This is a genomic window from Deltaproteobacteria bacterium (assembly GCA_029210625.1).
Lineage (GTDB): Bacteria > Myxococcota > Myxococcia > SLRQ01 > SLRQ01 > JARGFU01.
Window position 1 is genome coordinate 227290 of the sequence record JARGFU010000002.1, and the last position, 57671, is coordinate 284960.

The 57671-nt window shown below is 70.5% G+C and carries 48 protein-coding genes (1 of these 48 running past the window's edge); 19 read left to right on the top strand and 29 right to left on the bottom strand.

The genetic code is table 11. The features are described 5' to 3' along the window. From P1V51_03155 to P1V51_03190, 8 genes are all read right to left on the bottom strand, one after another. Positions 1-2579: protein kinase (locus P1V51_03155; GenBank protein ID MDF1562010.1), on the bottom strand; the 2579-nt coding region annotated here is incomplete at its 3' end. Positions 2580-2582: 3 nt separating this feature from the next. Further along, entirely contained in the window at positions 2583-3056 is a 474-nt protein-coding gene (locus P1V51_03160) for a hypothetical protein (protein MDF1562011.1), read from the bottom strand. Beyond that, positions 3053-3586 (bottom strand): biopolymer transporter ExbD, encoded by a 534-nt coding sequence (locus P1V51_03165; protein ID MDF1562012.1) that lies wholly within the window; start codon positions 3584-3586, stop codon positions 3053-3055. The genes P1V51_03160 and P1V51_03165 overlap by 4 nt, the downstream gene beginning before the upstream one ends. Before the next feature lie 2 nt (positions 3587-3588). Beyond that, positions 3589-4164 (bottom strand): biopolymer transporter ExbD, encoded by a 576-nt coding sequence (locus P1V51_03170; protein ID MDF1562013.1) that lies wholly within the window; start codon positions 4162-4164, stop codon positions 3589-3591. 27 nt (positions 4165-4191) lie between these two features. Beyond that, positions 4192-4875, bottom strand: coding sequence for a MotA/TolQ/ExbB proton channel family protein (locus P1V51_03175; protein ID MDF1562014.1), 684 nt, complete (start codon positions 4873-4875; stop codon positions 4192-4194). Then, complete coding sequence (locus tag P1V51_03180) at positions 4872-5762, bottom strand: hypothetical protein (protein MDF1562015.1); 891 nt, start codon at positions 5760-5762, stop codon at positions 4872-4874. The genes P1V51_03175 and P1V51_03180 overlap by 4 nt, the downstream gene beginning before the upstream one ends. Continuing rightward, on the bottom strand, positions 5759-7723 hold the full coding sequence (locus P1V51_03185) for a hypothetical protein (GenBank protein MDF1562016.1): 1965 nt from the start codon (positions 7721-7723) through the stop codon (positions 5759-5761). The genes P1V51_03180 and P1V51_03185 overlap by 4 nt, the downstream gene beginning before the upstream one ends. Further along, complete coding sequence (locus tag P1V51_03190; protein MDF1562017.1) at positions 7723-8271, bottom strand: hypothetical protein; 549 nt, start codon at positions 8269-8271, stop codon at positions 7723-7725. Before P1V51_03190 ends, P1V51_03185 begins: the two co-directional genes overlap by 1 nt. Positions 8272-8604: 333 nt before the next feature. On the opposite strand from P1V51_03190, the gene P1V51_03195 reads away from it, so the two are divergent. The 6 genes from P1V51_03195 (at position 8605) to P1V51_03220 (ending at position 18820) form a co-directional block, all read left to right on the top strand. Beyond that, positions 8605-10830 (top strand): VWA domain-containing protein, encoded by a 2226-nt coding sequence (locus P1V51_03195; protein MDF1562018.1) that lies wholly within the window; start codon positions 8605-8607, stop codon positions 10828-10830. A gap of 7 nt (positions 10831-10837) precedes the next feature. Beyond that, the gene (locus P1V51_03200; GenBank protein ID MDF1562019.1) at positions 10838-13018 is read left to right on the top strand and encodes a VWA domain-containing protein; all 2181 of its coding nucleotides are present in this window, start codon (positions 10838-10840) and stop codon (positions 13016-13018) included. After that, a complete protein-coding gene (locus tag P1V51_03205; GenBank protein ID MDF1562020.1) occupies positions 12975-15062 on the top strand; it encodes a hypothetical protein in 2088 nt (695 codons plus the stop codon). The genes P1V51_03200 and P1V51_03205 overlap by 44 nt, the downstream gene beginning before the upstream one ends. Next, positions 15049-16449, top strand: a complete 1401-nt coding sequence (locus P1V51_03210; protein MDF1562021.1) for a hypothetical protein — start codon at positions 15049-15051, stop codon at positions 16447-16449. Before P1V51_03205 ends, P1V51_03210 begins: the two co-directional genes overlap by 14 nt. Then, on the top strand, positions 16446-16895 hold the full coding sequence (locus P1V51_03215; protein MDF1562022.1) for a hypothetical protein: 450 nt from the start codon (positions 16446-16448) through the stop codon (positions 16893-16895). Before P1V51_03210 ends, P1V51_03215 begins: the two co-directional genes overlap by 4 nt. A gap of 149 nt (positions 16896-17044) precedes the next feature. Next, entirely contained in the window at positions 17045-18820 is a 1776-nt protein-coding gene (locus P1V51_03220; GenBank protein ID MDF1562023.1) for a protein kinase, read from the top strand. Positions 18821-18842: 22 nt separating this feature from the next. On the opposite strand, the gene P1V51_03225 is transcribed toward P1V51_03220, so the two are convergent. Continuing rightward, positions 18843-19205 carry a NifB/NifX family molybdenum-iron cluster-binding protein gene (locus P1V51_03225; GenBank protein ID MDF1562024.1) on the bottom strand — a complete coding sequence of 121 codons (363 nt, stop codon included), beginning with the start codon at positions 19203-19205 and terminating at the stop codon, positions 18843-18845. Positions 19206-19322: 117 nt separating this feature from the next. Between P1V51_03225 and P1V51_03230 the strand changes: the two genes are divergently transcribed. Beyond that, positions 19323-22142: a hypothetical protein gene (locus P1V51_03230; GenBank protein MDF1562025.1), complete on the top strand. Its 2820-nt coding sequence runs from the start codon at positions 19323-19325 to the stop codon at positions 22140-22142. Positions 22143-22161: 19 nt separating this feature from the next. On the opposite strand, the gene P1V51_03235 is transcribed toward P1V51_03230, so the two are convergent. The 14 genes from P1V51_03235 to P1V51_03300 all read right to left on the bottom strand — a co-directional run bounded on the left by P1V51_03235 (position 22162) and on the right by P1V51_03300 (position 35372). After that, entirely contained in the window at positions 22162-23304 is a 1143-nt protein-coding gene (locus P1V51_03235; GenBank protein ID MDF1562026.1) for a hypothetical protein, read from the bottom strand. A 2-nt stretch (positions 23305-23306) separates the two neighbouring features. Beyond that, complete coding sequence (locus P1V51_03240) at positions 23307-25688, bottom strand: adenylate/guanylate cyclase domain-containing protein (protein ID MDF1562027.1); 2382 nt, start codon at positions 25686-25688, stop codon at positions 23307-23309. Between the two features lie 63 nt (positions 25689-25751). After that, a complete protein-coding gene (locus tag P1V51_03245) occupies positions 25752-27611 on the bottom strand; it encodes a rhomboid family intramembrane serine protease (GenBank protein ID MDF1562028.1) in 1860 nt (619 codons plus the stop codon). A 9-nt stretch (positions 27612-27620) separates the two neighbouring features. Beyond that, positions 27621-29432, bottom strand: coding sequence for a Na(+)/H(+) antiporter subunit D (locus tag P1V51_03250; protein MDF1562029.1), 1812 nt, complete (start codon positions 29430-29432; stop codon positions 27621-27623). Continuing rightward, positions 29425-29727 (bottom strand): hypothetical protein, encoded by a 303-nt coding sequence (locus P1V51_03255; protein MDF1562030.1) that lies wholly within the window; start codon positions 29725-29727, stop codon positions 29425-29427. Before P1V51_03255 ends, P1V51_03250 begins: the two co-directional genes overlap by 8 nt. After that, on the bottom strand, positions 29724-31220 hold the full coding sequence (locus tag P1V51_03260) for a monovalent cation/H+ antiporter subunit D family protein (protein MDF1562031.1): 1497 nt from the start codon (positions 31218-31220) through the stop codon (positions 29724-29726). The genes P1V51_03255 and P1V51_03260 overlap by 4 nt, the downstream gene beginning before the upstream one ends. A 3-nt stretch (positions 31221-31223) precedes the next feature. Continuing rightward, positions 31224-32753 carry a monovalent cation/H+ antiporter subunit D family protein gene (locus P1V51_03265; GenBank protein MDF1562032.1) on the bottom strand — a complete coding sequence of 510 codons (1530 nt, stop codon included), beginning with the start codon at positions 32751-32753 and terminating at the stop codon, positions 31224-31226. Further along, positions 32750-33118, bottom strand: coding sequence for a cation:proton antiporter subunit C (locus tag P1V51_03270; protein ID MDF1562033.1), 369 nt, complete (start codon positions 33116-33118; stop codon positions 32750-32752). The genes P1V51_03265 and P1V51_03270 overlap by 4 nt, the downstream gene beginning before the upstream one ends. A 6-nt stretch (positions 33119-33124) precedes the next feature. Next, a complete protein-coding gene (locus tag P1V51_03275; protein ID MDF1562034.1) occupies positions 33125-33589 on the bottom strand; it encodes an MnhB domain-containing protein in 465 nt (154 codons plus the stop codon). After that, positions 33586-33870 carry a hypothetical protein gene (locus P1V51_03280; GenBank protein ID MDF1562035.1) on the bottom strand — a complete coding sequence of 95 codons (285 nt, stop codon included), beginning with the start codon at positions 33868-33870 and terminating at the stop codon, positions 33586-33588. The genes P1V51_03275 and P1V51_03280 overlap by 4 nt, the downstream gene beginning before the upstream one ends. Then, positions 33867-34112, bottom strand: a complete 246-nt coding sequence (locus P1V51_03285) for a DUF4040 domain-containing protein (protein ID MDF1562036.1) — start codon at positions 34110-34112, stop codon at positions 33867-33869. The genes P1V51_03280 and P1V51_03285 overlap by 4 nt, the downstream gene beginning before the upstream one ends. Next, positions 34109-34486, bottom strand: coding sequence for a monovalent cation/H(+) antiporter subunit G (mnhG, locus tag P1V51_03290; protein MDF1562037.1), 378 nt, complete (start codon positions 34484-34486; stop codon positions 34109-34111). The genes P1V51_03285 and mnhG overlap by 4 nt, the downstream gene beginning before the upstream one ends. Before the next feature lie 11 nt (positions 34487-34497). Beyond that, complete coding sequence (locus tag P1V51_03295; protein MDF1562038.1) at positions 34498-34791, bottom strand: monovalent cation/H+ antiporter complex subunit F; 294 nt, start codon at positions 34789-34791, stop codon at positions 34498-34500. Continuing rightward, positions 34791-35372, bottom strand: a complete 582-nt coding sequence (locus tag P1V51_03300; GenBank protein ID MDF1562039.1) for a Na+/H+ antiporter subunit E — start codon at positions 35370-35372, stop codon at positions 34791-34793. Before P1V51_03300 ends, P1V51_03295 begins: the two co-directional genes overlap by 1 nt. A 251-nt stretch (positions 35373-35623) precedes the next feature. Between P1V51_03300 and P1V51_03305 the strand changes: the two genes are divergently transcribed. From P1V51_03305 to wecB, 6 genes are all read left to right on the top strand, one after another. Next, entirely contained in the window at positions 35624-36070 is a 447-nt protein-coding gene (locus P1V51_03305; protein ID MDF1562040.1) for an NfeD family protein, read from the top strand. Between the two features lie 55 nt (positions 36071-36125). Next, positions 36126-37058 carry a paraslipin gene (locus tag P1V51_03310; protein ID MDF1562041.1) on the top strand — a complete coding sequence of 311 codons (933 nt, stop codon included), beginning with the start codon at positions 36126-36128 and terminating at the stop codon, positions 37056-37058. Between the two features lie 52 nt (positions 37059-37110). After that, on the top strand, positions 37111-38034 hold the full coding sequence (locus tag P1V51_03315) for an SPFH domain-containing protein (GenBank protein MDF1562042.1): 924 nt from the start codon (positions 37111-37113) through the stop codon (positions 38032-38034). Positions 38035-38074: 40 nt separating this feature from the next. Then, positions 38075-40198, top strand: coding sequence for a ribonuclease R (rnr, locus tag P1V51_03320; protein MDF1562043.1), 2124 nt, complete (start codon positions 38075-38077; stop codon positions 40196-40198). 108 nt (positions 40199-40306) lie between these two features. After that, the gene (locus P1V51_03325) at positions 40307-42532 is read left to right on the top strand and encodes a TonB-dependent receptor (protein MDF1562044.1); all 2226 of its coding nucleotides are present in this window, start codon (positions 40307-40309) and stop codon (positions 42530-42532) included. Between the two features lie 54 nt (positions 42533-42586). Next, positions 42587-43732 (top strand): UDP-N-acetylglucosamine 2-epimerase (non-hydrolyzing), encoded by a 1146-nt coding sequence (wecB, locus tag P1V51_03330; protein ID MDF1562045.1) that lies wholly within the window; start codon positions 42587-42589, stop codon positions 43730-43732. 5 nt (positions 43733-43737) lie between these two features. Here wecB and P1V51_03335 read toward each other — a convergent pair whose 3' ends face one another. Next, the gene (locus P1V51_03335) at positions 43738-46122 is read right to left on the bottom strand and encodes a Smr/MutS family protein (GenBank protein ID MDF1562046.1); all 2385 of its coding nucleotides are present in this window, start codon (positions 46120-46122) and stop codon (positions 43738-43740) included. A 33-nt stretch (positions 46123-46155) separates the two neighbouring features. On the opposite strand from P1V51_03335, the gene P1V51_03340 reads away from it, so the two are divergent. Both P1V51_03340 and P1V51_03345 read left to right on the top strand, forming a co-directional pair. Beyond that, a complete protein-coding gene (locus P1V51_03340; GenBank protein ID MDF1562047.1) occupies positions 46156-46887 on the top strand; it encodes a tetratricopeptide repeat protein in 732 nt (243 codons plus the stop codon). A 191-nt stretch (positions 46888-47078) separates the two neighbouring features. Next, a complete protein-coding gene (locus P1V51_03345) occupies positions 47079-49439 on the top strand; it encodes a hypothetical protein (GenBank protein ID MDF1562048.1) in 2361 nt (786 codons plus the stop codon). Positions 49440-49445: 6 nt separating this feature from the next. Here P1V51_03345 and P1V51_03350 read toward each other — a convergent pair whose 3' ends face one another. The 5 genes from P1V51_03350 to P1V51_03370 all read right to left on the bottom strand — a co-directional run bounded on the left by P1V51_03350 (position 49446) and on the right by P1V51_03370 (position 54201). Then, on the bottom strand, positions 49446-50150 hold the full coding sequence (locus P1V51_03350; protein ID MDF1562049.1) for an ABC transporter ATP-binding protein: 705 nt from the start codon (positions 50148-50150) through the stop codon (positions 49446-49448). A gap of 17 nt (positions 50151-50167) precedes the next feature. Next, positions 50168-51421, bottom strand: coding sequence for an FtsX-like permease family protein (locus P1V51_03355; protein MDF1562050.1), 1254 nt, complete (start codon positions 51419-51421; stop codon positions 50168-50170). A gap of 9 nt (positions 51422-51430) precedes the next feature. Beyond that, positions 51431-52645 carry an ABC transporter permease gene (locus tag P1V51_03360; GenBank protein MDF1562051.1) on the bottom strand — a complete coding sequence of 405 codons (1215 nt, stop codon included), beginning with the start codon at positions 52643-52645 and terminating at the stop codon, positions 51431-51433. A gap of 19 nt (positions 52646-52664) precedes the next feature. Beyond that, positions 52665-53459 carry an outer membrane lipoprotein-sorting protein gene (locus tag P1V51_03365; protein ID MDF1562052.1) on the bottom strand — a complete coding sequence of 265 codons (795 nt, stop codon included), beginning with the start codon at positions 53457-53459 and terminating at the stop codon, positions 52665-52667. Positions 53460-53526: 67 nt separating this feature from the next. Next, positions 53527-54201 carry a helix-turn-helix domain containing protein gene (locus P1V51_03370; GenBank protein MDF1562053.1) on the bottom strand — a complete coding sequence of 225 codons (675 nt, stop codon included), beginning with the start codon at positions 54199-54201 and terminating at the stop codon, positions 53527-53529. A 147-nt stretch (positions 54202-54348) separates the two neighbouring features. Here P1V51_03370 and P1V51_03375 point away from each other — a divergent pair, with 147 nt between their 5' ends. From P1V51_03375 to P1V51_03390, 4 genes are all read left to right on the top strand, one after another. Beyond that, positions 54349-54756 (top strand): hypothetical protein, encoded by a 408-nt coding sequence (locus P1V51_03375; protein MDF1562054.1) that lies wholly within the window; start codon positions 54349-54351, stop codon positions 54754-54756. 68 nt (positions 54757-54824) lie between these two features. Further along, complete coding sequence (locus P1V51_03380; GenBank protein ID MDF1562055.1) at positions 54825-55520, top strand: hypothetical protein; 696 nt, start codon at positions 54825-54827, stop codon at positions 55518-55520. 71 nt (positions 55521-55591) lie between these two features. Continuing rightward, the gene (locus tag P1V51_03385) at positions 55592-56965 is read left to right on the top strand and encodes an alkaline phosphatase family protein (GenBank protein MDF1562056.1); all 1374 of its coding nucleotides are present in this window, start codon (positions 55592-55594) and stop codon (positions 56963-56965) included. Positions 56966-57060: 95 nt separating this feature from the next. After that, positions 57061-57671: the 5' portion of a response regulator gene (locus tag P1V51_03390; GenBank protein ID MDF1562057.1), read on the top strand. Its footprint extends 376 nt past the window's final position; 611 of the gene's 987 nt are visible here — the first part of the coding sequence; it begins with the start codon at positions 57061-57063; its stop codon lies beyond the right edge, outside the window.

Sequence of the window (57671 nt, forward strand, 5' to 3'; positions counted from 1 at the left end):
TTCTTCTTCTTGGGTTTCTTCTTCTTGGGCTTGTCGTCGGACAGCTTGCCCTCGGCGAACTGCTCGGCCAGCTCGGTGTTGGCGACCGGCAGGTAGAAGAGGTCGAGGGTCTGCACCATCACCAGGGCGAAGAAGCCCAGGAAGTGCGCCGCCGCGGCGAGGCCCGCGCAGGTCGCCCAGAGCCGGGTGGCGAAGGCGTCCTTCACCGCCTCGGGCGGCGCCGCCGGGCGGAAGACCCGGATCCGGTAGTGCCCGTCGTCGAGGGCGAGCTCGAGGCGATCGAGGGTGGCGAGATCGACGCTGGCCGGGCCGGCGACCGCGTCACCCTGGCCGAACTCGCCGTGGAAGTGCACCGCGCTGACGCCGGCCGGCACGTTCACGCGGCAGCCGCCCTTCCTCATCTTGGCGAGCGGTTTCCTCTCGGAGGGGTGCTTGAACTTCTTGCCGGCGGTGAGGATCGCGGCGCTCTGGACCACCTCCTGCTGGAGGTGGAGCACCTCGGCCACCGGGCCGCTCTGGGCGTCCACCCGCTCGTCACCGAGGGTGAGGGCGGCGACCTCGCTGCCGCCGACGATCTGCTGCACCGGGAAGTAGGAGGGCTGCCCGACCTCGAGGTCGTCGTCCTCGGGATCGTCCCGGTAGATGTCGATGGCGCTGCCGTCGGGTGGCAGGCCGGAGAGGTCGAGGTCGGTGGCCGCCGGCGGCCGCGGCTGCGGCAGGATCGGCCTCTTGATCTTGGGCTCGGTGCCGGTCCGGGCCTTCTCCTTCTCGATGCGGGCCGCGGCCTTCGCCTGCGCCTTGCGCTCCTTCTCCTCGCGGGCCTTGCGGGCCTTCTCTTCCTTGGCCGCCTGCGCGGCGGCCTTGCGCGCGGCCTTCTCCTCCCGGGCCGCCGTGTCCTCGACCGGGGCGGAGGGGGCGCGCTCGTGGCGCGTCTCGGGCTGCTGCAGGGCGTGGCCGAGCTGGCTGGCGGGATCCGTCGCCATCTCCTCGGCCAGCGGGGGCCGGGCGGCGCCGAGGGGATCCGCGGCGAGCTCGGGCGGCCGGTCGACCACCATGGTGGCGTCCGAGCCGGTGTGGGCCGCGGCGGGGGCCTTGTTGCTCGCGGGGCGCACCCGGAAGGTGAAGCGGCCGGCGGCGACGGTGTCCTCGGGGCCGAGGACCGCGAAGTCCACCCGCTCCCCGTTCACGTCCACCGGACCGCCGGTGGTCGTCAGCATGATCGTGTCACCGTCCCGGTGGAGGACGGCGTGCTTCTCGGCCACCGTCTTGTCGCCGGCGGCGCGCAGGTGCGCGCGAGGCCCCGAGCCCACGACGGCCTCATCGGGGAGCTCGACGGTGCGCATCACCCGGTCGCCGACGAGGATCTCGACGTGGATGCCCTTGGGCGCGATCCCCGGGCCGACGCCGTCGGTGACCACCGGGGCCTTGGTGGTCATGGCCGCCAGCAGCTCCTGAGAGACCTGGACCTGGCGGGTCTCCTCTCCCTCCTCCTCGTCGTCCTCCTCCTCCGGGGCAGCGGGCGCCGGGGCCTCGGCCATCGCGGGCTCGCGCGCCTGGGAGGGGGTGCCCATGTTGAAGACGTAGGAGAGGGAGTCGACGGTCTCGGAGTCGAACTCGGCCTCCCCGCCGCTCTGGATGACCTTCAGCCAGGCCTCGAGGCGATCGGGGAAGAGGCTCTTCATGAAGCGGGCGAGGTGCACCGGCGTGATGGGCGAGCCCTGGCCGTGGAGGAAGCGCTCCAGGGCCATGTGCATCCGGTGGCAGTCCTTGAAGCGATCGCCGGGCTTCTTCTCGAGAGCCCGCATCACGATGGCCTCGAGCTCGGCCGGGACGTTCGCCCGGATCGAGGAGGGCTTCGCCGGCGTGGTCTCGCAGATGGCCTTCACCGTCGCCAGATCGGTCTCGTGCGAGTAGAGCCGCTGGCCGGTGATCATCTCCCAGAGCACGATGCCCAGGGAGAAGATGTCCGAGCGGTGATCGAGGGGCTGCCCGGAGCACTGCTCCGGCGACATGTAGCCGTAGTGGCCCTTGACCATCCCCACCCGCGTCTCGCGGATGTGCGACGCGGCCTTGGCGATGCCGAAGTCGACGATCTTCACCTGCCCCTGGTAGGAGAGCAGGATGTTCGCCGGGGAGAGATCGCGGTGGACGAGGTCGAGGGGCTGGCCCTTGGTGTCGGCCTTGGTGTGGGCGTAGTAGAGCGCCTCACAGGCCTGGGAGATGACCTTGGCGGCGTAGGCCACCGGCATCGCGCTGTGGCCGCGCTCGCCGATCCGCTTCTGGAGGTAGCGCAGGTTCTCGCCCTGGACGAACTCCATGGCGATGAAGAGCGAGGAGTTCATCTTCCCCAGGTCGAAGATCTGCACGATGTTCGGGTGAGAGAGCTGGGCGGCCAGCCTCCCCTCGTCCACGAACATCTGGATGAACTCCTTGTTGGCGAGCAGGTGGGGCAGGATGCGCTTGAGGACGACGAGCTTCTCGAAGCCCTCGAGGCCGCGCTGGCGCGCCAGCCAGATCTCGGCCATGCCGCCAGTGGCGAGGTGCCGGAGCACCTGGTAGCGCTGGGAGGTTCCTGCCACGGTCTACTCTTCCTTGTCCTGCACGTCCTTGCCGAGCACGGGCTCGACGATCTGCTGGAGGTAGCTCTGCCGCATCGAGAGGAGGGGGGGCAGCTTCCGGGGGGCGCGCTGGAAGAGGTAGACCGCGCCGGAGGTGGCGGTCTGTCCCTTCACCAGGCGGGCGTCGAACTCCATGCGGTTGGAGCGGCGCAAGGAGGCGCCCGGGGGAGGGGCCGCGCCGCCGCCCTCTTCGCCCTCGGAGAGGCCGGTGAGGTCGCCCTCACCCGAGTCGAGGATGTCGCTGGCCTCCGCCGGAGCCGCGGCCGGGGGCGCCGCCTCGGGGACGGGATCCGGCTTGGGCGGAGGCTTCTTCTTGCCGGGCCGGCGCGTCTTCTTGCGGCAGCCTGCTGCCACGTCATCGCCGCGGGGCGCGCCGGCCTGGGCGAGGGCCGGCAGGGAGAGCAGGAGGGCCGCGACGATGGAGAGGAGGAGCTTCATTTCTTCATGATCGCCAGCCGGTACTTGGAGAACCCGGCGATGCGGGCCGAGCGCATCACCAGGTAGAGCGTCTGGTAGTCGAGGTTCTTGTCGCCCTGCATCAGGACGATGGTGCCCGCCTCCTCCTCCTCGGTGGCGGGATCCTCCGCCTCCGCCTCGGGGTCGGCGTCCTCTTCCTCGTCGGCGGCCTGGTCGCCGCCCGGGGGGTTCTTCTCGAGGAAGATGGCCTCGAGGACCTCCACCACCGGGTCGATCTGACCGGCCTGGTAGTCCTCGGCCGTGGCCTTGCCCTTCTGCAGGGCGTAGACCTTCTTGTCCTCGACGATGATCGCGTCGGGGGTGATCGACATGTTCACCGCGGGCTTGAAGACGCTCTGCGCCGAGGACTCGGGCAGGGTGAGGTCGGGGTTCAGCTTGAAGTCGTAGTCCTCGGCCTCGAAGCTCACGATCAGGAAGATCAGGATGATCGTGAACATGTCGAGGAGGCTCGTCAGCATCAGGGCCGGCGCCTTCTTCTTCTTGACCTGCATCCTCACGGCGCAGGCTCCTCGGCCGGCTCTTCCGTGCTCGCGCCCTCGGCGTCGGGGTCCGGCCGGATCAGGCGGGAGAAGACGGTGACCGGGAAGAGGGGCTCGTGGACGTCGTCCTTGCCCTCGGCCTTGATGATCCGCTCCCGGGTGACGTCCAGGATGCTCACCAGATCCTGGTAGACGACCGCCTCGGAGGGGAGGACGATCATCGTGTCGCTCTTGGGATAGTTGGTCTTGACGTTCAGCACCGCTGCCTGGATGGCCGGGAGATCGAAGCCATCCTTCCCCCTGGGGAAGGTCCCGCCGAGCGCCTCGAGCTCCTGCTCACTCAGACCACTGGCGGAGGCCGAGAGTTCCACCGAGGCCTCGTCCACCTGCAGGTTCAGGGTGACGATCTCGGTCTTCTCGGGCTCGTTGGTCCCCTCCGGGGTGTGGGTGGGCAGCGAGGTGGGGATCACGCCGATGTGGTAGAAGGCCGCCCCGAGGAGCAGGAAGGGAATGAGGGTCATCATGAGGTTCATGATGGGGATCAGGTTCAGATCCTCGGCCTCTTTCGCCTTGCGGAACTTGGAGAACATTCGCTGAAGGTCTGCTCGTTCGGGTTCCTAGGCCACGCCCCGGTGGCTCTCGGAGGAGCCGCTGGTGGGCGAGGGGGCCTGCATCTCGCGGACGGTGCCGGTGAGGGCGACCATCAGCTGGCTGGCGCCATCCTCCACCTCGAGGACGATCTTCTCGGAGCGCTCCGAGAGGAAGTGGTGGAAGAAGAGGAGGGGCACCGCCACGACGATGCCGAAGGCGGTCGTGTACATGGCCTGGGAGATGCCGTCGGCCAGGGCGGTCTGCCGCTCGGCGGCGCTGGCGGCCGCGACGCTGGCGAAGGCCGCGATGAGGCCGAAGATGGTGCCGAGCAGCCCGAGGAGGGTGGCGGTGTTGGCCAGCAGACCCAGGAGGCCGACGCGCTTCTGCAGGTGGGGCAGGGCGCCGATCATCTCCTTCTCCATCGCTCGCTCGATCTCCTTCTCGCGCCGGTTGGCGCGCAGGAGGCCGGCGCGGACGACGTCCACCACGGGGTGGCGGGTGTTCACCGAGCAGGCGTCCACGGCCTGGCGGAAGCGGCGGGCCTCCACGTGGCCGACCACCGTCGCCATGAAGCGGCGGATGTCCAGCTTGCGCAGGAGGAAGAGGTTGAAGGCGCGCTCCGCGAAGACGGTGGTCCCCAGGATGGAGACGATCAGGATGACGTACATCATCCATCCGCCACGACTCAGGTACTCAAGAATGGTGCTCATGGAGCTCCTTCTCCGGAAATGAGGCCACTGGTGATCCCGACCTCGTTCTCTTCGCTCTGGATGGTCTCGAGGGTCAGCAGGGTACCCGACTCGGGGGCCGTGCGTCTGATCTCGTGACGTTCCACCTTGATTGAGGCTGTATCCGTGTTCAGGGACAGCCAGTCCAACGACCCCGCCGGGATGGCCTGGCATCCATCGTCCACCACCCTGCATATCACGCGATTGCGGGTCGCGGGGTTGGTGGGGTCGGCCGGGTCGTCGGTGGTCAGCTCGATCTGCACCCAGGTCGCGCCCGAGGGGACCCACTCGACGAGCATCTCGGCGCCCAGCGCCTCCCGGGAGGTCGTCAGCCCCTCGAGGGGGGCGGCGGCGGTCACGGCCTCGTCGACCGAGGGGAAGGTGGCCGCGCCGCTGGTGTCGGCCTGCCAGCTGGCCCGCAGCTCCTCGCTGCCCAGGACGCTGGCCTGGGGCGAGGAGGCATAGGCGCCGCTGACCGTGCCCACGTCGAGGGCCCCGCCGGGCAGGCCCTCGATCCGGGCGCCCTGCACGGTGAGGGCCGCGGGGGGGGTGTCGATGACCGGCACGCCCACCACTCGCCAGCAGTTCTCCCCGTCCATGTCCACCGGGGCCGGGGAGCCCTGGTAGGGGGTGAAGTCGAAGACCAGGATCTTCACGGTGCCCGCGGCGCCGCCGCCGATGCGATCGGTGCGCTGCTCGGCGGTGACCACGGCCTCCCTCCCGGGGGCGTCCCCGGGGCCGGCGCCCGGGGGCAGCTCCAGGATCGGCAGGGCGCGATCCAGGCACTCCTCGGGGACCTTGCCGCCGCCGGTGCCGCAGGCCAGGGAGAGGGCCGCCAGGGTCGCGGGCAAGAGGGCGATCCTTCTCATGGCTGGCCTCCCAGGGGTGGCCGCACGAACTCCTCGTCCATCACCGTCACGATCGCATCGGGCGGGTTGCGGAAGTCGGGCGGGATGTACTGAACGGGCAGGTTCGCGATCCGGAAGGGGCCGGGGATGGTGGTGCGATCCTCGGGTGCCTGGGCGAAGTAGATGAAGAGGTCGTTCCAGCCGCCCTCGACCTCGCCGCCGGTGGGCAGGGTCTCCATCAGCTTCACGTTGCGGACCGTGTAGGAGAGGCACTGGCGCTCGCGGAAGATGACCCGCACCGACTCCTGGGTGTCGACCGGTGGAAGCTGCGCCGGATCGGCGCGGATGAGGAGCTTGCGGCCGGCCTCTCCCTGCACGGGGGCGTAGGAGGAGGAGGGCACCTCGACCTCGCCCCCGTTGCCCACGGCGACCGCGGGCCCCGGCCGGGCGTCGAGGGGATCCTGCCAGGTGAGGCTGGGGGCTGCCCCGGCGAAGAAGCGCAGGGTCCCCACGCCGCCGATGCCGTCGGCCGTGCCGTCCGAGATGCCGATGATCTCCACGCCCGTGAGGTAGCGCAGGCGCGAGGCGCTGGGCTCGGAGGAGAAGCCCTCGTCGACGATCTGGTAGCGGTAGCCCTGGGCGAGGTGCCCGGTGGCGTCCGAGCTGCGGGGGTCAGTGTGGGCCGCGACCTCGTCGGCGTTGCTCACTCCGTCGCCGTCGATGTCCCCCACCGCGTCCGGGTTCACGTAGTCGGTGCCGCTCACCAGCTCGAGGCGGTCGGGGAGGGCGTCGCCGTCGGAGTCGACCAGGGAGGGGTCGGTGCCGATCAGGGCCTCGTCACAGTTGGAGAGGCCATCCCGGTCGAGATCCCGCTCGGGGTTCTCGAGAGGGGTGCAGGCCGAGGGGGTGTTGATCGCGAGCGGATCGAAGCCCACCAGGATCTCGACCAGATCGCCGATCCCGTCGCCGTCGCTGTCACGCAGATCGGGAAGGGTGCCCTCGAGCTCCTCGTCGGCGTCGGGCAGGCCGTCGGCGTCCGAGTCGACCACCTGCCCATCCGCGGTGGCGATCGAGTTGGCGTTGGAGACCAGCAGGTGCTTGGCCGAGAGCACCGTGCGCAGGTTCAGCACGTCCAGCCCGGTGAGGGTGAAGGTGTTGGGCGACGCGAAGCGCTGGTAGAGCCCGGAGCCGGCGAAGGCCATCCGGCCCATGCCCCAGCCCACGGTGTCGTTGTCGGAGGAGGCCAGCTCGGCGGCGAGGTGGACCACGTGGAGGCGCAGGCCCGCGGCGCCGGCCCGCTGGACGGCCTCGGACATCTCCACCACGTCCAGCACCTCGAGCTGCGCCTGGCAATTCGGATCCTGAACGTTGCCGCCGGTGATGCAGGCGGTGTCGGTGGGCTGACAGCACTCGGAGCGCATGGTCAGGGGCTGGTGGAGGCCGGCGTTGGCCAGGATGATGACGTACTGGGTGAGGATCCGCTCGCCCGAGGTGACCTCGGCCATGTCCCCCTCGATGAGGGCGCGGGCGGTGCGCAGGCCCTCGCGGTAGCGGCGGCACTGGAAGTTGCCGATGCAGGGCTGGGGCAGCGAGAGCTGGTTGATGGCGTTGAGCAGCTCGCCCGGGTTCCGGGTGAAGTTGCCCTCGAGGGGGGCGAGCTTGCGGCTGGCGCCGGCGTAGCCCACCACCGCCAGCTCGTACTCGGGGTGGGTGAGGGCCGACTGGACGAAGGCCGAGAGCACCTGGATCCGCAGGCTGCCGGGATCGAAGGAGGAGAAGAGGGGGCCGGCGGCCTGATCGACCACCAGCACCACCTTCACCGGGAAGCGGGCCGAGGCCGGATCCTCGGTGCAGACCCGCCCCTGGAGGGTCATGCGATCCGGCTCCGCCGGCGGGCGGAAGCGGTGGTAGAGGTTCGCCTCGGTGCAGGCCGCCAGCGTGGTGAAGAGGCCGAGGGTGGAGAGGAGCGCGAGCCGCCGCATCAGGGCCCCCCGTCCGTGCCGCAGGCGCTGCCGCCGTCGGGGAGGGTGGTGGGATCCCGGGGCTGGAGGGTCTCGCAGACGTTCGGGGTGCCGCCGAACTGGGCGATCTCGCAGAGGCCGGCCACGCAGGTCTGACCGAAGGCGCAGGAGACGCCCAGGCAGTCGGAGGTGAGCGCCACCGTGACGTCGGTGCTGCCGCGGACCGGGAACTCGATCCGGGCCTCCACCCGGGTGACCTCGATCTGATCCCGCAGGCCCTGGACCGTGACCCACATCCTCCCCGCGCCCTCGCGCAGATCGAAGCTCTGCGGCAGGGCCTCGGGATCGAGGGGGCAGCCGCCGTCGGCGGGGAACTCGTAGAGATCGAAGACCCCGGAGTAGGACTCGACGCCGTTCTCGTCGGAGAGGGAGAGGCGCAGGGTGTCGACCTCGGTGGGCACGGCCACGTCGCCGCAGACCTCGACGGAGACCGCCGGCCCCGACAGACACCCCGCTCCCAGAACAATCAGCCCCAGGCCGATCGCGTATGGTCCCCAGAACCTCAGCAAGCCAGGAATTCTACACCAGACCACCGGGGCGCGTTCAATGTAGGGCGTACCCCACACCCCCCGTCGAGAGGCCCGAATTCCCTGAACTCGTTTGATGCCGCGAACCATCGACCCGAGGACGAGGTCCGGCGCCTCCACCCCTCAGCGGTGTGGGGTCAACCACTCACCCACGGGGGCGCGAGGGGTCCGGGAGAGGGCTTCCTGGGCCCCTGGCGGCCGGAAGGTCCCGGGCACGAACCTTGCTGGTCCTTCGCGGGCCGGAGTGCGTCGAGAGGCCGTCGTTCTTAGGATAGGATGAGCGGGAACTGGGGAGGCCAGCGATCAATGCAGCAGATGGACCTTGAGCGAGGGGCTCGAGCCTGGGGAGTCGTCCTGGGAGGACTGGCCCTGCTCGGTCTCCTCGTGCCCTTCGCCGCCGGGCTGGGCTCCTGCACCGACGCGCGCCTGCAGTACGAGCCGGCCGAGGAGCAGGTGGTCTACGACAACCTGCTGAAGGTCGAGGGCTCGATCTGCACCTACCCGGCGGACAACGTCACCTTCCCGGTGAAGATCCTCTTCCTCCTCGACGCCTCGGCCTCCCTGCAGTGCACCGATCCGATGAACATCCGCTACACCGCGCTCAACGAGGTGGTGCAGGGGATGCTGGCCGCGCCCAACGTCCACATCGGCGCGGTGGCCTTCGCCTCCTTCTCCCGGCGCCTGAACTTCACCCAGAACGCGCAGGACATCACCTCCTTCCTCAACGCTCCGGAGAACCAGAACGGCACCGCCACCGACTACCAGGGCGCGCTGGCCACGGCGGTGCAGATGATCGAGCAGGACATGATCGCGGTGGGCGCGGCCGAGCGGGCGCGCAGCCGCTACATCGTGGTGATGGTCTCCGACGGCCTGCCCATGCCCACCTGCCTGCCGGGCTGCGAGGACGACATCCCGAACTGCACCAACGGCGACGACGACGACGGTGACGGGCTGGCCGACGGCGCCGATCCGGACTGCGCCAACATCAACGACAACGTGCTGCACCCCGACAACCTCTCGGGGGTCTGCAACACCGATCCGGCCTTCCGCCGCGACCGCGTCGATCCCGACCTCTTCTACGTCGACATGCAGGGCATCTGCCCGGCCTACAACCAGCCCGAGCAGCTGATGGCCCGCGTCGAGGATCTGATGGCGCTCAAGGACGCCTACTCCTCGGGTGAGCTCTCCCTCCACAGCGTCTTCCTCTTCGCCCCCGAGGCCGTGGTCGCCAGCCGCTGCACCGCGCAGTACGCGCAGCTCCTCGGCGGCGACCGGGACACCGCTGTGGCGATGATGCAGTCCATGTCCGACGCGGGGAACGGCATCTTCCGGGACGTGAACACGACCACCGGAGAGACCGACTTCCTCGAGTTCGACTACACCTCCCTGGAGAGCGTCTACTGGATGACCGAGATGCTGGCCGTGAACCAGCACGCGGTGCCGACGGTCGACGCCATGGTCCCGGACTCGGACATGGACGGCATCCCCGATCTGGTCGAGGACGAGCTGGGCACCAACTGGCTCGAGCCGGACTCGGACGTCGACGCGGCCGGGGTGCCCACCCAGGACGGCTACCGCGACTTCTTCGAGGATCGCTACGACAGCTCCGGCTTCGACCCGGTCGATCCGAACCTGCCCTCCGCGCCCTGCACCGACACCGCCGATCTCGACGGCGACGGGCTCAACGGCTGCGAGGAGAACTTCATGGGCACCGGGCCCCGGCTGCCCGACACCGACGGCGATCGCATCCCCGACGGCATCGAGCTGCGGGCCGGCACCGATCCGCTGCGGGACGACAGCCAGGAGGACCCCGACTTCGACGGCCTCTCGAACCGGGACGAGATCCGCGCCCGGACGATGCCCCTGGTCCCCGACATGGACCGCTATCGGACCTCCTCGATCCGCTACGGCCTGGACGACCTCGGTCAGCACCTGATCCCCAACCTCCTCACCGGCGAGCTCGAGCTGCGGCGCTGCTACGACTTCCGGGTCAGCCGGATCGAGCTGGTGCCCACGCCGCTGCCCAGCGACCGGGGCCTCAACCGGATCCTGATCTACGCCATGCAGGAGCCGGTGCAGCTGGTGGGCGCGCGGCCGATCACCCAGGTCGCCTGCGTCGAGGCCTACTACCAGGGCGAGACCACCAAGGACCCGCCCAGCGGCGTCATCGAGCTGACCCAGGAGTACTGGGACACGGTGGCCTTCGCCTTCCAGGCCCAGTTCGACGCCATCCGGGACGAGTGCGCCACGAACGGCCGCCGCGGCGGCCTCATCAACCGCATGCGCGAGTGCATGCCGGCGAAGATCCAGGTGGGCAAGTACCTCTTCACCCGGGACGAGCTGGAGGATCTGGTCCGCAAGTACGCCGACCCCGACCTCATCATGCGCATCCCGATCACCGCCTCGGACATCTTCGTGGATCTCGAGATCTTCGATCCCGACACCGACTGCCACCGGCCCTGGGAGATCTCCCGGCTGCAGCAGCTCCTCAACGATCTGCGCGACGAGTGCCGGACCTGCCCCGCGGTGACGGGAGGCTAGGGGAGTGATGCGCAAGCGAGCCGCCCGGCATCACGTCCTGCTCCTCCTCGGCCTGCTCGGCTTCGGCCTGGGCTTCGGCTGCGCCCGCTCCACCCTCGAGAAGTGGCCGCCCCGCGAGGACACCCACCGCGACGACAAGCTCGAGATCGACGGCAGCCTCTGCACCCGAGAGCCCGAGAGCCTGATCTTCCCGCTGCGGGTGCTCTTCATCGTCGACGGCTCGGAGTCGATGCGGATCACCGACCCGGTGGATCCGGTCACCCTCCAGACCGGCCGCGAGATGGCGGTGGAGGCGACCTGGCAGGACCTGCTGGACCAGGGCATCGAGGGCGTGCGCATCGGGATCATGCGCTTCTCCGCCCAGGCCCAGAGCTACACGCCGGTGGACTACGACGGCGACACCGTGCCCGACTCCTACTTCACGGTGGACCCCCTGCAGCTCACCTCGGCGACCTCCCAGCTGCAGGACACGGACCGGACCACGAACTACCTCAACGCCCTCTCCGAGGCCTACTTCGAGCTGCGCACCGAGATGCTCCAGGGCGACATCGAGTCGCTGCCCCTCTCGAAGTACGTGGTGATCTTCGTCTCGGACGGCATCCCGGACATCGACGATCAGGAGTCGCGGGAGAACTCCTCCGAGAACATCCTCGAGTCGGTGCTGCAGCTGCGGCGGCTCGCCGAGCTCTTCCACGTCGGCGACTTCTCCTTCCACACCGCCTACCTCTCGGCGGGGCAGGGGCCGGCCCTCGATCAGCCGGCCCAGCAGCTCCTGCGGCAGATGGCCGAGGTCGGCGGCGGCTCCTACCGCTCCTTCCCCAACGGCGAGGAGATCAACTTCCTCCACATCGATCTCTCGATCATCCGGCGGGTCTTCACCCTGCGGACCCTCGCGGTGATCAACGAGATGGCCCTCCTCGATCAGCACCAGAAGCCGGACATCGAGATGCCCCGCTTCGACTCCCTGGCCTACGTGGACCTCGACGGCAGCGGCGAGATGGACTGCGGCGAGCCGCTGGTCGACTCGGACGGCGACGGGCTCGCGGACCACGTCGAGCTGCGCATCGGCTCGGATCCCTTCCTCGCCGACACCGACGACGACGGCCTCTCCGATCGGGTGGAGTGGGACTTCCGGATGTCGGGGCGGGATCCCCTCGATCCCGACGACTCGAAGTGCTTCGTCCCCGAGCCCTGCCGCGACTGCGGGGCCGACGGCTCCTGCCCGGAATCGCCGGGCTACCCGGGTCCGGACGCGGGCGAGGCCCCCTGGTCCTGCGGCGCCGACGGGCTCTGCCCCGCCGACCCCGGCTACCCCGGCCCCGACGCCGGCGAGAACCCCGGCTCCTGCGGGGTGGACGGCCTCTGCCCGCCGGATCCGGGCTACCCCGGCCCCGACTCCGGCGAGGGCGACGGGATCTGCGACTGCCTGCGGGACGGCGACCGCGACGGCGTCTGCGACTGCGTGGGCGACCCCGACCAGGTCTGCATGGACGCCGCCGGCCACGACTGCCTCGACACCGACCTCGACGGCTGGTGCGACTGCCCCGACCTCGACGTGGACGGCCGCTGCGACTGGGAGGACCGCGACGGCGATCGGCTGGGCGACTGCGAGGAGATCTTCTTCGGCTCGGCCAGCAACGGCACCGACTCCGACGCCGACGGGCTGCCCGACACCCTCGAGGTGCGCTTCCGCACCAGCCCGGTGGAGGCGGACGAGGTCGGCGATCTGGACTTCGACCTGACGCCGAACGGGGTCGAGGTCGAGACCGCCACCGATCCCCTCTGCGACGACTCGGCCTTCCGCTCCGAGGCCGCCTACCGGTACCGGATCGAGGAGCTGGGACTGCAGGGCGCGAGCACCTGCTACGACTTCCAGGTCAGCAACATCACCCTGGTCCCCACCCTGCAGAACCCGGCCGCCGACTTCCCCGGGAACGGATGGAACCGGGTGCTCGTCTACGCGGGCGAGGTGGCCTTCGACGATCCCGAGACCTTCGCGGCCTACCGGGTCGCCTGCGTGGAGGCGAGCTACGTCGCCGACGGCGACTACAAGAACCCGCCCTCGGGTCGCATGACGGTCGGCGGCGCCGATCCGGCAGAGGACCTCCTGACCAACCCCGAAGCCTGGAGAGGGAAATTCGTCGATGTGCGCGACTTCGATCCGGACCTGCACTGCCTCCGCCCCTAGGGCGCTCTTCCTGGCGCTGCCCCTCGTCCTGCTCCTCGCGGCTGGCTGCCCGCCGGGGGAGGGCGATCCGGACGGGGGCGGGAGCGACAGCGGGCCCGCGGGCTCCTGCCAGTGGGACGACTCGACCGATCCCGGCTCGGCGGCCGATCTGGCCCTCGCGACCCAGGTCGACGGCTGGCTCTGCCCCATCGAGGACGAGGACTGGTACCGCTTCACCATGGCGCCCGGCGATCACCTGGTCGGCGTGAGCCTCTGCATGGGCGACTGCCAGCCGGACTCCCTCTCTCCGGTGGAGCCCACCTACGCCATCCACACCCGGGAAGCGAGCGGGGTGCCGGGCAACGCCGTGGCGGCGCCGCCGGCCGAGGACGTCGGCGGGAGCCTGGACATCGTCCACTGCATGGCGCCAGGCGACTACTTCCTGGTGGTGCGGGATCAGAACGACGACGCCCAGGACATCCGGCGCCCCTACCACCTCACGGTGACCTCGGCCCCGGATCCCGACGGCAGCGAGCCCAACGACGACGCCGGCGCGGCCACCGCCCTGGCCGCGAACACCCCCGTCAACGGCAACGTCGCCTGCCGCGGCGACAGCGACTGGTACCGGGTCAACGTCCCGGCCGGGAACGTGCTGCGGGTGCAGCTGCAGTCCGAGGTCGCGACCTATCAGCCCACCTTCCGCCTCGAGGACGCCTCCGGCAACGTGGTGGTGACCATCAGCAACCCGGCCGGCGCGCTGCGCGCCACCGAGCTCGATCGCCTGGTGGCCGTCACCCAGCCGGGCGACTGGTACGTGGTGGTGAGCGACGACGATGGCTCCGAGGCCGACCCCGACGTGCCCTACACCCTGACGGTGGGGCTGGTGCCGGACAACGATCCCAACGAGCCCAACAACCACGCCGGGGAGCCCACCGATCTGGCGGCCCAGACCTGCGGCGCGGGCTGGAGCCCGGACATCGTCCTCACCGGCACCTTCGGCGCGGCGGGCGACAACGACTGGTTCCGCATCCCCCTCTCGGGCTGCGCCAACGGCGTGATCGAGGCCGAGGTCGAGCTGAACACCGGCTCCCTCTCCAACGCCGAGGCCTGGGCGCTGCAGGAGGAGGTGCAGGCCGCCGTGAGCCTGATCCGGCCCCACGTCGCCTCGCCCTGCAGCGACCACGCGCAGTGCGTCTCGCTGACCAAGACCTGCGGCGACAACTACGACTGCGCCGGGCTCTTCAACAGCTGCATGCCCGACGGCTTCTGCGCCGGCTCGGGCTCCTGCCTGCGTGACGGCCAGTGCGGGGCCACCGTGATCCAGCGGCAGTACAGCTCGAGCACCCCCGGCACCGGCGCGCCGCCGCCGAACCGCGCGATGATCTCGGCGCCCCTCTTCGGCGACAACTACGTCTACGTGAAGGCCTCGGACTTCCAGGCCAACGGCGCGGCCCCCGACGTCACCTACACCCTGCGCATCCGGGTCCGGCGGGACCCCGACACCCACGAGCCCTCGAACGTCTACACCCACCGGATCGAGCAGGGCGACTCCTCCAGCCTCCAGCTCTCCCGGGCCAGCGGGGTGCCGGTGCACGACTGCACGGTGGGCGACTGCTGCAACTCCGGCAACTGGGTGACCGGCGCGCTCTCCTACGAGATGGATCAGGACTGGTACACCTACCAGCACCCCTGTCCGGCCTCCGACTGCACGCTGCGCTTCGTCTACGACGTCGATCCCGGACCGGCGGACACCTTCGTCGCGATCTACCGGGGCTCAAGCCTCTGGTTCGACCGCCTCATCCCCCTCTCCGGCGGGACCCAGGGCGCGCTGGTCGGCGCCTACGGCGGAGACCAGGCCGGCGACGAGTGCTTCTACGCCTTCCGCAACCACTCCAGCTACGGCATCCAGATCCGCGATCTGCAGAACGACGGCGCCGACTGGAGCTCGGATCAGACCTACCGCTTCTGCATCGAGAAGGTGTCGAACGTCTGTGAAGAACCTCCCTGCAAGATCTGGACGGACCCCAATGATCCAACCATCGATCTCGGCTGTGGCCAGCCGTAGCCTCATCGTCGGCGCCCTGGCGCTTTCCCTCGGACTCGCCGGCTGCGACGGGGGAGGGGACCCGCCCCCCCTCGACGGTGGCGACCTCGACGCGGGGCGCCGGGACGGCAGCCTGCCGACGAACCCCTGGTCCAGCGAGACCATCGACACCGGCAACGTCGGGATGCAGATCTCGGTGGCCGTCGGGCCGGGTGACGTGGGGCGCGTCGCCTACTTCGCCACCCAGGCCTACGACGACGGCGACTGCACCGAGATCCCGGACAACCCGCCGCGGCGCCAGCGCTGGCAGATCCGCTACGCCGAGGAGGGCGCCAGCGGCTGGACGGCCGAGGACGTCCTCGCGCCCCTCTACCTCGGGGTGCCGGTGGGCCTCCAGCTCCACACCGCCCCCGGCGGGACGGCCACCATCGCCACGATGATCGGCGATCCGGTGCCGCTCCTGCTCTTCTGCGGCGCGAACGACGTGGGCATCCTGGAGCGGGGCGGGGGAGGGGGCTGGACCCCCACCACCATCGTCACCTCCAGCGGACAGGCGGCCACCGGGGAGCCCGCCAGCGACTTCGGAGAGGTCGTGGGCTACTGGACCTCCCTGGCCTGGGACTCCGGCGGCCGGATGGGCTTCGCCTACAAGGACGTGCACGCCGGCTCCCTCCAGGGAGACGACTTCAAGCGCGCCGACCTCGAGCTGGCCCTCGGCAACGGCGGCGGCTTCCAGAACATCCCGGTCGACTGGGGCGAGGGCGCCGGCAACTACAACGCCATCACCTTCGACGGCCAGGACCGGCCGGTGATCGCCTACCACGTGCCCACCGAGGGCATCATCACCTCCCGCCACGGGATCTGGGCCACCCGCACCTCCGACGGCGGCGCCACCTGGGAGCGGCTGCAGCTCCACATCGGCGGCACGGCCGAGCGCATCGCGGTGACCAACGACCCCCGCACCGGCGAGCCGATCTTCGCCTACTACTCGGGTGGCGAGGCGCTGCCCTACCTCGCCCGCCTCACCGATCCCACGCAGTTCGAGGACCTGGCCAACGGCTGGGAGAAGGAGCGCCTGGGCGATCCCCGCTTCGACGAGGGCTACTCACCATCGATCGCCTTCGACCCCGAGGGCAACCTCGGCATCGCCTACTACCGCTGCGTCCGGGTGAACCGGGGCGTGGGCAGCTGCAACCCCAACGACGACGCCGTGGTCTTCGCCTGGGACGACGCGGGCACCTGGGTGACCGAGGTGGTCGACGAAGGTGGCGAGGGGCACTGCGGGATGTATCCTTCCCTGGCCTTCGACAGCACCGGGCGGGCCATCATCGGCTACCAGTGCGTGGAACAGGTCGGCGGCGAGTTCGAGTTCCAGACCAAGATCGCAACCCGAGAGCCACTCCTATGATCCGCTCCTTCTCCCTCGTCTCCGGTCTCCTCCTCCTCGCCCTCTCCGGGGTGGCTTGCGGGGGAGGGCCCGACAAGCTCTCGGGTAGTCTGGATGAGTACTACGACCTCAGCTTCGTCGAGACCCGCGCCCGCCTCTTCCCCAGTCAGCTCTCCGTCGAGTGGATCGACGAGGACCGGGAGGTCGTGGTGCGGGCGACGGTGAACGTGAACCAGGTCAGCCTCGAGGGACCGGCGACCGTCGATCTCGCGCTCTACGGTGATCTCTCTGGTCGCTCCGGTGGGACGCCCATCCCCGAGATGGAGTCCGGAACCCTCGTCCTCGATGCCTATGCCCCGGAGGCCGGGGCCGCGGTGGAGGGATCCCTCGATGCCGAGGTCATCGGGCAGCGGGGGAACGCGACCGTCTCGGGTCAGTTCAAGACGATCCTCGACGATCAGCGCTGAGCCGCCCGTCCACGTACACGTACACGTACACGGGTCCTCCAGGGGACCCGGAGTCCGTGTTGGGAGAAATGGAAAGGCCGTGCACGTGGACGTGTACGTGGACGTGTACGAGCAGGGCCGTGAGGCTTCGGGGTAGAATCAAAGGTTGAGTGGAAGCCTCTGCCCCAAACACCCGCCGCGTCGGCCGCTATCAGCTATTGGAGCGCATCCCCGGCGGCGGGATGACCGAGGTCTATCGGGCCCGGGTCGCCGGCGCCTCGGGGCCCGAGCGGCCCCTGGTGCTCAAGATCCTCCCGGCGAAGGCCACCGGCAGCTCCGAGGGTGAGGCCCGCTTCGTCGAGGAGGCGAAGATCGCGCTGGCCCTGACCCACGGGAACATCGTCGCCACCTTCGAGGCCGGAAGGGACGAGGAGGGCCAGCTCTTCCTGGTCATGGAGTACGTCCACGGCTGCTCCCTGCGGGGCCTGCTGGCGAAGCAGGGGCCGCTGCCCCTCGATCCCGTCCTCTTCGTCGCCCGTGAGACGGCCCGGGCCCTGCGCTACACCCACCACTACGTCGAGCCCGGCGGGGAGCCCACGCCCCACGCCCACCTCGACGTGAGCCCCGAGAACGTCCTGCTCTCCCACACCGGACAGGTGAAGCTCACCGACTTCGGCATCGCCCGGGCGGTGGGCGCCGGCCGGACCACGCGGGTCGCCTACGGCAAGGCCGCGTACGTGGCGCCCGAGATCCTCCGGGGCGCCGAGGGAGGCCCCCCCGCGGATCTCTACGGCCTGGGCTGCGTGATCTACGAGATGCTCACCGGCCGCCCCCCGCGCCAGGGGGAGAGCCTGGAGGCGACCCTGGAGCTGGTGCGCTCGGATCACCCCATCGAGCCGCTGGAGGCCCTGGGCTTCGACGCCAACTTGAGCCAGGAGGTGATGACCCTCCTCGCCGCCGACCCCGAGCAGCGCGGCGCCGACGCGGGGGTGGTGGAGGTCGCGCTCACCAGCCTGCTCGCCCGCCGGGCCCACCCCTACACCGAGCCGGAGCTCGCGGCCCTGCTGCGGGAGTGCGGGGTGATCTCGCCGGTGCGCACGGACTCGGCGGCCGCGCGGCTCGCGGCGCAGCTCACCGAGGCCGGGGCGGAGCTCTCGGGGGCCGAGCGGACGGCGGAGCTGCTGGCCCTGGGGACGGTGCCGCTGGAACCCGAGCCCTCGCCCGCCGCGGCCGAGGTCGAGCCGGCCTCCGGGTCACGCGCCCCGGTCGAGGAGCCCGCGGGCACCGCGGGTTCCCGTCGCCGCCTGGTCGGCGGGCTCGCGGTGGTGGGGGCGGTGGTGTTGGGGTTGGTGGCCTGGAACGGGATCGAGGGGGAGCCGGTGGAGACCGTGGAGCCGCCGGAGACGGTGACCGGAACGGCGAGCGGGGCGGGGGAGCCGGTCGCGGATCCGGTCGAGCGCGGGGAGAAGACGGGCACGGGGACGTTGACGGAGACGGGCTCGGGAGAGGGCGCGCCGGTGAAGGAGCCGGTCGGGCCCCGAGAGAGGCCCGGAGCGAAGGGGAAGGTGAAGGAGGCCGTCGAGGCCCTGGGGAAGACGGCGACGGAGACGGGGACGGGGACGGCCGTCGAGACGGGGGCTGAGGCGGAGGCTGAGGCTGAGGCGGAGGCTGAGGCTGAAGCGGAGGCTGAGGCTGAAGCGGAGGCTGAGGCTGTGGCGCTCCCGGTGCCGGAGAAGGCGTGGGTGCCGATCAACGCGTATCCCTATGCCGAGGTCTGGACCGAGGATGGAAAGAAGCTCGGCGACACGCCCCTCCGGAAGGTCGAGCTGTCGGCGGGGAAGCAGCGGCTGCGGCTGGTGAACCGGGAGCTCTCCCTGGAGAGGTGGCTCGAGCTCGACCTCGTCCCCGGTGAGAACCCGGCCGTCGGGGTGCGCCTCGATCGCTGATCGACGGGCGGGCGCCCGGCCTCTAGTGGCTGCAGTCGCAGCCCTCGCCGGCGCCGCCGGCCACCGCGGCGGGTAGCTCTCCGGCCAGGTAGCGGCGCAGGGCCTCGGTGGGATCCTGCAGATCGGTGATCACCGCCCGCACGCCCGCGCGCTCGCAGCGCCGGATCAGGCCGGAGCCCATGCCGCCGGTGATGAGCACGTCGACGCTCTCGAGCAGCCTCGTGGCGCCCTCTCCGCGCTCGTGGAGGGTGTCGTCGGCCGCCAGCTCGAGCGTCGGCAGCGCTTCCACCGCGTCGCCCTCGGCCTCGAAGAGGAGGAAGCTCCGGCAGCGGCCGGCGTGTCCGGTGACGAGGGTCCCCTGATTGCTGGTGATGGCGATGCGCATGTGTTCTCCCCTGTTCTCTCGGTCGTCAGAGCCAGCAGGTAGCCTATTCGATTCGCGGCAGGAGTGGCGAAGGTGGCGTCGGTTGACGCTCACCGCATCGGTGCAGACGTTGGTGGCTTGAATCGCCCTGGTGACAACGCACCAGCCCTCTCGATCCACGTCCTGCGGCTGATCATCTTCCTCTCCGGCGCCCTGGCGCTCGGCTACGAGGCGATTTGGTTCCGGATGCTCTCCCACACCGTGGGGTCCGCTCTGCTGGCCTCCACGGCGGTGACGGCGATGTTCATGCTCGGGAGCGCGGTCGGCAGCGTCGCCGGCGGCTATGGGTGGCTGAGCACCTACCCGAGGCCGCTGCGCCTCTACGGGGCGCTCGAGGGGCTGGTGGCCTTGCTCTGCCTCGTGCTCCCCCTCTACCTCTTCGTGGCCCAGGGGCTCGGGGTCTTCCTCCCGACCATCGCGGCGACCCTGGTCACGACCCTCTACCTGACGATCCCGTCCTTCGTGATGGGGGCGACCTTCCCGGTCTTCGTCCGCGCGGCCACCCTGGCCGGGGGCCTGAAGAACCCGGCCGGCTTCGTCTACCTCTGGAACCTGCTCGGGGCCGCGGTGGGCGTGCTGCTGGGCGGGATGCTGATCGTGCCCCTGCTGGGGATCTGGGCCGGGATGGTCCTCGTGGTGGCCGCGGGGCTCGGCGTCGCGGCCTTCGCCGCCACCCGCCGCCTCGAGGGCTCGACCGAGGAGCCGCAGACCCCGAAGAAGAGCGGGAAGAAGGGGCGGAAGCGGCGGACCGAGGTCGAGCTCCTCCTTCCCTGGGGCGAGCTGGCGGTCGCGATCTTCGTCTTCGCCACCTGCTCCCTCGCCGTCGAGATCGTCGGGATCCGGCTCGTCTTCATGACCGGCGGGACGACCACCCCCTACTTCACGGGGCTGCTCTTCAGCTTCATCGGCCTGACCGCGCTCGGGACGGCCCTCTCGCGGAAGATCAGCGCCAGCGCCTCCGACCGCCGGATCCGCCAGATCCTCTCCCTGGGGCCGGCGCTGCTGGGGGCCGGCGTCGCGGTGATGCTCCTGCTCCACCCGGTCGTCCTCCACCTCTACGCCTCGTGGCTGCGGCCCACGGCGACCATGGCGGAGTACTTCGCCTCGTCTATCCTCTTCTCCTCGATGCTCCTCGCCGTGCCCTGCCTGGCGATGGGGCTCTACCTGCCGCTGGTGATGGGCTACCTGCGACGGGAGGAGCCCGGCGACCGCTCAGCGGGCTGGATGTACGGCGTGTACGGGCTGGGCAACGCGCTCGGCGCGGTGGTGGCGGGCGTGGTCCTGATCCCGGCGCTGGGGCTCTACGGGACGCAGCTCTTCCTCATCGTGGTCTGCATCGTGCTGACCCTGCACCTGGCGCTCCGGGTGGTGCCCCGGCAGGGCGGCCGCCTGGCCGGCCTCGGCGCGGCCGCGCTCCTGGTCGCCTTCCTCACCCTGCACACCCCCTGGCCCGAGCTGCTCCCCCACGTGGGGTCGTTCATCGCTCCCCCCAACGCGTCCAGCGCGGGCCGGCGCGACTTCCTCGAGGGCCGCTTCGAGAACCTGAAACCCCTCTACAGCCGCGAGGGGGCCATGGCCAACGTCGCGGCCTTCGAGGAGCCGACCCCGAACGGCCCACGGCGCTACATGATGATCAACGGGAAGGTCGACGCGGGGAGCGGGACCGATCAGGCCTCCCAGGTGCTGGTCGGGCTCATCCCCATGCTCTACGTGGACGAGCCCGTCGGCCGGGCGATGGTGTTGGGGCTGGGCTCGGGCATGACGGCGGCCGCGATCCGCTCGGCCGGGGCCGCCCGGATCGAGATCGTGGAGCTGCTCCCCGAGGTCGTCGAGGCCGCCCAGGCCAGCTTCGGGGAGTACGTGGACGGCCTCTTCGAGGCGCCGGAGGTAAAGATCACGATCGAGGACGGCCTCTACCGCTTCGCCACCGAGGCCCTGCGCTCGCCGGGCGGCTACACGGTGGTGAACCAGCAGCCGACCAACCTCTGGGTGCGCGGGACCGGCGCCCTCTTCTCCCGGGGGCACTTCGAGAACATGCGGCACCTGCTCGAGCCGGGCGGGGTCGCTGCGGTCTGGTTGGGGACCTACAACGCCGACGAGCGCCTCTTCTGGGACGTGCTGCGGACCCTCCGCGCGGTCTTCCCGCACATCGAGGTCTACGAGACGATCCCGGGGGACGTCCTCTTCGTGGCCGGCACCTCGCCCCTCTCGGTGACCCCGGAGCGCCTCGACCGCCTCTTCGCCCCCGGGAAGGTCGAGGTGCTCCACCGCGCCGGGATCCGGTCCCGCGAGGGGCTGCTCTCCCTGCGCATCCTCTCCCAGGAGGAGGTCGACCCGCGCCTCGAGGAGAACCCCGGGGTGGTCTTCGGCGCCGCCCGACCCCTGGCCGAGTGGCGCACCCTGCGCACCTTCCTGGCCGGGCAGGGGACCGTCATCGAGGAGGGGCGCGAGGAGCGGTGGAAGCGGCCGGAGTTCGTGGAGTGGATCGCTCGCAACACCGGGCGGGAGGAGCTGGACGAGGACGCCTACCGCGCGATCCTGATGGACCAGATCTCCCACAACGGTGCCCACCCCGGGCGCACGCTGCGGCTGGCCGATCACATGATCGAGCAAGATCCCGTGCACGTGATGGATCTCGTCGCGGCCGCCGCCCAGCTGGAGGCCCGCCGCTACGATTCCCGGGCGCTGGCGTTGCTGGAGATGGCCGCGGTCCACGAGGAGCGGGTACGAAGCCCGATCATGCGCCGCTACCTGAACTGCGAGCTGCTGCGCGTCTTGATGAAGAAGCGCGACATGCTCGGGCTGCACGGGGTGCCCGAAGTCCAGGCGCGGATCGACCTCCTGAGCCGGAAGGTCGACGTCAACGCCCGCACCTTCCGGGAGGTCGAGTGCTTCTGACCCGCCTCCGGGCGCCCCCTCAGGGTGTCGGATCGGGCGGGGTGCACTTCAGGTCGTAGATCGCGACCCCCGCGTCGCCCATGGCCAGGGCGACCTGCTCACCCGAGCGATAGATGTCGAGGACCGGGCCCTCGGGCACCTCGCGGATCCACACCACCGGGTTCTCGGGATCGAGGAGGTCCAGGATGGTGAGGCCGCCATCGCTGGCGGCGAAGAGGACCGTGTTGCGGGACATGACGTCCACGTCGACCACCGGGCCTCCCAGATCCATGGAGAGCAGGCGCGCGGGGCCGCCGGAGGCGCCGAGGTCGAAGAGCCCGGCGCCCGCACCGGACTCGGCGACTCCCAGGAGGTTGCCCCGGCGCCGCAGGGCGACGACCCGGCCCTCGGTGCGGATGAGGGGCTCGGGCCGGAGCACCGGGTTCGCGCGGTCCGTGAAGTCGACGACCGCCACGCCGGCGAGGCCGTCGGCGACCAGGATGAGATCGTTCCAGCCGATGGCGTCGAAGGCCCGGCCGCGGGTGTCCACGGTGATCTGCGGCGCCGGCGCGGTCCAGGCGGCGTAGTCCACGAAGTCGAGGCCCTTGGCGTAGGCGAAGGCGATGACCGTGGTGTCGATCATGGCCGAGCCGGTGATCGGGTCGGGTCCCAGGTAGAGGCTCTCGGCGTCGGGGTTCCCGTCCGCGAAGACCTCGAGGCCGGTCTCTCCCTCGGAGACGAGGACGTGACCGTTCAGGGCGCGCAGGGACTTCGCGGGTCCGGTGGTGGGGTAGCGCACCCGCTCGGTGACGGTGGTGGAGGTGGGGTCGATCGAGACCCGGTACTCCCCCACGCCGTCCGGCCCCTCGGCGAGGAGCAGGCGGCCCCAGTGATACTCGAGGGCCTCGATCGGCTGGGCCGGCACGTGGGTGACGATGCGCTCCATCGCCGCCGGCCGGCGGACCAGCACGCAGGCCCCCTCGATGCAGGCGGCCTCGGTGCAGGGATCCCCGTCGTCGAGCTGGCAGTCGTCCTCGACCGTCATCGGCGTGCACTCGATCCCCGCGTCGGTCCCACCGTCACCCTCACCGTCGTCCCGGGGGCAGCCGGGGATCAGGGCGAGGCTGCTGCCGAGCAGGAAGAGGGTGGCCAGGGCGGAGGTGGGCTGGGTGGCGCGCTTCATCGTCAATCCGTGTCGACCCAGGGGACACCCTGGGGCAGGGGCGGATGCTCGTTCTCCAGCCGGGGCGGCTCCTCTTCCAGATCGAGGTCGACGTCGATCTCCGCGTCGGCGGCGGCTGGCGCCTCGGCGGGAGCAGGTGCCTGGGCCCCGGGGGGGGCCGGCGGCGGGCTGGCCGGAGGCAGATCGAAGATGGTGGTCGCCCGCGGGCCCGGAGGGGCAGCGAGGGGCTCCGGAGCAGGCGCCGGGGGGAGCACGGCGGCCTGCGGCGGCGGCACCGGGGCGGCGGGCCGCGGAGGGAGGGGGACCGGCGCGCTCACCACCGTGGGAGGAGGGCTGGCCTCGTACTCGGGGACCGGCACCTCGCCCAGCGAGGGCGCCGGTAGCTCGGGCGCCGCGGTGACCGGCATGCCGAGCTGGGTGGGGGCCGCCGCCGCGTCCTCCTCGTCGGTCGGCGAGGGAGGGGTCGGCGGCGCGGGAGCGGCGGCCGGGGCGGGCGGCCTCATGGCGGGCATGGCCACCGGAGTGAAGGAGCGCGCCACTGGCAGGAAGGGATCGGTGCCGGTCTTGGCGAGGTCGGTGGTGGCCGGGGCGTCGGCGGTGGTCTGCGCCGTCGACCAGAGCACCCGGTGGATGTCGAGGGCTTCGGCCACGCCCTTGAGCGGGGTGGGGGGCAGCTGCTCGGTGGGGAGCTCCTTCCCGGCGGCCCGGAGGGTCTGGGCCGTGGTGAGGATCTGTCCGCCGTGGGCCAGGTCGCAGAGGCGGGCCGCGATGTTCACCGCCGGCCCGATGACCGTGTAGTCCATCCGGCGGCTGCCACCGATCGCGCCGGCGACCACCGTCCCGGAGGCGACGCCGATGCCCAGGCGCAGGGGGGCGTCGCCCAGCTGGAGCCGGGAGGCGCGCTGCATCATCTCCCGGGCCGCCAGCAGGGCGAGGTGGGCGTGCTCGGGCACCGGCAGGGGGGCACCCCAGACCGCCATCACGCAGTCGCCCATGAACTTGTCGACCATCCCCTGCCGCTCGAAGACCGCCTCGGTCATCTCCTCGTAGAAGCCGGTCAGCGCCCGGACGATCGCCTCGGCGCCGAGCTGGCCGGTGGCCCGGGTGAAGCCGCGGATGTCGGCGTAGAGGATGGTGGCCGTGGTGTTGCGGCTCTCCAGCTTCAGGTCGATGCCGCCGGTCACGGCCTGATCGACCAGCTGCGGGGGCAGGAAGCGGGAGAGGTGGGTGCGGGCCTCGGCCTCGCGCTCGACCAGATCCAGCAGGGTGGAGTTCTGGATCACCGCCGAGGCCTGGGCGGCGACGCCGGCCAGCATCTTCCGGTCGTTCTCGTCGAAGGCCGCCGGAGCCGAGAGGCTCTCGAGGTAGAGGATGCCGAGGTTCCCGGTCGGAGTGGCCAGGGGCATCACCATCGCGCTCTTGATCCCCTTGAGCGAGACGCTCTCGGAGGTGGCGCGGCCGTCGAGGCCGATGCCGTTGCGCAGCAGCCCCTCGGGGCTCTGGAGGGCCTCCTCGACCAGGGAGCGGGGGATCTGGGTGTCGGGATCGTCGAAGTGCGAGCGGTGGGCCTTCGTCCCGTCGGAGAGCTCGAGCACCACCGTGTCGCAGGTGAGGAGGTCGAAGACCAGCTCGACGATGGCCTCGAGCTGCGGCCCGAGGCCTCGCAGGACCTGCACCCGCCGGTGGAACTCCTGGGCGATCCGGAAGCGGACGTTCTCCTGGCGCAGGGCCAGGAGGTTCTCGTGCTCGTTCTGGAAGAGCACCCGCGTCTTCTCGCTCTTCTCCTCGGGCCCCGGCTCCTGGGGGGCGCGCTCGGGCGGCGGCCCGGCGCCCGAGGCGGCGAAGTCGTCGAAGGCCTGGGCGTTGGCGTAGTAGTGCTTCTGCTGGGCGGCGGCGACGGCGCTCCAGGTGGCGAGGAAGACGTGGAGCTGCTTGCCTCCCGAGGTCTGGACCGCCTGGCGGAGGCGGGAGAGGCGCTGGCCCGTCAGCGGGACGGCCACGATGCAGGAGAGGGTCTCCTGCTTGGCGTCCCACCAGAGGGGGATGGCGCCCAGTTCCTCGGCCAGGCGGACGGGGAGGCGCTCGAGGCACTCCGGCTCGATGGTCGCCGCGGCCAGCTTCTCGGCCACGACGAAGCGGGTGCGCAGGTGGGTGGCGAAGAAGCGCAGGAGGTTGGTCTCGGTGATCAGACCCCGCTCGAGGAGGACGTCGCAGACGAAGCCACCCCCCCGCTCGTCGAAGGCGGCGGGGACGAGGTCGATGTCGCTCTCACGCAGGACCTGCCCGGTGACCAGGGCGGTCACCAGCTCGACGTCCGGCGCATCGACGCCGCTCAGCTTCGCCGGGGCCGCCGTCTGCGGCGCCAGGGTGGGGGGGCCCTCCATCGCACCCAACAGACTACCTCGAAACCCCCCCGCAACGGTGTGCGCGAGCGCACGTGACCGCGTTCAGGGGAGCGCCGCCGCCCGGTCGTCCGGAGGCCAGTAATAGACGTTCCAGCCCGAATCCGGCGGCTCGCAGGCCTTCGAGCGCAGCAGGCGGGGCTCGAGGCGGGCCTGGCGCGGCCAGCCCCGGTCGCCCAGGGCCGCCTCCCCGGGCGCCCCGACGGGCATCCGGGTCTCCTCCTCGATCCGATCGGGGCCCAGGCAGAGGCGGAGCATCCCCACCGCCCGGGCGCCCTCGAAGACCTCGAACCAGAGCAGCCGCGAGGCGCCGGCGGGCTCGGCGCGCAGGGCGATCCCGTCGTCCCGCGACTCGATCTGGATCTCGCCCAGGTGGATGGCGTCGGGGGGCTCGAGCGCCCGGGTGAAGCGGCCCACCTGGGTGGCATAGTTCCCGGCGTTCGGGTCGCCGAGGGAGGCCTCGACGACGGCGAGCTCCACCCTCGCGGCCTCGGCCGCGTCCCCGAGGCGGTGGAGGCACTGGGCGAGGGTGTCCCGGACGTGGGGGGCGTTCCCCGAGCGCTGGACCGCGATCTGGGCACCGTCCCGGGCCGAGCGGAGCTGCCCCCGGTCCGCGCGCTCGTCGATGCAGATCATCCAGGCCAGGGCGTTCGTCGACTCGGCGTCGACGCTCTCGAGGGCGGCCACCTCGCGCAGCAGCGAGAAGTCCCCCCGCAGGCCGGCGTCGATGGCGGCGGCGGTGCCGGCCAGCCAGAGCGCGACGAGGGAGAGCGCCAGGGCGCGGATCCAGCCGGGGGTCGGGTGGCCCGGCTCGATGGAGCGCGGGCTCCAGGAGAGGAGCGCGGCGGCGAGGGCGCCCGCGAGGAAGCCACCCAGGTGCGCCGCCCAGTCGATGATGGGCACCAGGAGCGGGGGCACGATGCTCACGATGGCCAGGAACCACCAGGAGAACTTCCTGATCCGGAAGCCGGCCGGGATGGTGCGTGGGTGCCGGAGGCTCAGGACGGCGTAGGCGCCGATGATTCCGTAGATGCAGCCGGAGGAGCCCACCGAGAAGCGCTCGGTGAAGAAGTAGGCGGAGAGCGACGCGCCCGCCAGGCCGGCCACCAGGTAGGCGACCACGAAGCGCCAGGTCCCCATCACCCGCTCGGCCATGTTGCCGAGCATGTAGAAGAAGAAGACGTTCAGGCCGTAGTGCCAGAAGGGGCCGTGGAGCAGGTTGGCGGTGATGAGCCGGTAGTACTCCCCCCCGCGGACCAGCAGCCCGTGCCCGGCGCCCATCCGCAGGAAGACGGTGGCGTGATCGACACCGTCGACGAGGAGCTGGAAGGCGTAGACCACCGTCAGCAGGATCACGAGGGACATCGTGGCCCGGGTGGGCCGGGCGATGGTCGCGCGCATCCGGTCGCTCTCGATGGCGAGGGTGGCCAGGATGGCGGGGCCGTCCGGGTGGGAGTGGAGGCGCTCGCGCAGCAGCTCCCCGAAGCGAGGAAGATCGGTGGGCGTGGCGAAGTCCCGCAGGCGGAAGAAGAAGGTCCGGTGAGCGGACTCGATGATGAGGAAGCCCTCGGGCGGGGCGAAGCGCAGATCCACCGTCCGAAGGTCCCGGAAGGGGACCTTCATCGAGCGGCGGGAGTCGGCCTTGATGGGCAGCTCCACCTCCTCGGCGCCCAGGGCGATGAAGGGGGGGGTCCGGGGCAGGCGCAGCAGGCGCAGCGCGAGGATCGAGCCGCCGACCGTCAGGAAGGCGCCCAGGCTGATCACCGTGTGGGCGAGATCCTCCAGGAGGCTCCCGGTGGAGAAGCTGCCAGAGATCGCGCTGATGACCAGCGCCGCGGCCATCAGCGCGATGACGATGCCCCGGGTCCAGAAGGGGGGCTTCCGCAGCTGGAAGCGCTCGGTCATCCGCAGATTCTAGGACCCGGCGAAGAGGAAGGCCGCCAGCAATCCGAAGACGGCCAGGATCACCCAGAGGGCGTTGCCCACCGGGAAGCGGTAGCGGTTCTCGGTGTAGAGGCCGTCGTCCTCCTTGACCGGTTCGGGCAGGAGGATGCCCCGGCCGAAGAGCCGCTCGGAGCCCCGCAGGGGGTTCTGGAGGAAGGTGATCCCGGCCCGGGCGAGGGAGGCCATCCACTCGCCGATCCCCCCCTGCGCCGCGAAGAGGCCGCGGGAGAGGGCCAGCACCGGCCGCGGCAGGAGCTTGCGATAGATCCAGTCGGTGTCCATCGAGACCGTCGCCTCGCCGTGGAGCTTGTCGAAGAGCAGCCAGAAGGAGAGGGCGGTGCCCACCAGCAGCTGGATCGACTGCATCAGGTGGTGGGTGGTGTAGGGGTGGTACTCGGTGCCGAAGGGGAGGATCCGGTAGAGCACCTCGTACCCGAAGGCGTGGCTGCCGAAGGAGGGCAGCCCGAAGAAGGTGCAGAGCGTGGCTCCGATCCCCATGGCCACGTACATGTTCTTCGGCAGGGGGCGGATCACCTCGTGCTTGCGGTCGGTGGGCGAGATGAAGGTGAACCAGAGCAGCTTCAGGCCGGTGTGGAGGAAGGTGCCGACGCTGGCCAGGGTGAGCCCCAGCTCGGCCCAGCCCCAGCCGCCCTGGGCCGCCGCCGTGATGACGATGGACTTCGAGATGAAGCCGTTGAAGAGCGGGACGCCGGAGATGGAGGCCGCGCCGACGGCGTAGAGGCCGAGCACCCAGGGCATGCTCTTGTGGAGGCCGCCGAGCTCGGTGAGCTTCTCCTTGCCGGTGGCGTAGACCACCGCGCCGGCGCCCATGAAGAGCAGGGACTTGTAGAGGATGTGGCTGAAGGCGTGGGCGCTGCCGCCATCGAGGGCCATCTTCGTCCCCATCCCCGCGGCGGCGACCATGTAACCGACCTGCGAGATGATGTGGTACGCGAGCAGGCGCCGGATGTTGTTCTCCAGCACCGCGTAGACCACGCCGTAGAGGGCCATGATCACGCCGCCGTAGAGCAGGATCTCCCAGCCCGGGAAGAGGGCGATGAGGGCGAAGACCGAGGTCTTGGTGGTGAAGGCCGAGAGGAAGACCGAGCCGGTGACCGAGCCCTCGCCGTAGGCGTCGGGGAGCCAGGCGCCCAGGGGCGGGATGGCGGCGTTGATGGCGACCCCGAAGAGGATCAGCCAGGCGGCGATCCCGCTGCCCGGCGGGAGGGCCACGATGGCCGTGCCGTGGCCCGCGGCGATCCAGCCGACGACCCCCATCAGGAGGACCGAGCCGCCGAGGCCGTGTACGGCGAGGTAGCGCAGGCCCGCGCGCCGGGCCTCCGGCGTCCCCCGGCCGAAGACCAGGAGGGAGGAGGAGAGGGCCATCATCTCCCAGAAGAGGACGAAGGCCACGAGGTCCCCGGAGAAGGTCACGCCCAGGGCGCCGCCGGCGTAGACCCAGGCCGCCGAGTTCTGGGCCGGGTCCTCCACGTGGAGGGCGTAGACGCTGCCGATGAGCGCCATGAGGGCGAAGATGGTGCCGAAGAGGAGGCGCAGCGCGTCGACGTGGAGGAGGTCCAGCGTGTAGCCCATCCACTCCAGGTCGACCGACCCGGGTGCGGCGGCGTGGAAGGAGAGGACCTGCGCGAGGATCAGCGCCGGGACGAGGAGCTGGACGACCTTCCGCGCGGTGCCGGAGAGCACCGCGAGGAGGGGGGCCGCGGCGATGAGCCACACGCCAGGAGGCAGGAGCTCCCGGAGGGCACCGAGGACCTCACTCATGGGGCTCCCCCTCTCCTGCGTCTTCCTCGTCCGGTGGGTCCTCGCCGTAGTAGCCCTCGGGCCTCTGCAGCCAGGCGTGGCCCAGCCACTTGCTGCCGTAGACGATCACCGCGCAGCCGCCGAAGCCCATCAGGAGGAACCAGACGTCCTTGAGCACCGGGGTCGTGTTCCACCAGTGGGTCACCCACTCCGGATCGTCGAGGTGGTGATCGTGCACCCCGGCGTGCAGGCCGATGGCCACCGCGAGCACCAGGGCGGCGCCGAGGAGGAGCCCCTTCTTGAGGCCCGGGCTCATCCGCCACCTCCCAGGAGGAGGAAGTTCGCCATCACCTGCCGGGCGAAGCTCCAGAAGTGGGGGCCCAGATCCGGGGCGATCCCCAGCAGCAGGCAGGCCGCCGCGGTGAAGGCCGGGGGTCCCACCAGGAGCAGGGGCGCCTCGTCGTACTTCGGGTAGCGCTCGCTCGTGCGGAAGAACGCGTCGAAGATGATCGGGAAGAAGTAGAGGATGTTCAGCAGGGCGCTGGTGACCAGCACCGCGAGGAAGATCCACTGATCCGCCTCGATGGCCCCGCCGGCCAGCCACCACTTCGAGACGAAGCCGGGGAGGGGCGGGATGCCGGCCAGGCCCACCGCGCCCACGGCGAAGGCCCCCATCGTCAGGGGCATGGCCTTGCCGATGCCCCTCAGGTCGCGGATCTCGGTGACGTGGCAGTGGGCGTAGATGGCGCCGGCGCAGAAGAAGAGGGTGATCTTCATGAAGGCGTGGCCGGCGATGTGCATCGTCGCCCCGAACATGCTGGTGGGCGTGAGGAGGGCCGCGCCGAGGACGATGTAGGAGAGCTGGGAGATCGTGGAGTAGGCCAGCCGCCGCTTGAGGTTCTGCTGGGTCAGGGCGATCACCGAGGCGGTCACGATCGTGAAGCCGGCGAGGGTGGCCAGGGGGAGGGCGACGCCCAGCTCCTTCAGGGTCTCGGGGCCGAAGACGTAGCCGACCACCCGGAGGGTGCCGAAGACCCCGGCCTTCACCACCGCCACCGCGTGCAGCAGGGCGCTGACCGGGGTGGGGGCGATCATCGCCGCCGGCAGCCAGGCGTGCAGCGGCATGATGCCCGCCTTCACCCCGACCCCGAGCATGAAGAGGACGAAGAGGATGGTCAGGGTGGTGGGGCTCGCGACCTTCGTGGAGAGGAAGCCCCCGGCCACGAAGGGCTCACCGCCGACCAGGCTCTGGGACCAGCCCACGGCCAGGAGGAGGCAGAGGCCCGCCGAGAGGGTGTAGGCGAGGTACTTGCGGCCGACCTTCAGGGCCTCCTCGGTGCGCTTGTGCACCACCAGGGGGTAGGTCGAGATCGTCAGGACCTCGTAGAAGATGAAGAAGGTCAGCGGGTTGCCGGCGAAGGCCAGGCCGGTGGCCGCGCCGACGCACATGGCGAAGGCCGCGAAGTAGCCGGTCTGGTGGGGCGCCTCCACGGCGCGCATGTAGCCGATGGAGTAGAAGCTGGTGACCACCCAGAGGATGGAGGAGACGCAGGCGAAGACCATCCCCAGCGGGTCGGTCCGCAGCACCAGGTCGAAGCCCGAGGCCAGGGGCAGCAGGACGACCTCGAAGGTCCCGCCCTCGAGCACCTCCGGGACCATGGAGAGGACCAGGGACGCCTGGAGGAAGGCCGCCCCGAGGGTCCAGCCCTCGCGCAGGTTGGGGCGGCGGCCCGAGAGCAGGATCAGCACCGCCGCGAGGGGGGTGATGGCCAGGATCAGGGCCGGGCGGAGTTGCCAGAGGGTGTCCATGGATCAGGGAAGGATCAGCCCCAGGGCCGGGCGGACGATGGGGCCGATGACGTGCTCGACGATGGGGAAGGAGCCGAGGCCGAGGATCAGGATGGCGAGGGTGGCGACGCCCACCGGCAAGAGCATCGTGCCGGGCAGGGGCTTGATCTTGCTGACCCAGGCCTCGGTGGGCGTGGGGTCCACGCGCTCCTTGAAGAAGGCTCGCTCGAGGATCCGGAAGAAGTAGATCGCGTTGAGCAGGGAGCTGGCGAGGATGATGATCACGAAGGGCCAGCGCCCCCCCTCGACCGCGCCGAGGACCAGGTACCACTTCGAGAAGAAGCCGGCGGTCGGCGGGATACCCACCATCGAGAGGGAGGCCACGCCGAAGGCGGCCATGGTGAAGGGCAGGTGGCGGCCGAGGCCGTCGAAGCGGCGGATGTCCCGGTGGCCCAGGCGGGTGACGATGGCGCCGGTGACCATGAAGAGCGCGCACTTCATGACCGCGTGGTTGATCATGTGGAGCACGCCGCCGGTCAGGCCGTCGTCGTTGGCCAGGGAGAAGCCCAGGAGCACGTAGCCGATCTGGGAGACGCTGGAGTAGGCCAGCATCCGCTTCAGATCCGTCTGGGCGATGGCCAGCAGGGAGCCGATGATGATCGCCAGCGCGGAGAGCCAGCCCATCAGGTCGAGGACCGCGGAGTAGTCGCCGGCCGGGCCCACCCGGTAGAGGGTGTAGAGCACCCGGAAGATGCCGTAGGCGCCCATCTTGATGCCCACCGCGCCCATCAGGGCGGTGGTCACGTTGGGCGAGTAGGCGTAGGCGTCGGGGAGCCAGGCGTGGAGCGGGAAGAGGGCGGCCTTGATGCCGAAGCCGGTCACCAGGAAGGCCAGGGCCACGAGCAGGGCGCGCTGGGCCTCCGGGCCCTCGAGGAGGGCCACCTGCCGGGCGACGTCGACGAAGTTCAGGGAGCCGGTGAGGCCGTAGAGGTAGGCGAGGCCGAGCAGGTAGAAGGCCGCGCCCAGGGTCCCGATGATGACGTAGCGGAAGGCCGCGAAGGGGGCCTCGGGGTCGCCCACCGCCACCAGGGCGTAGCCGGTGAGGGCGATGACCTCCAGGAAGACGTAGAGGTTGAAGAGGTCCCCGGTCATCACGAAGCCGCTCATCCCCATCGTGAAGAGGAGGTAGAGCGAATAGAAGAAGTGGGCGCGGGACTTGAGCCGCTCCGGCAGGCCGCGGTGCGAGAAGAGCAGCACCAGCCAGGAGAGGAGGTTCACCAGCAGGACCATCACCGCCGAGAGGTTGTCGACCCGCAGCTCGATGCCCCAGGGGGGAGGCCAGCCCCCGAGGTGATGGGAGAGGGCGCCCTCGCCCGCCTCGGTGAGGGCGAAGACCAGATGCGCCGTGCGCAGGGAGGCGGCCACCGCGAGGGTGGAGAAGAGCAGGGCGGTCGGGAGCACCGCCCGCGCCGAGAGGCGGCGGACCAGGGGGAGCGCCAGCGCGCCGACGAAGAGCGCGACGATGATCCACAGGGGTGCGGCCGGCTGGATCACCGCAGCTTCTCCAGGATCTCGTCTTCCTCGAGGGTGCCGTGGCGGCGGTGGATCCGGATGAGGAGGGCCAGGGCCACTCCGGTGGTCGCCACGCCCACCACGATGGCGGTGAGCATCAGGGCCTGCGGCAGGGGGTTGGCGTAGGCGTCGAGCTCCGGGCCGATCGACTCCTCGAGCACCGGCAGGATGCCGCCCTTCTTGGGGGAGAAGGTCAGGTAGAAGAGGATCACCCCCACCTGGAGGATGTTCATCCCCATGAGCTTCTTCAGGAGGTTGCGCTTGGCCATCATCCCGTAGACGCCCACCAACATCAGGACCGAGATGATCCAGTAGTTGTAGCTGGCGAAGATGCGCTCGAAGTCCATGGCTCTCTAGAGGCCGCCCCGGCTGCGGGCGACGAGATCGTCGAAGAGGATGACCATCACGCCCATCACCGCGAGGGTGACGCCGACCTCGATCCCGATGGTGCCGAGGGCGCGGGCGGCGGCGACGTGCTCACCGTGGGGCATGCCCGGGATGCCCGAGACCGCGGCGTAGTCGAGGAAGGCCGTGCCCGGGGGCAGGAGGAGGCCGAGGATGCCGATGGCCAGGTAGAGGGAGACCCCCAGGATGGCGAGGTGGGTGGCCCGGCGGGTGGTCAGGCCCTTGAGGCCGTCCGGGTAGCCCTCGGTGATGCGGAAGATCAGGAAGCTGCCGGCGAGGGTGGCGCCGGCCTGGAAGCCGCCGCCCGGGCTGTAGTGGCCGTGGAAGAGCACGTAGAGGGCGTAGAGCTGCAGCAGCGGCGCCTGCACCCGGCCCGCCAGGCTCACGACCACCGAGTCGTAGCGGCCCATCATGGGTCACGCTCCCGGTGCTCGGGCCAGAGGATCAGCGCCACCGCCAGGCCGGCGATGAGGATCACCGAGGTCTCGAAGAGGGTGTCGAAGCCCCGGTAGTCGGCGAGCACGGCGGTCACCATGTTCTTGGCGTGGGTCTCGTCGTAGGCCTTCTCGATGTAGCGGGGCGAGACCCGCTGCATGGTGACGGCCTCCGGATCGCCGAAGTCGGGCAGCGCCGGCGCGCTGTAGGCGAGGAGGCCGCCGGCGAAGGCCAGGGCGAGGAAGGCGCTCCACTTCATTCTCGGCTCTCCCTTCCGGTGCGGAAGAGGGCTGCGAAGAAGACCACCGCCGAGACCGCCGCGCCGATCATCGCCTCGGTGAAGGCCACGTCCACCGCGGCCATGGCCGCGTAGACGATGCAGGAGAAGAAGGAGAAGCCCGCGAAGACGATGGTCGCCGCCGCGAGATCCTTCAGGGAGAGGGCCGTGACCGCGAGGATCACCAGGATCGGCAGGAGCAGGGCGTCGAGGAGCAGGCTCATGCCTCGCCCTCCTCTTCCTCGCGATCCTCCTGCCGCAGCCGGCGCCTCCTCGCCCGGCGCTCCTCGGCCTGCTTCAGGGTCATGGTGCCCTTGCGGGTCCACATGGGGAGCCCGGCCTTGCAGGCGGCCCGCGCCAGGGCGTGGGTGGCGGTCGGGTTGGCCAGCAGGATGAAGCCCTCGACCAGGAGGATCTTCAGGGCCAGGAGGGTGGGGCCGGCCAGGACGGCGAGGCCGGTGAGGATCAGGGCGGCCCCCAGGGTGTCCGCCTTCCCCGCGGGGTGGAGGCGCATGTAGAAGTCGGGCAGGCGCACCAGCCCGAAGCCTCCCACGAAGAGGAAGAAGAGGCCGAGGCCCAGGAAGAGCGTGGCGATCATCTCCCAGACGCTCAAGGCTCGCGCTCCGGGTTGTGGCCCCCCTGCCAGACCGAGGACTCGAGGTACTTGGCCGTCACCAGGGTGCCGATGATCAGCGCCAGGCCGTAGCCCAGCGAGATGTCGATGTACATGTCCGCCTGATCGGAGAGGAAGCCCATCAGGACCAGCAGGACGATGGTCTTGGTGCCCAGGGTGCCGGCGCCGAGCGCCCGGTCGAAGGCGGTGGGGCCCCGCACCACCCGGTAGAGGGGCAGGAAGAGGAGGGCCGCCAGGATCAGGGCGGCGCCGTGGAGGACGGTGTCCATCACCGGTCCTCCTTCCGGCGCCGGGGCGGCGCCTCGGCCTCGAGCCGGGCGATGGCCGCGGCGGCCTCCTTGCCGATCTCCCGCCCGAAGGCGGCCTTCACCCGCCGGCCCATCGTGCCGCTCTCGATGTCGAGGGCCACCGGGACGTCGATGCTGTGCACGATGAAGCGCTCGTCGACCACGTCGATGGTCACGGTTCCAGGGGTGAGGGTGATCGAGTTGGCGAGGACCACCTGGGCCAGCTCGGACTTCAGATCCGGGCCGACGTTGGTGATCTGGGGATCCCAGCCCGCGCGCGGCCCGAGGACCAGCTTGAGCACGTAGAGGTTCGCCTTGATGATCTCCACGAAGAGCCAGGGAAGATAGAGGGCCACGTGGTGCCAGCGGATGAAGGTCAGGTAGAAGCCCGGCCCCCCGATGCCGTCGGCCGAGCGCAGGTGCCTGGCCGAGAGCAGGGTCACGCCGGCAGCGCAGATGGCCCCCATGATGAGGTGGGTGGCGTCGAGCATCCCGGAGAGGATCACCCAGAAGGTGAACAGTCCCCCGAAGATGATCAGGTGGTGACGTAGGCGTCGTTTCATCGAGCTCGAGCTCCCTCGCCCTGCGCGACCGCCGGGCGAGGCCAATCAGCTATAGCACGAGGTCCAAGGTCGAGGTTCGAGCTCGTTTGGACGCAGTGCGGCAAGCATGACGCCAGGCGTCAGAGGGACCAGATTGGGGGTGTCGGTCCTTCGCTTGACACGAAGGCACACCATCGATACGCCGCCACCTGAACAGGGGGTTCGTCATCTCTCCGGAAACCATCACGTGGATCTGGCTCATCGCGGGTGGGGTGCTCGCAGTCTCCGAGATCTGGGTGCCGGGAGGGGTGGTCATCTTCCTGGGCAGCGCGGGCATGGCCGTCGCGGGGCTCCGCGCCCTCGGGCTGATCGAGAGCCTGCCGGTCTCGATCGGCGCGTGGCTGGCGCTCTCGGTGGCCTCGGTGGTGGGGCTGCGCGGCCTGGTGAAGCGCTTCTTCCCGGCGGAGAGCTACTTCCAGTCCACCGACGAGGACGTGGAGGCCTACGGCACGGTCGTGGAGACGATCGCCGAGGTGAGCGAGAGCAGCGACGAGGGACGCATCCGCTTCGGCGGCACCACCTGGGCGGCCCGCTCCGTCCGGGGGGTCCTCCCCGCGGGGACGCCCTGCCGGATCGTGCACCGGGACAACCTGGTCTGGGTGGTGGAGCCCATCAGCGAGCCCCTGCTCGCGGGCTCCTCCACTGACGAAGAGAAGTAACCACGGCACCACTTCTGGTGCCGCGGCCTCGAATCGAGAAAGGGGTCTCCCTCCCATGTGGACAACCTTGACGATCACCCTGGTCATCCTCGGGTTCATCGGATTCAAGACGCTCAAGGTCGTTCCGATGCGCGAGGCCTTCGTGAAGGAGCGCTTCGGGAAGTTCACCGGTGTCCTGCGGCCGGGGCTGCACATCCTCGTCCCCTTCATGGACAAGGTCGCCTACCGCCACGAGATGCGGGAGCAGGTCCTCGACATCCCGGCGCAGAGCTGCATCACGCGGGACAACATCCAGGTCGAGGTGGACGGCCTCGTCTACCTGAAGGTGATGGACCCGGCCAAGGCGAGCTACGGCATCGAGAACTACCGCCGCGCCAGCGTGAACCTGGCCCAGACGACGATGCGCGCCGAGATCGGCAAGCTCACCCTCGACAACACCTTCTCCGAGCGCGAGGCGGTGAACGAGCGGATCGTGCAGGAGATCGACAAGGCCTCGGACCCCTGGGGCGTGAAGGTGCTGCGCTACGAGATCCGTAACATCACGCCCAGCTACCACGTCATCGAGACCCTCGAGAAGCAGATGGAGGCCGAGCGGCACAAGCGGGCGAAGATCACCTCCGCCACCGCCGAGAAGGAGTCCCTCACCGCCATCTCCGAGGGCACCCGCCAGGAGGCGATCAACCTCTCCGAGGGTGACCGGCAGCGGCGGATCAACGAGGCGAAGGGGCGGGCCGAGGAGATCAAGCTCCTGGCGCACGCCACCGCGGAGGGCATCCGCCGGGTGGCCGAGGCCATCCAGAAGCCCGGCGGCGACGTCGCCCTGAAGATGCGGCTGGTCGAGCGCTTCATCGAGGAGCTCGGCGCGGTGATGAAGGAGAGCGACGTCACGGTGGTCCCCGCCGAGCTCGCCAACATCAAGGGCTTCTTCGAGGGGCTCACCCGGGTCAGCACCCAGATCGGAGACGGAGGGTCCTCCGCCGGCCGCTAGAGGCCGGTCCGCGGACACCTCCCTCCTCTCTCATCGAATACGGAGTCTTCTCATGGACATCGCCATCAACCTCACGATCTGGGGCCTCTTCTCCCTCTACCTGGTCTACAAGCTCATCCGCTCCATCCGCTTCGTTCCCAACCGCTACGAGTACATCGTCGAGCGCCTCGGCAAGTACCGGAAGACCCTCGGCGCGGGCCCCCACCTGCTGCTGCCCTTCTTCGACAAGGTCTCCTTCATCCGGGACCTCAAGGAGCAGACCATCGCGGTCCCGCCGCAGGAGTGCTTCACCGAGGACAACGTGAAGGTCCACGTCGACGGTGTGATGTACATCTCGGTGAACGACTCGGTGAAGGCCAGCTACGGCGTCACCGACTACATCTTCGCCGCCTCGCAGCTGGCGCAGACCACCACCCGCTCGATCATCGGCACCCTCACCCTCGACCAGACCTTCGAGGAGCGGGATCTGATCTCGGTGGGCGTGGTGAAGGCCCTCACCGAGGCGGGCCACTCGTGGGGCATCACCGTGCACCGCTACGAGGTGAAGAACATCGTGACCCCCGAGACGGTGCGCAACGCCATGGAGCAGCAGGTCACCGCCGAGCGCGAGCGCCGGGCCACCGTCGCCCGGGCCGAGGGCGAGAAGCAGACCCGCATCAACCGCTCCGAGGGCGAGAAGGCCCAGGCGGTCAACAAGTCCGAGGGCGAGATGCAGCGGCGGATCAACGAGGCCCAGGGCCGGGCCGAGGCCATCCTCTCCATCGCCTCCGCCACCGCCGAGTCCATCGAGAAGATCGCCGCGGTGGTCTCCCTGCCCGGTGGCGTCAAGGCGGTCCGCCTGCAGATGCTCGAGAAGTACGTCGACCAGCTCTCCAACCTGGCCCGTCCCGACACCCGCGTGCTCCTGCCCGCGGATCTGACCAAACCCGACGCCCTCTACGCAGCCCTCGGGCTCAGCGAGGACGACCTGAAGTAGGTGCACGCTGCCCGCGTCGCACCCCGCAGCAAAGGACACCATGAGCAAGACCATCGAAGGGGTGGTGCGCCGGCATCGCGCCGGTTTCGGCTTCCTCCTCGTCGACACCGGAGACCGGGACGACGTCTACCTCCCCCCGGAGGAACTCGAGGGGATCCTCGACGGCGATCGCGTGCGCATCACCGTGGAGCGCCGCGGCGGCCGGGAGCGGGGCCGCGTCGAGGAGGTCGTCGCGCGCGGGCGCGAGCGCGTCGTGGGAACCTATCACGAGGAGCGGGGCGCGACCTGGGTCGACGCCGAGGATCCGGCCCTGGGCATGCTCCAGGTGCGCCCCAAGGACGGGCCCCCGGTGAAGCCGGGAGAGATCGTCACCGCCCGGATCGTCTCCTTCCCGAAGGAGGGGCGGGGGGCCTGGGGGGTGATCGAGCGGGTGCTGGGCGTCGCCGGTGACCCGGCCCAGAAGGTCCTGGGCATCGCCTACGCAGCCGGCTTCTCCGACGCCTTCCCCGCCGAGGTGGAGGCCGAAGCGGCGCGGCTGCCGGACTCGGTCCGCCTCGAGGATCTCGCCGGCCGGCGGGACCTGCGAGAGCTGCCCCTGGTGACGATCGACGGGATCGACGCCCGGGACTTCGACGACGCCGTCTACGTCGAGCGGCTGCCCGGCGGGGGCTTCCGCCTGGTGGTGGCCATCGCCGACGTCGCCCACTACGTCATCAAGGGCAGCGCCCTGGACCAGGAGGCCCGGCACCGCGGCACCAGCGTCTACTTCCCGACGACGGTGCTGCCGATGCTGCCCGAGCACCTCTCCAACGGCCTCTGCTCCCTCAACCCGGGGGTGGACCGGCTGGCGATGGTGGCCGACCTGATCTTCGACCGCGACGCCCGCACGGTGAACACCGAGCTCTACGAGGCGGTCATCCGCAGCCACCATCGCCTCACCTATGCCGAGGTCGGCGCCTGGATCGCCGGCGAGGAGGAGGCCACCGGCCACGAGGCCCAGGCCTGGCGGGAGCACCACCTGCCCCCGGCCCTGGAGCTGGCCCGGGCCCTCTCGGGGCGGCGCAAGGTCCGCGGCGCGCTGGATCTCGATCTCCCCGAGCCGGAGATCGTGCTGGGGCGGGGCAACCGGCCCCGGCAGATTGTCCGTCGCACCCGCACCTGGGCGCACCGGCTGGTCGAGGAGTTCATGCTCGCGGCCAACGAGGCCGTCGCCTGGTTCTTCGCTTCCCGGGGCCTGCCGACGATCTACCGGGTGCACGACGATCCGGACGAGGCGAAGCTCAGCGCCTTCGCCGAGGTGGCCCGGGCCCACGGGCTGAAGATCGATCCGAAGACCCAGGACGACGCGGCGTCGCTGATCGTCGCCCTCGAGCGCCTGGAAGATCGCCGGGCCCGCCGCGCCCTCGACTTCCTCTTCCTCCGCGCGCTCCAGCGGGCGGTCTATACGCCCCAGAACATCGGCCACTACGGGCTGGGGGCGACCCACTACCTCCACTTCACCTCGCCCATCCGGCGCTACCCCGACCTCGCGGTCCACCGGCGCCTGAAGAACCACTGGCGCGACGCCGGCAAGGTCCACGACGAGAAAGCCCTGGCCCGCCTCGGCGACGCCCTGGCCCGCATCGCCCACCAGTCCAGCGAGCGGGAGCGCGCGGCCCTGGAGGCCGAGCGGGAGTCGGACGCCTACTTCGCGGCGCTCTACATGGAGCCCCGGATCGGGCAGACCTTCGCCGGCACCGTCACCGCGGTCACCGAGTTCGGCGCCTTCGTCCGCCTCGACGACCACCATGTCGAGGGCCTGGTGCGAGCGGAGACCATCGCGCCGAGGTGGTCCTTCGACGAGCTGCGCCACAAGCTCTCCTTCGGCAAGGGCCGCGAGCCCCTCGGGCTGGCCTCGGAGGTCGAGGTCGTCTGCGTCGGGGTGCGGGTCGACGAGCGGAAGATCGATCTGCAGCTCGCCGACACCGTCGGTGCGGCGCCCGTCGGTCGCCGAGGCCGGCAGGCCGCCTTCGACGACAGCCTGCGGGAGGCGAAGGCTCGGAGGGGAGGGCGCTCCAAGAAGAAGACCGGCGGGAGCCCGGCGCCCTCCGGCCGCAAGAAGAAGGCGCGGCCCGGAAAGAAGGAGCGCGCCGCCAAGCAGAAGCCCTCGAAGAAGCGTCGCTGACCGAACGGTTCTGGGTTTCTGGTGAGCGTGGACTTCGCGTAGACTCTCCCTCGTGATCCTCACGGGATCGGGTCGCGCATGAGGGTCAGGGAGGCAAGCCGCTGGGGGGTGGCGCTACTCGCGTCTACCCTCGCCTGCGTCCTGGCGCCGGACCCCTCGTGGGCCGAGGCGGCCCCGCCGGAAGCGGAGGAGGCCGAGGCCGAGGCGCCGCTTCCGGAGGAGGAGCTGATCGACGAGGCTGCCCTGGAGGGGGCCTTCGACTTCGAGTCCCTCGAGGATGTCGGCCTGATGGACGAGTTCGCCCTCCTGGTCCAGGAGGACGTGGTCGTCTCGGCCTCGCGGCGGGCCCAGCGCATCGACGACTCGCCCTCGGCGATCACCGTGCTCACCCGGGAGGAGCTCCTCGCCTCGCCCTTCGACACCATCGCCGACGTCCTGCGGATGGTGCCCGGGATGGACGTCTTCCTCCTGACGGTGGGCTTCCCGGCGCCCGGTACCCGCTCGGGCTCGAGCCGCTCCGCGGCGAACGTGCTGGTGCTGGTCGACGGCCGGGACATCATCGATCCCCTCTTCCACTTCCCGCTGCTCCTCGGCCTGCCCATCGACCTCGAGAGCATCGAGCGGGTCGAGATCATCCGCGGACCGGCCTCGACCCTCTACGGGGCGGGCGCGCTCCAGGGGGTGATCAACTTCGTCACCCGCCGGGCCAGCGAGGAGCCCCTCCGGGTCGAGGCGGACGTCTCGGGCAACGGCCCCAACACGGTGGCCGCCGGGCTGCGCCTCTCGGGGACCTCCGGCCGCTTCAGCTGGTGGGCCTCCGTGGGGATGGACCGCGCCGCGCCCTACCACGACGCGAGCGAGCTGGGCCTCTCCAAGGTCGCCGGGCGGACCTGGGCGCGCTACGAGGGGGTGGCCTTCGAGGGCACCCTGGAGCTGGGCGGCGCGCTGCAGGAGGGGTCGATGGTCACCTTCGCCGGCAACGGCGCCGGTGAGTTCGACGAGGTCTACCTGCGGGCCGAGGCCATCGTGAAGGAGACCCGGCTGCACTTCCTGGCCGAGCACATCTCGGCGGATCTCCACCTCGACCTGCAGCTGCTCTTCCCCGGGGACGACTCGATGGTCCTCGGCCGCCTCCCCGATCCGATGAGCTCCTCCACCTGGCTCTACGAGCTGGCCGCCGAGCGCTCCTGGCGCTTCGGGGAGAACCTCCGCCTGATGAGCGGCCTCCAGGGGAAGATCATCCGCCACCAGCCGCGCGTCCTGGTGACCTGCCCCGAGAGCGCGCCGACGGCCTTCGACCCGGAGGCCTGCGAGCTGGACGAGGTCGTCGAGGTCCGGCCCGAGGCCTTCGCCCAGCTCGAGTGGCGGGTGCGGCCCGACCTGGATCTCAACCTCGGCGTGCGGGGGGGCTTCAACACGGTGGTGGTGGAGCCCGGCTTCGCGCCGAGGCTGACGGCCGTCTACCGGCCGGCCCAGAACCACACCCTGCGGGCCTCGGTCGCCCGGGCCTACCGCAAGCCCTCCTACTTCGAGCTGCGGGCGCACGTGCTCCTCGAGCCCGGGACGCTGCAGGACGAGGATCTCTTCCGCCGGGTGCAGCACATCTTCGCCACCGGCGTCGGCAACGAGGACCTGCGCAACACCAAGGTCGACAACCTCGAGCTCGGCTGGCGGGCTCGCTTCCTCGAGGAGGCCCTGCGCCTGGAGGTCGAGCTCTACGCCTCGCGCTACCTCGACGACGTGCGGGTGGACTCCAGCCGGCTGGCCGACATCGAGTACTTCGCGGGCCTGCCGATCATCGGGGACTCGGTCGGCCTCCAGTACATCAACCTCGAGGAGCAGATCTGGTCGGCCGGCGCCGAGGTGGCGGCGACCTGGAAGACGCCGGCCGAGGGGCTGGAGCTCTCCCTGGCCTATGTCTTCGACCACGTCCTGGTGCGCTCGCAGGCTGCGGACGGGACGGTCACCTTCGAGAAGGCCATGCGAGAGCCCGAGCACCGGATCATCGCCGGGGCGCAGTACATCCACCGGAGCCTGCGGCTGAGCGCGTCGGCCATCTGGGCCAGCGCCTACCGGGACAACCATGCCGCTCCCGAGTCGATCATCGCGCCGCCGGTCTCCATCTCGCTGGGCGCCAACACCCTGTTGGCCGGCCGGGCCGGCTGGGTCTTCGGCCTGGGGGGCAGCGAGTGGGAGGCCGGCCTGACCGGCCTGATGCCGGTACTGGGGCTGGAGCTGCGGGAGACGGCCGGCGGCTACCAGGACGACGGCAGCAACTACGGCGGCGAGCCCATCCGGCCCCGGCTCCAGGGCTACCTGCGCGCCGCCTTCTAGGGAGTTCCCCGCCGCCCTCCGCGCCCCGGCCGATATGACGTAGATAGGGTGATCATGACCCGTCGCGTTCTCGTCGTCTGTGGCACCCGTCCCGAGGCCATCAAGGTCGCGCCGGTGGTCCTGGCCCTCCAGGAGCACCCCGACTTCGAGGCCCGCCTCTGCGCCACCGCGCAGCACCGGCAGATGCTCGATCAGGTCCTGGAGATCTTCGAGCTGGTGCCCGACCACGACCTCGACGTGATGACCCCCGGGCAGGACCTCTTCGGGGTGACCGCCGCGGTCCTCCAGGGGATGAAGGGGGTCCTGGAGGCGGAGCGCCCGGACGTGGTGCTGGTGCAGGGCGACACCACCACCGCCTTCGCCGCTGGCCTGGCGGCCTTCTACCTGAAGATCCCGCTGGGCCACATCGAGGCCGGGCTGCGCACCCACCAGAAGTACAGCCCCTTCCCAGAGGAGAAGAGCCGGCACATGCTCGGCACCCTGGCGGACTTCCACTTCCCGCCGACCGAGGCCTCGCGGGCGAACCTCCTGCGGGAGAACGTCCCGGCCGAGCGGATCTGGGTGACGGGCAACACGGTCATCGACGCCCTGAAGCGGGTCTCGGCGCGCCTGGAGGGGGAGGGGGAGGACGCCCGCTGGCGGGCGCATCTCCGGGAGCGCTTCGGGCTCGCGCTGCCGCCGGAGGGCGAGCGGATCCTCCTGGTCACCGGCCACCGCCGGGAGAACTTCGGCGAGGGCATCGCGAGGATCTGCGCGGCCCTGAAGTCCCTCGCCGCGGCGCACGCCGACCTCCAGATCGTCTATCCGGTGCACCCGAACCCCCGGGTGATCGAGCCGGTGCGAGCGCTGCTGGCGGGGCAGCCCAACATCCACCTCATCGAGCCCCTCGACTACACCCCCTTCCTCTTCCTGATGAAGAACGCCCACCTGGTGCTCACCGACTCCGGCGGCATCCAGGAGGAGGCCCCCTCCCTGGGGAAGCCGGTGCTCGTGATGCGCGACACCACCGAGCGGCCGGAGGGGGTCGAGGCCGGGACCGTGAAGCTGGTCGGGACCAGCACCGAGGCCATCGTGGAGGGCACCGAGGCGCTGCTTCGCGACCCCGCGGCCTACGAGGCCATGGCGCGCACGGAGAACCCCTACGGCGACGGGAAGGCCTCCGCCCGGATCCTGGAGGCGCTGCTCACGGCGTTCGGCTGAGGAGATCAGAGCTTGGCGACGGTGAAGCCGTCTCCCGCGCGCGAGGAGTCCCCGGTGTGGACCTCCTGCACGTAGGGGGAGCGCTTCAGGAAGTCGCGCACGGCCTGCTTCAGGGCGCCGGTGCCGTGGCCGTGGATGATCTCCAGGCGGCTCGCGCCGACGGCCATCAGCTCATCGAGGCGCTTCTCCAGCATCGAGAGGGCCTCCTCCACCCGGGCGCCGCGTAGATCGAGGCGCTCGGAGGGGCCCAGCTCGTCGCCGCCGGTGGCGCGGGGGCTCTCCTTGCGCGCCTTGCGGGAGACCACGACCAGCGCCTCGAGAGGCTGGCGCACCTTGAGGGCCCCCATCTGCACCAGGGCTTCGTCCCCCTCCACGGAGAGCACCTCGCCCTGGCGGTCGCCGAGGGAGGGCGCCCTCACCGTGTCTCCCGCCGACGGGAGATCGGCGCGCACCTCACCGCCGCTGCCGGCGCCCCGGGCTCGCGCGGCCGCGGCGCGCTGCTTCGCCTCCAGGGCCTCGAGGTGCTTGGCGGCGGCGTCGGCCTGGCGGAGGCTGCGCTCGGACTGCAGCGCAGCGATGGTCGACTTCACCTCCTGCCGGGCCGCCTCGATCTCGGCGATGAGCTCCTCCCGGGCCTCTTCCTTCACTCGCGCGCGCTCCTCCTCGAGGCGGGCGCGCTCGGCGTCGGCCGCCGCCTGCGCGGCCTCCGCCTCGGCGCGGGCGGCCTGCGCCTCGCGCTGCGCCACCTCGGTCTCCCGGGTGGCCTCCTCCAGGCGATCCAGGGCGTCCTGGAGCGGCCCCGCGTCGCCCTCGAGCAGCGCGCTCGCGCGCCGGAGGATCCTCTCGGGCAGGCCGGCCTCCTCGGCCGCTGCCAGCGCGCCCGAGCCGGCGGAGGCGCCGGGGATGAGCCGGTAGGTCGGCCGGCGGGTGGCGGGATCGAAGCCCATGGCGGCGCCGGCGAAGCGCTCGTCCGAGCCGGCCAGGGCCCGCAGCGCCGCGAGGTGGGTGGTCACCAGCACCGTGGCCCCGCGGGCGAGCAGCTCCTCCAGGAAGGCCAGCGCGATCGCCGCGCCCTCGCGCGGATCGGTGCCCGAGGCGATCTCGTCGATCACCACCAGGGTGTCGCCGTCGGCCTCCTCGACGACCTCCCGCAGCGCCCGGAGGTGCGCGCCGAAGGAGGAGAGGTCCTGGTGGAGGTCCTGCTCGTCGCCCACCACGGCCTGCACCCTGCCGAAGAGGGGCAGGTGGCTGTCGGGGTGGACCGGCGGCGGGATGCCGTGGCGCAGGAGCAGGACGCAGAGGGCGGCGCCGGTCACCGAGACGGTCTTGCCGCCGGCGTTCGGACCCGAGACGACCAGGCACTGGCCTCGGTGCACGACCAGGTGGTTCTCGACGATCTGCTTCTTCTCCTGGGCCGCCTTGAGGTGCAGGAGGGGGTGGCGCAGGCCCCGCAGATCCAGGTCGGCGCCCTCCCGCGCCTCGAGCTCGGGCAGGCTCCCCCGGAGCTTCACCGCCAGCCCGGCGCAGGCGTCGAGGAGATCCAGGGTGCCGAGGGTCGAGAGGTGCTCCGCGAGCTCCGGGGCGATGCGGTGCACCTCCCGGCCCAGCTCGACGAGCACCTCGCGGGCCGCGGCCTCGGCCTCGGCGGCCGCGACCGCCAGCTCGTTGCCCGCGGCGGCCAGCTCGGCCGGCTCGATGAAGACGGTCTGCCCGGTGTTCGAGACGTTGTGGACGATGCCGTCGACCCGGTTGCGGTGGGAGGCGAGCACCGGCAGGACGTAGCGTTCGCCCCGGACGCTGACGTAGCCCTCCTGCAGGAGGGGCTTCCACTCGGGAGATTCGACCAGGGCCTCGGCCCGGCGGCGGGTTCGCTCGTGCAGGCCGCGCAGGCGGGTACGAGCGGCCCGGACGGCCTCGCTGGCCTCGTCGGTGACCTCGCCGGAGGGATCGATGCTGCGCTGGATTCGACGCCCGAGGGCCTCGAAGCCGCCGAGGCCGGGGCAGTGGGCGCGCACGCCGGGCAGGCGATCCTCGAAGCGATCGAGGAACGCGGCGGCGTCGGAGGAGATGCGCAGGGCCGCGGCGACCTCCCGGAGGGCCTCGCCTTCCAGGACCCCGCTCTTCTCCAGGAGGGAGAGGTGAGGGCGGATCTCGGGGAAGGCCCCGAGGGGAGCGCGCTCGCCCTGCTCACGCAGGGCCTGCAGCTCGCCCACCTCCCCCAGGCGGGCGCGCAGCTCGGGGAGGTTCCCGGGGGCGCGCAGGCCGTCGACCTCCTGCCGCCCCATGGGGGTGGCGCAGAGGGAGGCGAGGAGCGCGTGCAGCTCGGGCCAGCCCAGCCGGGCGGCGGCCTTGCCGCGAGGATCGAAGTCGAGGGGAGGGAAGGCAGTCATTTCGCGAATGCGCATGGTATGTCACTTCGCGCGATGCGAAACCGTCTCCGGTCCATTCTCCCGGTCCTGCTCGGAGCGCTGGCTCTCTTCGGCACCGGCGCGGGCGTCGATCCACGGGTAGCCCTGAAGGCGGGCGTGCAGGCCCGGGAGGCGGCGCGCTACGCCGAGGCCCGCGAGCACCTCGAGAAGGCCGTGGAGGCGGCGCCCACCTGGGTGCTCGCCCGCCTCGAGCTGGCCGACGCGCTCCTCCACCTGGGGGCGAAGCCGGGAGAGGTGGGGCAGCACCTCGAGGCCGCCCGGCTGGTGGACGAGGGCAACCCGCGCCTCCATCTCCTGATGGGCCTCAACCACGAGGCCGCCGGGCAGGGCCCGCTGGCCGCCGCCTCCTTCGAGACGGCCCTCGAGCTGCGGCCCTCGCTCACCGAGGTGCGGCTGCGCCTCGGGCGCCTGCTCCTCGCGGAGGAGAAGGCGAAGGAGGCCGCCGAGCACCTGGCGATCTACGTCGAGGCGCACCCCGAGGCCATCGCCGGCCAGACCCTCCTCGCTCAGGCGCTGGAGGCCGCGGGCGATCTCGGCGGGGCGGAGCGCGCGCTGCGGCTCGCGGCCGAGCGCTTCCCGGACAACGCCTACAACTGGCAGCGGCTGGCCGACTTCCACGAGCGCCACGGGCAGAGCAAGAAGGCGGCGGCGGCGCGGGCGCAGGCGGAGAAGGTCTCCCCGCGGCAGAAGCGGGACCTGCGGCCGCTCCCGAAGTCCCGGCGCTGAAGCGCGGGTTCCCGGCCGCCTGCCTGACGCGCTGCGTTGGCCCCGGGGGGGCATCGGGTGTTGCCGATTGCGAAGCCTGCCCCGGCCCCGCTAGGGTTGGGAGGTCAGGGACGCGGAGGAACGACCAGCAAAGGATGACCAGCATGGGGAATTCGGGCTCGACGGTGGTTCGGCGCCGGCCTCGAAGCGGGATGCTGCTCTTCTCCCTCCTCGCTGTGGCAGCCCTGATCGGGCCGGCCTGCAGCTGCTCGGGGGGGAAGACCTGTGTGACCGCCGAGGACTGCGGCAGCGAGAGGATCTGCATCAACGGGGCCTGCGGCGAGAAGGGGGAGACCGGAGCCTGCGAGGGTGGCGCCTGGGTGGGCACGACCACCGGCAGGGACCTGGACGGTGACGGCCTCGACAACGACGCCGAGTGCCTGCGGGGCCTGGACCCCACCCAGGCCGACACCGACGGCGACGGCCTCGACGACGGTGAGGAGGACGGCCTGGGCACCGACCCGCTTCGCGCGGACACCGACGGTGATGGGCTGGTGGACGGCCGCGAGCTCGAGCTGGGCACCGATCCCCTCAACCGCGACACGGATCGCGACGGGCTGGACGACGGCATCGAGATCGCCGCGCGCCTCGATCCCCTGAACCCCGACACCGACGGCGACCGCCTCGAGGACGGGGAGGAGGGGCAGTACGGCACCGATCCGACGGTGGCCGACACCGACGGCGACGGACTGGTCGACGGCGACGAGGTGGACCTCGGCTACGACCCCCTCGACCCCTCCGATCCGGACAACTCGGTGAAGTGCGACGTCCTGGCCACCTGCGCCCAGGACGCGCTGAAGCCCATGGCCTGGGAGGAGCAGGGCAGCGGCGACACCCGCATCGCCCTGGAGACCACCTTCGCCCACTCGCGCCTGGTCTTCTCCAACCTCTCCCAGGGAGAGCGGGCCAACGGCGCGGCCTTCGACGACGCCGCGGCCGGCGTGGCGGGGTTGCTCCTCTCCATCGACGAGCCGATCTCCGGCGGAGATCCCAACGCCCAGCTCACGGCCCTCGCCGGCCGCCTGGGCAGCGGCAGCTGGCCCTGGACCTTCGTCGAGCGGATCACCGGCCGGACCGTGACCAGCTGGGACGGCTACCCGGCGATGGTCTCGGCCCGCTTCAACTTCACGGCCGCCGGCTCGAACGCCGGGGCGATCCGCGACGCCCTCGCCGCGTCCCTCTCGGATCATGCGCCCGCCGACATCAGCGGCCTGCCCGCGGTGACGAGCTTCGCGCCGGGCGGCGAGTTCGTCTTCGGCTTCGAGATCCTCGTGCGTCGCAACGGCAACGGAGACGCGGGACGCATCGTGATCCTCGGGGCGGTGACCGACAAGGCCTCCTACGACGACAAGGCCCTGCAGGCTCGCATCCGGGTGGCCGATCTGGGCAACGGCACGGCGCTGGGCCAGCACGGCGACCGGGACAACACCCGCTGCGACTCCTTCGTGGTGGAGAGTGACCCCCGGGCCGACTTCATCTGGATGAGCGACATCTCCGGCTCGACCAACGACGAGCGGATGCCGATCAAGAGCAGCGCCACGATGGTCTTCGACGCCCTGGCCAACCTCGGCGTCGACGCGCGGATGGCGGTGATGCCCCACGAGAACAACTCGATCAACTCCGCCAACCCCGGGCAGTTCTATGCCCCGGGCTTCACCCGCGACGCCGGCACCTTCGGGGCCTGGTGGGACATCGCCGGGGGCGACGGCCAGGAGTACGGGCTGCTGGCGGTGAACGACGCCATCCGCCCCGGCGGCCGGGCGATGCCCCGCAGCGCCACCGAGGTCGCGGACAAGGTGCGCGAGGGGGTGAAGCTGGTGGTGGTCTACGTCTCGGATGAGCACGACCAGTCCGTGGAGGCGGCCTGCGCCGGCGTGCAGGACCGCAACAAGACCTACGTCCCGGACGCCGCCGGGCAGCAGTGCATCGACTCCACGGTGCAGCCCTTCGTCGACGTCCTGCTCGCGGAGTCGGCCATCGCCTTCGGGGTCATCGCCGAGAGCCCGGGGGGCTGCGCGAACCCGACCAACGGCACGAGCAGCCAGGAGGCCGGCTGGGGCTACAAGGAGGTCATCGAGGCCACCGGCGGATCCTACGGCTCGGTCTGCGCCTCGGACCCCGGCCAGACCCTCGACGACATCGTCAACGCGGTGGCCGGAGCGGCGTCGGCCTTCCAGCTCACCGGGGCGCCCATCTCCGCCACCCTGAAGGTGGTCGTCACCCCGGCGGGCCTGGCCTGCGATCCGCAGAACCCCACCGCCGGCCGCCGAGAGGTGCCCCGCAGCGCCCTGGACGGCTTCGACTACGATCCGGTGAGCAACAGCATCTTCTTCCTGGGCACCTCCCGCCCCCAGATCGGGGACGGGGTCACGGTGAGCTACCGGGAGTGGGAGGACCGGACGAGCAACCCGAACCCCGATCCGGGCGGCTGCGACGGGACCTGCAACCCCACCTGCGAGGCGGGCTTCACCTGCCAGGCCGACTCCTGCACCTGCGTGCCGGACTTCGGCTAGGTCGCGCTAGCTCTTGCGCTCGTCGGCGGCGACCTGGCCGTCGACGAGGCGCACCAGGCGGTGCGCGCGGTCCATCACCCGGGGATCGTGGGTGGAGAAGATGAAGGTGACGCCGTGGAGGCGGTTCATCTCCTCCATGATCGCCAGGAGCTTCTCGGCGGTCTCCGAGTCGACGTTCGCCGTGGGCTCGTCGGCCAGCACCACCGCCGGGTTGGAGGCGATGGCCCGGGCGATGGCCACGCGCTGCTGCTGCCCGCCGGAGAGCTCGTTGGGGCGGCGATCCTCCAGCCCCTCGAGGCCGACCTCCTTCAGGAGCCTCATCACCGTCTCCCGGCGCTCCTCCTTCGAGACCCCCTGGACGGCCAGGACGATCTCGGCGTTCTCGTAGGCGGTGAGCACCGGCATGAGGTTGTAGGCCTGGAAGACGAAGCCGATCCGGTCGCGCCGGATCCGGGAGAGGGCCTTGCGGCTCTGGGTGGCCAGGTCGATCCCCTCCAGCCTGATGCTGCCGGTGGTGGGGCGGTCCAGGGCGCCGATCAGGTTCAGGGCGGTGGTCTTGCCCGAGCCCGAGGGTCCGCAGATGGCCGTGAACTCGCCGGCGGCGACCGTGAGGTCGAGGCCGCGCAGCGCCTTCACCTCGAGCTTGCCCTGCTCGTAGGTCTTGGTGACCCCCGCGATCTCGACGATGGGCTTTCCGTTCTCGATGGTCATGACTCGACTCCTTGGGATCAGACGAGGGTGATGGTCTCGACGGGCTCCACCTTCACGGCCTTCCAGGCCGGGTAGAGCCCCGAGAGGAGGGTGGCGGCCATGGCGATGACGATGATGGCGAGCATGCTCTCCGGGTAGAGCCCGATCTTGAGGATCGGGCTGAAGCCCACCCCCGCGATGTCCATCTGCTGTCCGCTGCTGGCGTAGACCTCGGTCAGATCGACGCCGGTGGTGGCCAGGTAGTAGTAGGGCCAGGCGGTGATGGCGAAGCCCAGGGCGACGCCGACGAAGCCCAGCCAGAGGCTCTCCAGCATCACCAGGGAGAAGAGCTTGCTGGGCTGGAAGCCCACCGCGACCAGGATGCCGAACTCGCGCATCCGCTCCATCACGCTCACGAAGAGGGTGTTGAAGATGCCCGCGGCGCAGAGCAGCAGGATCAGCATCGAGAAGAAGGTCCCGCCCCCCTTCTTCATCGCGATGAAGGAGTCGAGGTCGGGCTGGCTCTGGCGCCAGGTGAGCGCGACGCTGCCGTCGTCGAGGGTGGCGGCCACCTCCTCCACGAGCCGCCCGCTCTCGCGCTGGCTCTCGAGGAAGACCGCGATCTGCACCGCCTCGTCCGCGTCGTAGCCGAGCGTGCCGCGCACCGCGTCCAGGGGCAGGAAGCAGAGGCCGAGGTCGACGGCCGGGGAGCCGGTCCGCACCAGGCCCGAGACCCGGGCCAGCCCCGAGACGATCTCCCCGTTCTTCGCGGTGAGGGTGTAGACCACCTTGTCACCCATCTCGGCGCCGAGGTTGTTGGCCAGGCGCTCACCGAGGATGATCCCCTTGTCCTTCGAGCTCTGGAAGAGCTCACCCTCGCGGAGGGCCTCGAGGATCGAGAGGGTCTCGGTGCTCTCCACCGCCGGGTCGTAGGCGATGAAGCCCGCCCCGTAGCTCTCGGTGGTGGTCGAGAGCATGGTCTGCCCGACGATGCGGGGGAGGGCCCGCTTGACGCCGTCGATCTCGGTGATGGCCTTCACCTTGGCGGCGGTCGCCGGCACGGTCCGGTTCAGGGCCGGCTTGTCGTGGTAGTCGGGGTGCTGCACCGTGATGTGGCCGCCGCCGATCCGGGCGGCCGTGTTGATCACGTCCTCCCAGCTCTTGTCGTTCATGCCGATCATGATCGCTGCGAGGAAGCAGGCGAAGGCGATGGCGAAGGCGGTGATGATGGTCCGGCGCCGGTGACGCCAGAGGTTCTTCCAGGCCATGGAGGCCAGCTTGAAGATGCCCATGGTGCCCTCCTACTGGTGCCGCATCGCTGCGACGGGTTGGATCACCGCGGCCTTGAGGGCGGGGTAGAAGACCGCCATCGAGACCACGAAGAGGGTCATGAAGATCGGGCCCTTGAAGATCTCGGGCGTGACGTCCGCGTACCAGGTCTCCATCATGGCCAGGCCCATCATGTCGGTGCCGGCCAGGGCGCCCATGTCGATGCCCGTGTTCGCCAGGTAGTAGAGCACCGGCGCTATCAAGAGCAGCCCGACGCAGACCGAGATGGTCACCTGGATGAAGGACTCGACGTAGATGAGCTTCATCACCCCGCTGGGCGCGATGCCGAGGGCCTTGAGCACGCCGAACTCCTTGATGCGCTCGAAGACCGACATCAGCATCGCGTTCAGGATGACGATGCCGATGGCCACGTTCACGATGAAGAACATGATGTTGATCATCCCGGTGACCGACTCGAGCATCGAGGCCAGGGTGGGGTTGAGCTCCTTCCAGCTCTGCACGTCCTGACCCGGAGCGGCCTCGACCGCGGCGGCCTTCACCGCGTCGGTGTCCAGGACGTGCGGGCGCTTGATGATGATCTGGTGGGCGCCACCTTCGTAGACGAGGAGCTCCCGGAAGAGGTCCTCGCTCATGAAGACGCCCGCCCGGTCGATCTCGGCCCCGACCCCCTTGAGGATGCCCTGCACGGTGAGCAGGTCGTTGGCCATGCTGCCGTCGGTGGCCTGGGAGAGGACGATCATCTCGTCCCCCACGCCGACGCCGAGGGTGTGGGCCAGCTTGCGGCCGATGACCACGCCCTTGGGCACGTCGGCGGCCAGCCAGCTCCCGTGGTGGACCTGGGAGGCGAGGGCGAGGACCTTCGGATCCCGGACGAGATCGACCCCCTTGAAGAGGGCGCCCGAGGAGGCCTCACCGGCGGCCACCAGGCCCGCGCCGTTGAGGCGGGGTGCGGCGGCCAGCTCCTTCGCGTCCAGGCGCTCCAGGATGCCCGCGGTGTCCTCGATGTCCGTGTAGATGGAGGGGCGGTCCTGGTAGCCCTCGGCGAAGATCTGGGCGGCCCCCAGCTCGAAATCCAGGGAGTCGGACTCCAGCTGGATCAGCATCCCGGCGACCATCCCGGAGTAGCCGATGGTGATGAAGACCGCGATGGTCATCGCCGCCACCGTCACCAGCGTGCGTCGCTTGTTTCGCCAGATGTTGCGCCAGGCCATCTTGAAGGTGCTCATGGCGTCTCCTTTCGGCGGGTCAGCGCTTCAGGGCCTGCAGGGAGAAGGTGCGGTCGGGGATGTCCACGTCGAAGACGATCTCCTTGAAGATCACCTCGGTGTACTCCTCGGGCTTGTCGGCGACCTTCAGGGTCATCACGGTGGGCAGCTTGCGGCCGCCCATCTCCTTGACCTCGGAGTAGGTCATCGTGCGCACCAGCTCACCCTTCTCGTCGAAGAACTCGGCCTTGGTGATGAGCTCGCTGGGCTGATCGACGAAGATCCGCACCTTGCCCCAGACCACCGCCGCGTTCTCGTTGGGCTTGCAGTCGATGACGTACTCCGCCACCCCGTGGCCCTCGGCGACCTTCTCCGGGTGGGAGACGTAGGCGCAGGCGAAGTCGTCGGTGTAGCGGGACTCCTTCACCAGGTCGTCGTTGGTGAAGTGGCTGCCCATCCAAGAGCCGGACATCATCGAGGCGGGCACCTTGATGGTGCGGTCGACCTTCGGGAGGTAGTTCCAGATGTTGTCCTCGACCTTCAGGGTCGTGGTGCCCTTCTCCTTGGCGGGGGAGAGGATCTTCATCAGGGTCTTCTCGGTCCCCTTGGAGGCCACCTCCATCTCGAGGTTGCGCTCCCAGTGCTTGGTCTTGATGTGCATGACCATCACGCCCTGGCTCGACTCGCCCCGGCTGACGTCGTCCGCCTTCTTCAGCAGCGTGTCGATGTCCGGGACCTCGGCCCGGGCCGGGGCGGCGAGGAGCACGAGGGCGCCGAGCGCGACGGCGAGGCCGAGGCGGCGGCCCGGAGCCGGGTGGGGGAATGTCCTCTTCATGTTGTTCTCCTTCGGGATGATCTCAGGTCGGGCCGGACGCCCTCGGTCTGATGTTTCGGATGCTCTTTCAGTCCGCTCCACTGGATCGATGAGCGATGCCATCGACCAGGATGTCGGCGAGCAGGTGAGCGAAGCGACGGTGCTCGATGCCGCCGCGCACCCGCTCGTCCATGATGAAGTTGGCGGAGTAGGCGATGGCCATGAGCGCCTGGCCTCGCTCTCCGAGCTCGGCGCCGGTGAAGCGCGCGTCGCCCGCGGCCTCGGCGATCATCTGATCGATGAAGGCGTGCTGCTGCTGGACGAAGAAGTCGCCCAGGGAGGGATCGATCTCCTCGAGGGCGATGAGCACCTCTCGGTCGCCGCGCATCAGCGAGGAGGTCAGGGGCATCTGATCGACGATCTCGAAGACCATCCCCAGCCAGGTGCGCAGGCGCTGCTCTCCCGGTTGCTCCTGATCGAGGAGCGGGGCCAGCCGCTCCACGAAGCCCTGCTTCTCCGAGGCGATGGCGTGGACGAGCAGCTCCGCCTTGTTCTTGAAGTAGGTGTAGACCGTGCCCTTGGCCACGTGCGACTCGCGGGCGATCTCGTCCACGCTCGTCCGGCGGTAGCCGTGGCGCAGGAAGAGGCCGGTCGAGGCCTCGATGATCCGCTGCCGCTTGCGCAGCTGGCCCTCCGAGAGCCCCGCCGGAGAGAGCATCTCCTGGAGGATCCGGAGGGCGTCCTGGAACTCGGGGCGTTGCATAATGACCAATTTAGCTCAAACGGTCATTTTGTCATCCGGTTCGAGACGAAATTTGAAAAGCATCTGAAAAGACAGGCTTTTTCTGTGGGGTGCCTTGACCGGAGACGCATCGTCCTTACCCATGGGGGACCAAAGGAGGCTCTACACATGAGCGAGATCAAGGCGGGTTGGAGCAAGGTCGGTGAGCAGTTCAAGGAGCTCGGGAACAAGCTCCGGGAGCACTACGACGGGCCCTCCGCCAGTGAGGGCGTCGAGGCCGCGACCGAGGGGGCGAAGGAGGCCGCCAAGAGCGCCGAGGCGAAGGCGAAGGAGGTCGTGGACAAGCTGGCCGCCGCCGTCGATCGGATCGCCGACACGGTGCGCGAGGCCGCGAAGGACCCCGAGCTGAAGGCCGAGGGCAAGGCCGCGGCCAGCTCCGTGGTCGACGCGCTGGCGGTCACCTTCGAGGAGCTCGGCGAGGAGTTCAAGGGCCTGGTCGAGCAGCTCAAGGCCAAGAGCGCGGGCCCGGCCAGCGAGGCCGAGGTCGAGGCCGAGGTCGTCGACGAGGAGGAGTAGGCTCCCCCCGCTGGAGGCCTGGCCGCCCGCATGAGGTAGACTCCTCCTCGATGATCGAGGGAGGAGCCATGCGACACCTCGCATTCGCGGTGATCGTTACCTGCACCCTGCTCGTCGCCGGCTGCGGCGGCGGGGGAGGGGGAGGAGACGAGGACGGGGGAGACTGCGTCCCCACCGCCATCTGCCGGACGGGCGAGGTGAAGGTGGAGGGCGCCTGCGCCGACTGCCGCACGGCCGACGACGGCTGCGGGGGCGTGCTGCAGTGCGGACCGGATCCCACCTGCGTGACGCCCTGCCCCGAGGGGGAGTACCAGGTCTTCGGTGCCTGTACCGACGCCGAGACCTGCCTCGAGCGGACGGCCTGTGGCCAGAGCGTGATCTGCCGGAGCGTGGAGGTCTGCCTGGGAGAGGAGAGCTGCCCCGACGGCGGCTTCCTCCTCGACGCCTGCAACGGCCTGCCCAACTGTCTGCCCTACAACGTCTGTGGGGTCGTGCGGTACTGCCCCACCCTCAGCGGCTGCGAGCAGCAGGCCTGCAGCGAGGGTGAGTCGCCGACGGTGCTGGCCTGCTCCGATCCCTCGATCGAGCTGCCCTGCCGGGAGGTGAGCGCCTGCGCCACCACGGTCTCCTGCGTCTGCGCCGCGGCCGCGAATCAGTGCCGCCTCGACGAGTACTTCGACACCAGCCCCTGCACGCCGGGGGAGGAGTGCCGCGAGCTCGTCGTCTGCGGCCAGACCATCTACTGCAAGGGCCAGTCGGTCTGAGCGAGCGTGGCCGCTCTCTCGATGGGTGTGCGCGCTGGCGGCGGTGCGAGGATCGGTCCTACGATGCTCTGGTGAAGAAAAAGCCCGTCCTCCTGCTCCTCGCCCTCTTCCTCGCTGGCCTCGTGCCGGGCACCGGCGCCGCGCTGGAGGAGGACCGGAAGCTCGACCCGCCGAAGGTCATCCTCATCGGCCTCGACGCCGTCTCGCTGAACATCGTGGAGCCCCTGGCGGCGGCCGGCGCGCTGCCGACCCTCGATCGCCTGATGAAGGAGGGCGCCACCGGTGACCACCGCTCGATCTGGCCGCTGCGCACGCCGCAGGTCTGGACCACCCTGGTCACCGGGAAGTACCCGGGCCAGCACGGGATCTGGGACCACTACTCGGACACCAAGTACAGCCCCCCGGAGTTCCGGAAGAAGAAGCGCACCCGCCTGACCACGGAGAACCGGCGCTCCAAGGCGCTCTGGAACATCCTCGACGACGCGGGGATCCAGGTGATGTCGGTCGGCTGGATCGCCTCCTGGCCGGCCGAGAAGCTCGAGCACGGCGTGATGCTGGCCCCGCCGGTGCGCATCGATCCGGCCAAGCAGGTGAGCATCAAGGGGTCGTTCTGGCGCGACGTGGGGCAGCAGGTGCAGCCCAAGAGCCTCTGGCCGAGGGTGAAGGAGACCATCGTCGAGGGGTCGGATCTCTCGGACGAGGACCTGAAGGCCTTCGCCGACGTCCCGCCCGCGGGCAGCCCGATCCTCTCGCTCCCCTACATCAAGAACTACGTGCGGGCGCTGCGGTGGAGCGTGGCGCGCGCCCGGAGCGTCGAGGCGCTGACCCTGGGCTTCCAGGCGGAGGTCCGGCCGGAGCTCCTCCTCTTCTACTTCCAGTGCTCCGACTCCCTCCTGCACCGCTTCTGGATCTTCCAGAAGCCGGAGGCCGAGATCGTCGAGCGCCTCGACACCCACGGGATCCCCACGAAGCACGCGGCCGAGCTGAAGGCGCGCTTCGGCCGGGTCGTGCAGGCCTGCTACGAGGACATGGACGCCCGGATCGGCCGCATCCTCGAGGCCACCCGGGGCGAGGAGACCCTGGTCCTCGTCGTCTCCGACCACGGCTTCGGCGAGGCCCCCTTCCCCCACCCCCGCAAGACCGAGCCCTACGGGGGCAACCACCGGGACGACGGCCTGCTGATCGCGGCGGCGCCCTGGATCGAGAAGGGGAGCCGCCTCCCCCAGACCCACGTCCTGGACCTGGCGCCGACCCTGCTGCACCTCTTCGGGCAGCCCCTGGCGAAGGACATGCCCGGGAAGGTCCTCGGGGAGCTCCTCTCCCCCGAGGCGAAGGCCAGGGAGCCCCGCACGATCCCCAGCTACGAGAAGAAGCCGCAGACCAAGATCCCCTACCGCGACGGCTGGCCGGCCCGCCGCTTCCGGCCCCTCGCCGAGGATCGCTAGGCGGGGCCCGTCCCCGGCCGGCGGGGAGGCCGCGGCGATTGTTGTGATCGTCTCGAGGGAGGGGAGCGTAACTCTCCACTGAGAGGTCCAATTCGATGCTGCAGCTCCTCTTCGACGACAAGTACGCCCTCTGGAGCGACCTGATCCACCGGGGGTCCGATCGGCTCTTCCTCGCGACGGAGGACACGCCGGAGATCGGCTCCCGGGTCCCGCTGGAGATCCGGGCGAAGGCCGGCGGGCTGCCGATCCGGTTGAACGTCGAGGTCGTGGCGCGCCGTCCCCGCAGCCGGCGCTTCCAGGCGGGCTGCTACATCCGCCTCGACGGAGAGAGCCTGGACAAGTGCCGGCGCTTCCTGGGGCTCGAGCCGCCCGGCGCCGCCTACCAGCGCGCCCGGCGCTCGGCGCGGGTCCACACCGAGGTGCGGGTCCGGGTCGAGACCCCCGCGGGCGAGAAGAGGGGGACCACCCGCAACCTCTCCAGCACCGGGGCCTTCCTCGTCGTGCCGGCGTCCCTGAACCCCGGGGAGCGGTTGCAGCTCGTGCTCGAGCTCCCCGACGGAGAGGTCGAGGTGGAGGCGGACGTGCAGTGGGGCTCCAAGAACGGCCACAACGCCATCGGCGTGAGGTTCGTCGCGCTCTCGGTCGCCGACCGCACGCGGATCGAGGCCCACGTCCTGCGGACCCTCACCCTCCTGCGGCAGGGGGC

Excerpts from the sequence above, each read along its gene's own strand:
- P1V51_03160 (MDF1562011.1), bottom strand. The coding sequence starts at position 3,056 with ATGAAGCTCCTCCTCTCCATCGTCGCGGCCCTCCTGCTCTCCCTGCCG.
- P1V51_03165 (MDF1562012.1), bottom strand. The coding sequence starts at position 3,586 with ATGCAGGTCAAGAAGAAGAAGGCGCCGGCCCTGATGCTGACGAGCCTC.
- P1V51_03170 (MDF1562013.1), bottom strand. The coding sequence starts at position 4,164 with ATGTTCTCCAAGTTCCGCAAGGCGAAAGAGGCCGAGGATCTGAACCTG.
- P1V51_03175 (MDF1562014.1), bottom strand. The coding sequence starts at position 4,875 with ATGAGCACCATTCTTGAGTACCTGAGTCGTGGCGGATGGATGATGTAC.
- P1V51_03180 (MDF1562015.1), bottom strand. The coding sequence starts at position 5,762 with ATGAGAAGGATCGCCCTCTTGCCCGCGACCCTGGCGGCCCTCTCCCTG.
- P1V51_03185 (MDF1562016.1), bottom strand. The coding sequence starts at position 7,723 with ATGCGGCGGCTCGCGCTCCTCTCCACCCTCGGCCTCTTCACCACGCTG.
- P1V51_03195 (MDF1562018.1), top strand. The coding sequence starts at position 8,605 with ATGGACCTTGAGCGAGGGGCTCGAGCCTGGGGAGTCGTCCTGGGAGGA.
- P1V51_03200 (MDF1562019.1), top strand. The coding sequence starts at position 10,838 with ATGCGCAAGCGAGCCGCCCGGCATCACGTCCTGCTCCTCCTCGGCCTG.
- P1V51_03205 (MDF1562020.1), top strand. The coding sequence starts at position 12,975 with ATGTGCGCGACTTCGATCCGGACCTGCACTGCCTCCGCCCCTAGGGCG.
- P1V51_03215 (MDF1562022.1), top strand. The coding sequence starts at position 16,446 with ATGATCCGCTCCTTCTCCCTCGTCTCCGGTCTCCTCCTCCTCGCCCTC.
- P1V51_03225 (MDF1562024.1), bottom strand. The coding sequence starts at position 19,205 with ATGCGCATCGCCATCACCAGCAATCAGGGGACCCTCGTCACCGGACAC.
- P1V51_03235 (MDF1562026.1), bottom strand. The coding sequence starts at position 23,304 with ATGAAGCGCGCCACCCAGCCCACCTCCGCCCTGGCCACCCTCTTCCTG.
- P1V51_03240 (MDF1562027.1), bottom strand. The coding sequence starts at position 25,688 with ATGGAGGGCCCCCCCACCCTGGCGCCGCAGACGGCGGCCCCGGCGAAG.
- P1V51_03245 (MDF1562028.1), bottom strand. The coding sequence starts at position 27,611 with ATGACCGAGCGCTTCCAGCTGCGGAAGCCCCCCTTCTGGACCCGGGGC.
- P1V51_03250 (MDF1562029.1), bottom strand. The coding sequence starts at position 29,432 with ATGAGTGAGGTCCTCGGTGCCCTCCGGGAGCTCCTGCCTCCTGGCGTG.
- P1V51_03255 (MDF1562030.1), bottom strand. The coding sequence starts at position 29,727 with ATGAGCCCGGGCCTCAAGAAGGGGCTCCTCCTCGGCGCCGCCCTGGTG.
- P1V51_03260 (MDF1562031.1), bottom strand. The coding sequence starts at position 31,220 with ATGGACACCCTCTGGCAACTCCGCCCGGCCCTGATCCTGGCCATCACC.
- P1V51_03270 (MDF1562033.1), bottom strand. The coding sequence starts at position 33,118 with ATGGACTTCGAGCGCATCTTCGCCAGCTACAACTACTGGATCATCTCG.
- P1V51_03275 (MDF1562034.1), bottom strand. The coding sequence starts at position 33,589 with ATGATGGGCCGCTACGACTCGGTGGTCGTGAGCCTGGCGGGCCGGGTG.
- P1V51_03280 (MDF1562035.1), bottom strand. The coding sequence starts at position 33,870 with ATGAAGTGGAGCGCCTTCCTCGCCCTGGCCTTCGCCGGCGGCCTCCTC.
- P1V51_03285 (MDF1562036.1), bottom strand. The coding sequence starts at position 34,112 with ATGAGCCTGCTCCTCGACGCCCTGCTCCTGCCGATCCTGGTGATCCTC.
- mnhG (MDF1562037.1), bottom strand. The coding sequence starts at position 34,486 with ATGATCGCCACGCTCTTCCTGGGCCTCGGCCTCTTCTTCCTCTTCGTG.
- P1V51_03295 (MDF1562038.1), bottom strand. The coding sequence starts at position 34,791 with ATGGACACCGTCCTCCACGGCGCCGCCCTGATCCTGGCGGCCCTCCTC.
- P1V51_03300 (MDF1562039.1), bottom strand. The coding sequence starts at position 35,372 with ATGAAACGACGCCTACGTCACCACCTGATCATCTTCGGGGGACTGTTC.
- P1V51_03310 (MDF1562041.1), top strand. The coding sequence starts at position 36,126 with ATGTGGACAACCTTGACGATCACCCTGGTCATCCTCGGGTTCATCGGA.
- P1V51_03315 (MDF1562042.1), top strand. The coding sequence starts at position 37,111 with ATGGACATCGCCATCAACCTCACGATCTGGGGCCTCTTCTCCCTCTAC.
- rnr (MDF1562043.1), top strand. The coding sequence starts at position 38,075 with ATGAGCAAGACCATCGAAGGGGTGGTGCGCCGGCATCGCGCCGGTTTC.
- wecB (MDF1562045.1), top strand. The coding sequence starts at position 42,587 with ATGACCCGTCGCGTTCTCGTCGTCTGTGGCACCCGTCCCGAGGCCATC.
- P1V51_03335 (MDF1562046.1), bottom strand. The coding sequence starts at position 46,122 with ATGACTGCCTTCCCTCCCCTCGACTTCGATCCTCGCGGCAAGGCCGCC.
- P1V51_03340 (MDF1562047.1), top strand. The coding sequence starts at position 46,156 with ATGCGAAACCGTCTCCGGTCCATTCTCCCGGTCCTGCTCGGAGCGCTG.
- P1V51_03345 (MDF1562048.1), top strand. The coding sequence starts at position 47,079 with ATGCTGCTCTTCTCCCTCCTCGCTGTGGCAGCCCTGATCGGGCCGGCC.
- P1V51_03350 (MDF1562049.1), bottom strand. The coding sequence starts at position 50,150 with ATGACCATCGAGAACGGAAAGCCCATCGTCGAGATCGCGGGGGTCACC.
- P1V51_03355 (MDF1562050.1), bottom strand. The coding sequence starts at position 51,421 with ATGGGCATCTTCAAGCTGGCCTCCATGGCCTGGAAGAACCTCTGGCGT.
- P1V51_03360 (MDF1562051.1), bottom strand. The coding sequence starts at position 52,645 with ATGAGCACCTTCAAGATGGCCTGGCGCAACATCTGGCGAAACAAGCGA.
- P1V51_03365 (MDF1562052.1), bottom strand. The coding sequence starts at position 53,459 with ATGAAGAGGACATTCCCCCACCCGGCTCCGGGCCGCCGCCTCGGCCTC.
- P1V51_03370 (MDF1562053.1), bottom strand. The coding sequence starts at position 54,201 with ATGCAACGCCCCGAGTTCCAGGACGCCCTCCGGATCCTCCAGGAGATG.
- P1V51_03375 (MDF1562054.1), top strand. The coding sequence starts at position 54,349 with ATGAGCGAGATCAAGGCGGGTTGGAGCAAGGTCGGTGAGCAGTTCAAG.
- P1V51_03380 (MDF1562055.1), top strand. The coding sequence starts at position 54,825 with ATGCGACACCTCGCATTCGCGGTGATCGTTACCTGCACCCTGCTCGTC.